Below are 55,836 nucleotides of genomic sequence, written 5' to 3' on the forward strand. Positions count from 1 at the left end.
CCCGGTGACAGCGACATCAACCGAACAGTTGACCGACGATTGCGGAGGCCGGCGCCCACTGCCCGCGGAGCGTTTACCGCACAATGGCGGGAGGATGCCTGCTAACCCGCGATCGCCCTCAGCAGGGGCGCCATCCGATAGGGAATCGGTTGGCGCAGGAACATGCTGGTCCTGGTCCGCAGGATTCCCGGACACAGGCGGATTTCCTCGGACACCCGGTAGAGATCGTCAGGGTCCCGGGCCACCACGCGGCACAGCAGGTCTGTCTCGCCGGCGGGCGCAAGGCATTCGATGACCTCTGGAATGGCGCGCAGTCCCTCAACAGCGAGGTCTATGCGGTGCTGATCCAGCTCGGCAGCGACATGCGCGGAAATTCCCATGCCCAGTGCCTCCGGATCAATCCGTACGCTGTGCGGCCTGAGGACTCTTTCACGCTCGAATCGGTCGAGGCGGGCCTGGACGGTGCCTCGGGCAAGGCCCGTCCGCTGGGCGATCGCGAGAATGGTCATCCGAGGCTCGGCGTCGAGTGCCTCGAGCACAGCCCGGTCAATGGCATCTCGGGTGTGGCGCGGTTCCTTGTTCATCGGTCTGCGGATCTCTCCAGGTGGGGGCTGGTCAGATTGACCACGATTGTCGGGATCAGATCATCGGGAGTAGGCATTCTGGCTATCCGGGCGATGAGCTGTTGTGCAAATCTTTGCACAGATCGTCAAATAGATGACATGAAAGTGGAAACGGGACACCATCTCGGGAACACTGTGCCGCGGCTGTCAGGGAACATCAACCCGCAGCCGCGTCAGGTAGCCCACAAGGCTTTGCCTGAGCGCTACGCAAGACCGCCTACGTACCGGCCTAGGCGGTCTTGCCGTCGCTGGCCGTGCCCTCGTCGTTCTTCTTCTTCTCCGCTTCGCGTGCACGTTCCTCAGCGTCGCGCTTTCGCTGTTCGGCCTCGCGGGCTTCCTGGCGACGCCTGACCTCGAGGTTTCGCAGAAACTGGGGATCATCATCCGGTGCCGTGGGGCCCCGCTTCTGGCGCTGGGCTGGGCGGTCGTCCCTGCTCGGCCGACCGAAGAGGAACCAGAGACCGGCGCCCAGAAGGGGGACGAGGAGGATGGTGAAGAACCAGGCTGGTTTCGAAATGCTGCGCACCGATTCTGCTCGGCTCATGATGCAGTCGAACAGCGCGTAAATGATGACGGCGATCCCCAGGATCACGAGGAGCAGCAGCAGGCGGGGCATGCATCAATTGTAGGCGAGTAAACTTGAGACGTGCCTTTCCTAAAATTCACCGCTCTGCGCCTCGGCTTCGTCGCGGTGTTCTCCGTGATCTGCTATTCCTTGGGTCTGGGCGCGATCTTCTCGGTGATAGCCGGTGCAATTCTGGCGTGGTGCGTCACGTACCTGTTCTTCCGCGAGATGCGCAATCGTGCCGCGTCGTCCCTGCAGCGCCGTTTCCGTGACGGAGCTCCGCCGGTCCGTTCAGCCAGTGAGTTGCGTGATGCGGACGCCGAGGACAGCCTGGATCCCAACACCCCGGTGAATTCCGACCGCCGCAAACCCTAGCTCCGTCCTGGAGGCGTAGTCCGGGCGCTCAGAGCTAGGCCAGCACTCCCGAGAGCACCACACCGGCGCCGAACAGCACGCTGAAGCCGAGGTTGATGATGCTCGTCTGCTTCAGGACCGGAATGAGGCTGCGGCGCTTTTTGCCCTTGAGCATCAGCCAGCTCGGCATCAGGCACAGGGGGATGAGGAGCAGCACCAGCAGCACCCATGGGTAGTCGTAGACCAGGAGCAGCGGCAGCAGCAGGGCCACCGCGAGCATCATCACATAGCTGATACGGGCGGCGGTATCACCGAGACGGACAGCGAGGGTAAGCTTGCCGGCTTCCCGGTCGGTGGGAATGTCCCGCACGTTGTTGGCCATCAGCAGCGCCATGGCAATGATTCCCGTGCAGACCGCACCGACCCATGCCGGGCCGCTCAGTTGACCTGCCTGGGTGTAGGTGGTTCCGAGGGTAGCGACCAGTCCAAAGAAGACGAAGACAAACAGGTCACCCAAACCCATGTACCCATAGGGATTGCGCCCGCCCGTGTAGCCCCACGCAGCGGCTACGCAGCCGAGGCCCACGAGCAGCAGGAACCACGCCTGGGAAAGCACAATCAGTGCGATTCCAGCGAGCATCGCCAGCGCGAAACATCCGAAGGCCGCCCACTTCACCTGCCGCGGCTTCGCGGCCCCGGAACCCGTCAACCTCAACGGGCCGACGCGGTCGTTGTCCGTGCCGCGGATTCCGTCGGAGTAGTCGTTGGCATAGTTCACTCCCACCTGCAGGAGGATGGCGACGAGTGCGGCGAGCAGGGCGTTGACGGGTTTGAACGCGCCGAGGTCAAAAGCCGCCGCGCAGCCGATGATGACGGGCGCCACCGCCATGGGAAGTGTGCGGGGGCGCGCTCCCTCCACCCATTGCGCAGCTGTTGCCACGGTGTTCCTCCGGTTATCTGTTCTCTGGATTTTCGTTTGGATGCCCTGAACCTGCGGGCGGATTCGCTACAGCGCGGACTGCTCGAACAGTGCGCGCACGGCCATCCTGTCGGGTTTGCCATTGGGCAGCATGGGAAGTTTGTCGAGCGTCAGCACAATCCTCGGAGCCGCGTGTGAACCAAGATGCTCCTGCGCATGCTGCCGCACTGCGTCCGGATTGACCGAGCCTACGACGGCGGCAGCCACCTGGGCACCCCACTCCGGATGCGGAACACCCAGCACCAGTGCTTCGCTGACGCCCGGCATGCCCTCAAGAACACTGGACACTGCGACCGCGGACACCTTGAGTCCGCCTGTGATGATGACGTCATCCACGCGGCCGTGGACGGTGAGGACGCCGCCGTCAATAGTGCCGTCGTCGTCCGTTCGGAACCAGCGCCGGCCAGAGTTGAACGGGAACTTTTCCCGGGTGAGATCCGGCTGGCCCAGGTAACCGTCGGCCAGGACCGGTCCGCTGATCCAGAGCCGGCCGTCTTCGTTGGTGAGCTGCACGCCTTCAAGGGGGACGCCGTCGTACACGCACCCGCCGCAGGTTTCACTCATGCCATAGGTGCGGACGATCTTCAGGCCGTGTGCGCGGGCTCTGCTGCGGAGGGCGTCGGTGACGGCCGCCCCGCCGAGCAGGATTGCGTTGAAGCGCTGGAGCGCCTTGATGGTGTCGGGGGCCGGGTCCTCAAGCAGCCGGTGGAGCTGCGTGGGAACCAGGGACGTGAAGCGCACTTTGTCGGTCAGTTCACCGGCAGCTTCCGTGAATCGCTCCGGGCTGAACGTCTCGGTAAGGTCCATCGTCCACGGCCGGGTCCCCGCGTACAGCGAGCGCACCAACACCTGGAAGCCGGCCACATACTGCACGGGCAGGGTGAGCAGCCACTGGCCCTCGGACTTCAGGGCGTAGGCGGTCCCCATGGCGGACGCGGCAAGGGCATCGACGCTGAGCATGGTCTGTTTTGGGGTGCCGGTGGAGCCGGAGGTGCTGAGCACTGCGGCGATCTCATCGTTGGGCAAATCGCCGTTGAAGCTCTGATGCTCATCGGAGTGCGGTGCTACCGCAGGCCCTTCACCGGCAAGGGCCGCTGCGAGAGGTGTAAGCAGTGTATGCGGGTCGAAGCCGGGCGGAGTGTGAACGGGGAAGAGTTCCATGGGCGCCTAGAAGTAGTAGGGGAAGCTGGACCAGTCGGGACTGCGCTTTTCGAGAAACGCTTCCTTGCCCTCGACCGCTTCATCGGTCATGTAAGCCATGCGCGTGGCCTCGCCGGCGAAGACCTGCTGGCCGGCCAGGCCGTCATCGGCCAGGTTGAACGCGAACTTGAGCATGCGGATTGCCTGCGGGCTCTGGTGCGCGATGTCTGCTGCGTACTCAAGCGCCACGTCCTCGAGCCGCTCGTGGTCAACGGCCTGGTTCACGGCGCCCATGGCCACCATGTCCTCGGCCGAGTACTCCCTGGCGAGGAAGAAGATCTCGCGGGCCTTCTTCTGGCCGATCTGGCGCGCGAGGAGCGCCGAGCCGTAACCGGCATCGAAGCTGCCTACGGTCGCGTCGGTCTGCTTGAACTTGCCGTGCTGCCGGGAGGCGATCGTTAGGTCCGACACAACGTGAAGGCTGTGCCCGCCGCCTGCTGCCCACCCATTGACGACGGCGATGACCACCTTGGGCATGGTCCGCATCAGCCGCTGGACTTCAAGGATATGGAGTCGGCCGGCGCGTGCGGGGTCGATGGTCTCCCTGGTCTCACCCTCTGCGTACCTGTACCCATCCCGCCCACGGATCCGCTGGTCACCGCCGGAGCAGAAGGAGTGCCCGCCGTCCTTGGGAGAAGGGCCATTGCCTGTGAGGAGGACCGTTGCAACGTCCGGGGTCATCCGTGCGTGATCCATTGCGCGGTACAGCTCATCCACCGTGCCAGGGCGGAAGGCGTTACGAACCGCAGGCCGGTTGAACGCGATCCGGACAGTCGGCAGATCGCGGAACGGGGCGCCGCGGTTCTGGCTGCGGTCCACGTGGCGGTGGTAGGTGATGTCCTGCAGATCCTCGAACCCCTCCACGAGCCGCCAGCGGGCAGGGTCGAAGACATCGGATACCTGGGGTGGGAGATCTGTGGTCACCAATCGAGTCTAGCTTTGGAGACGGGGGGAACTTCAAAGTGATGGGCCGGCTAGCTCACGCAGAACTCGTTACCCTCCGGATCCGCCATCGTGTACCAGATGTGCGGGCCTTCATTGCCCTGGTACAGGAACCGTGCGCCACGCTCTTCCAGTGATGCCCGCACGGCGTCCTTATCATCACCGTCAAGACGGATGTCCAGGTGCGTGCGGTTCTTGACCGTCTTGGGCTCGGGGACCTTGACGAAGAGGATGCGTTGCCGCCCCGTTTTTCCGTCCTCGTCCGGCCGGCAGATTGCCTCACCGGTACTCCAGACGCGGATGCCGTTGTGCTCGATGAGGTCGCTCTGCTGCGCATAACCTTCTGCGAGCATCTTGTCGATGAAGTCCTGATCCGTAGGCTCCACCCTCCAGTCCAGGGTTTCCGCCCACCAGCCTGCCTGCCTGTGGGGATCTTCGCTGTCGATCACTATCTGGATGCTGTACGTCATGAAACAAGAGGGTAGGCGCGTCCGCCGGCTCAATCCAGAAGATTCCGGACGATTCGCGTCCGCAATACATGGCTGGAGCCGAGCTTCGAAGGGCTGGACCGCGACGGTGGGGAGGACTAGCGTGGCACCCACCCGCCGGAGTTGCCGGCGCCCGGATTCAGGAGGAAGCATGGCGAACCATACTTACAGCATCTCTGAGGTCGTCGGAACGTCACCGGATGGGGTGGACGCGGCAGTCAACAACGCGGTGACCCAGGCAGCGAAGACCCTTCGGAATCTCGACTGGTTTGAGGTCAAGGAGATCCGTGGGCATCTTGTGGATGGCGCCGTCGCCGATTGGCAGGTCACCGTCAAGTTGGGCTTCCGCCTGGAGGACTGACTCGCGTGGACTGACTCGCGTGGACTGCCGCGGCCACGAAAGAAACCGTTGACGAAAGCCCGCAGCAGGGGCACGCTGTTTCCTACGTGGTTCTAACCCGCGCCCGTCTTCTCGCCGGCGTTGAGCCCGCCCCGATGCGCAGATCCCGGGGCGGCTCCGCCGGCGCTTTTTGCCTTATCCCGCAGGCGAGCCGAACACGGAACAATCCCGATCCGTCATGTCAGTTGACCGCTCCGGCGCCCCGTGCGATTCTTTATAGAACGAACGGTCGGTAATTATGCCGCCCTTCCTGCACGCTCTGACGACGACGATGACGGAGGCTGGCATGGCCGAGGCTTTTCTGGTGGGCGGGGTTCGCACCCCGGTGGGACGGTACGGCGGAGCGCTTTCGGCGGTCCGGCCCGATGACCTGGCGGCGCTCACCCTCCGCGAACTGGTCCACCGCACCGGCCTGGACCCCGAGGCAATCGATGAAGTCATCCTCGGCAACGCGAACGGCGCCGGCGAGGAAAACCGCAACGTCGCCCGCATGGCCACCCTGCTTGCGGGCCTACCGAACGCCATCCCCGGGATCACAGTGAACCGGCTCTGCGCCTCCGGCCTGTCAGCGATCATCATGGCCTCCCACATGATCAAGGCAGGAGCTGCCGACGTCGTTATTGCCGGTGGTGTCGAGTCCATGAGCCGCGCGCCGTGGGTGATGGAGAAGCCGACGACGGCATTCGCCAAGCCGGGTGCCGCTTTCGACACTTCGATCGGATGGCGCTTCACCAACCCCACCTTCGCTGCACAGGAGAAAACCACGTTCTCGATGCCGGAGACGGCCGAGGAGGTTGCCCGCGTGGACGGCATCACGAGGGAGGACGCCGACGGCTTCGCACTCCGTTCCCACCAGCGGGCCATTGCCGCAATCGAGTCAGGGCATTTCAAAGACGAAATCGTTCCCGTCAACACCACACACGGCAAGAAGAACGTCACCGTTGATACGGACGAAGGGCCCAGGCCGGACACCACGCTCGAGGTGCTCGCGGGGCTGAAGCCGGTCGTAGCGAAGGACGGCGTGGTGACCGCGGGAAATTCGAGCTCGCTGAACGACGGCGCCTCCGCCGTGATCGTCGCGTCCGAAGCCGCACTCACCCGGCTCGGCCTGACCCCGCGCGCCCGCATCGTCACGGGCGCCTCTGCCGGAGTGCCGCCGGAAATCATGGGTATCGGTCCCGTCCCGGCCACGCAGAAGGCGCTCAAGCTCGCGGGCCGCTCCATAGGCGACCTCGACGCCGTCGAACTCAACGAAGCGTTCGCCACACAATCGCTCGCCACCATCCGCAGGCTTGGTCTTGACGAGGACATCGTCAACCGCGACGGCGGCGCCATCGCCCTGGGCCACCCGTTGGGTTCCTCGGGCTCGCGTATCGCCATCACGCTCATGGGCCGGATGGAGCGTGAAGGCGGAAGCCTGGGACTTGCCACCATGTGCGTGGGCGTGGGACAGGGAACTGCCTTGCTCCTGGAGCGTGTGTAGTGCAAACCCTGACAATCGACGACGGCAATGACCGCCTCAGCGTCCAGCTCAACCGCCCCGACGTCCGCAACGCAATCGACCAGCGGATGGTCGACGAGCTTCACGAGGTGTGTGCTGACCTAGAGCGCAACCCGCGGATCCTCGTGCTCTCCGGCACGGGTGGCGTCTTCGCTTCCGGAGCAGACATCGCACAGCTAAGAGAACGACGGCGCGACGACGCCCTTGCCGGCATCAACTCGACACTGTTCTCCCGAATCGCAAAACTCCCGATGCCCGTGATCGCCGCGCTGGACGGCTACGCGCTCGGCGGCGGCGCGGAACTTGCCTTCGCCGCCGACTTCCGGATCGGGACACCGGCGTTGAAGATCGGCAACCCGGAAACGGGTCTCGGCATCCTGCCGGCGGCCGGCGCGACGTGGCGGCTGCGTGAGCTTGTCGGTGAGCCCCTCGCCAAGGAGATCCTGCTCGCAGGCCGCGTGTTGAACGCCGATGAAGCCCTCGCCGCCCGGCTGATCACGGAAATCCACCCGGCTGAGGATTTGCTCGCGGCAGCCCACCGTCTCGCTGATCGCATAGCGCGCCAGGACCCGCTGGCAACCCGCATCACCAAGAGTGTGTTCCATGCACCACCCGAGGCGCATCCCGTGATCGATCAGCTTGCACAGGGCATCCTGTTCGAGTCCGAGGCGAAGTTTGAGCGCATGCAAGCATTCCTGACAAGGAACGACCCGGACCGGAAGAAGACAAAGTGAGCTCAGTGGGGACCAACAGCGTTCCGGAAACTGTCGGCGTTCTCGGTGGCGGCCGGATGGGCGCGGGAATCGCGCACGCATTCTGTGTGGCCGGTGCCGCCGTCGTCGTCGTTGAACAGAACGACGACGCCGCGGAGGCGGCGCGCGGACGAATCACTGCCGCACTGGACCGGAGCATCGCCAAGGGGAGCACGCAGGAAAGTCTGGACGCGCTGTCGGCGCGGCTGCGGGTAAGCACTGATTACTCTGCTTTCGCTTCGTGCGGGCTGGTGGTCGAAGCCGTGCCGGAGAACCTCGCCTTGAAAACGGCCGCGCTGCGCGGCGTGGAGGAACAGCTCGACGCCGGTGCCTGGCTCGCCACGAATACGTCCTCCTTGTCGGTCGGTGAGCTGGCAGGCGTCCTGCAGCGTCCCGACCGGTTCTGTGGGCTGCACTTTTTCAATCCGGTGCCGGCCTCAACGCTCATCGAAGTTGTCCTGGCGCCTGCCACCTCGGCAGAGCTGGCTGAGAAGGCCCGCGGCTGGGCCGAAGCCCTCGGCAAGACCCCCGTAGTGGTCAAGGATGCGCCAGGCTTCGCCAGTTCGCGGCTGGGCGTCGCTATCGCGCTGGAAGCGATGCGCATGGTTGAGGAAGGCGTGGCGTCCGCTGAAGACATTGATACTGCGATGGTGCTCGGCTACAAGCATCCGGTCGGTCCGCTGAGGACAACGGACATCGTGGGCCTCGATGTGCGGCTCGGGATCGCCGAGTACCTGGAGTCGACGCTGGGGGAGCGCTTTGCTCCGCCGCAGGTCCTCAAGGACAAGGTTGCACGTGGCGAGCTCGGGCGTAAGTCCGGTCAGGGGTTCTTTACATGGGACGAGTAGCCTATGCCGCATACAAAAGGGCTAAGGTTTTTTCATGACTGAGCGGACGACGCTGGCAGACAAACCGCTGATCGGACCTGTTGAGCCGCCGCAGCTTCACATCATGACCTACAACATCCGGCGCCGGGTGGCACACGTGAACCGGTGGAGCCAGGATTTCTGGGGTCGCCGCGAACCTCTCGTCCGCCGGCTTCTGGCCGCCGAACAGCCCACCATTCTTGGCGTGCAGGAGGCGTTGCCGGACCAGATGCCGGCGATCCTGGAGGGATTGGGCGAGCATTACAGCAGCATCGGCCGCGGACGTAACGCGGACGGCGGTGGTGAACAGTGCCCCATCGTCTATGACGCACGGCGGCTGGAACTGTTGGAGTGGGATCAGGACGCGCTGTCCAACACCCCGGACACCCCGGGATCGAATGGTTGGGGCAACCTCATCCCGCGGATAGTGGTGACAGCTCGCTTCCGGGACCGTGAAACCGACAAGCAACTGACCGTCGTCAATACCCATCTTGACCACATGTCCCGAAAGTCGCGTCAGCGGTCAGCGGAGGCAATCCGGTCCCTGGTCGCGCAGACGGAAGGGGCCGTCGTCGTGACCGGAGACTTCAATACCGGAGCGGCATCACAGCCCTACGAGGCGATAACCAGCGGTGAAGTGCTGGCGGACGCCTGGGATGAGGCCAAGGAGCGGCTGACCGAGCTGTGGGGGACGTTCCCGCACTACCGTGCGCCGAAGCAGGGGCGTAAACGGATCGACTGGGTCATGGTGAACTCGGGAGTCACCGTTGTGGAGACGGGTATCAACACCACCCGCTACAACGGCGCGTGGCCATCAGACCACACGCCGGTGCAGGCAATTATTACTGTGGATTAATGCATCGCTTCTGAGAGATCTGTAGCGGTTTCGAAAGCTGGAAATGTCACGCGCCTGCCTCTGTGGCGAGTGCCCGCCGTCGGCGGTCTCCAACCGCGTTCGGTTCGACCCCGTTCGTGGACGAAAAGGACCACAGTCCGAAAACTGCGGCCTCTTCGCCTACGAATGTTCTTGATATCAGTGCGACGGCGTAACCGCGTCCTCAGCCTTCTGGGTCGAGTACAACCGTCGCAAGTAGCCGGGTTGGGTCACCGATCTTAACGCCCACCCCCAGTATGAGACGCCGGGTTCGAGCGCCAGACGTCTCCAGAGCAGACCCCCGTAGACGGCGTCCGCGACAAAAGCCGTCAGGGGTAGCAACAGACTCTCAGCGAGAGAGATATCGCCCCAGGGTGCGAGTTGGACAACATTTGCAGCAGCCAGCAGTAGGGCGCAGATAGTCGGTCCCCAAGCCACCCGTGGTATGCGTGCGGAAGCCAGGATCACGCCGAGGCTACCGCCGATAATCGCTATGCCAATGAATGTCATTTGCCCTCTCCCGTTTTCGACTACCTCTCCATCATTGCGTTACCTGCATTCCGGAGACAGCCATCGCATTGCGATTGGCCCCGGAGCAGCAGCGTAGAAGACGCACCCGCCAGCGTTCTTGGCCAGTGTGGCTTGATACAACCAGTATCCACCTGCAATGCCGCAGGCAACCCTGAGTGCGCCGGGGACAAAGCCGGCTTCGGCCGCCCTGACCTGACCGTCTTCGCGGCTCATCCCAATCGACCCTGATCGGGTCTGCTGACCCCCTCGACGAGAACGCAGCGACATCACAGCCACCCAACCCCGACCGCCCGGGAAGCCGGGGCACGTCACATGGCCTGTGCTGCGGGCGTGTCGAGTGGGTCGTCCAGGGGCGACGCAGGAGCGTCGACGCGACGTGCTGAGAGGTGGTTCCAACCGAGCGCTAGGACACCGGCTACAGGCATGGCGATAGGTCAGGAACGGCGTCGCTCCCTGCGCAGGAGGGAGCGCAGAGTCTCGGCGTTCGCGTAGCCGACCCGTCGCGCGATCTCGGCGGAGGTGAGGTCCGTGGTTGCTGAGAGGTGCCGAGCTCGTTCGATGCGAAGCCGTTGGACGAAGCCGAGCGGAGTGAGGTTGAGCGCCGCACGGACTCGTCGTTCGAGGGTGCGCCGGCTGGTGCCGAGCGACTGCGCGACGAAGGCGACGTTGAACGGTTCGTCCAGGCGGGCGCGCACGAAGCGTTCGAACTCGACGACGATCGGGTCCTCGTGCCGGAGATGTTCGTAGGCGACGAAGGCCGCCTGCGACGGGCGCTCGTCGATGATGAGGAGCTTGGCGACATGTTGGGCCAGGTCGGGGCTGATCGATCGCACGAGTGAGAGCGCGAGGTCGATGTGGGCGAAGGCGGCGCCGGCGGTGACGAGGTTCCCGTCGACCACGACCATGGTGTCGAGATCGAGGGCGACGGTCGGATAGCGCTTCAGGAACTCCGGCCCCAGGAACCAGCTGGTCGTCGCCCGCCGATGATGCATCCGTCCGGTCTCGGCGACGGCGAACACGCCGGTGCACGCCGCGGCGATCCGGGTGGTCGCGTCGTCGAGGCGCCCGAGTGAGGCGATGACCGAACGAGCATCTCGGCTCTGGAGGGCGTCGTGGGTCGCGGCGGCCGTGAGGGTTCCAAGCGCAGGGACGACGACGACGTCGAACTCTCCGGACTCCGACAGCGGGTGGTCCACCGACAGGGTCATCGATGCCGTCGTGGTCACTCGCCGTTTCGGTCCGAGGATGGCGAGTTCGATCGGGTCGATCCGCGGGTCGACATCGCCGCGGGCTCCGTCGGCCACCCGCACGATGTCGATGACCGACGCGACCGCCGAACCGAAGCAGCCGTCGATCGCGATCAGTCCGATACGCATGACGTAAACAATAGCAATACTGCCGTATACGCCACTCCCCACCGGCCCTCGCTCGTCATACGCTGAACTCGTCCCACGAAGAACCCCGACTTCAAGGAGAGTCCCTCATGTCCACACCCGCATCACTTCCGTATGCCTTCGTCGCCAAGATCGTCGCGGCCGATGGACAGCACGACGCGCTCGCCGATCTGCTCGCCGGCGCTGTCGCACTCGCCAACGAAGAAGTAGGAACGATTGTCTGGTTCGCGGTCAGGACCCACGCCGACACCTTCTGGATCTTCGATGCATTCCCCGACGAGGCCGCTCGCGACGCCCACGCCAACGGCGCCATCGTCGCAGCCCTGATGGCCAACCAGCACCTCCTCGGCGCAGCACCCGAGATCCTGGCGGCCGACGTCCTCGCGTCCAAGCTCCCGTAGTCCGCCAACGCACGAGACGATCGCGCCCCGCCGAGCCGTCGCCAGGTCGCGACGCAACGCCATGCTGCGTTGCCGAGCGGTGCGAGGCCTATCGGCACACGGACAGGATGCCGGCCGCGAGCGCTCAGCCGGCGAGGGGTCCGTCGCAGAGGAGAGCGACGTCGGTGTCGGGCAGAGCCGTGAGGCCAGCGCATCGCGCGACCACCAGAACCGAACAGCCCCTGCCCTGCGTTTGCGCAGGTCAGGGGCTGTTCGCCGGAGCCGCCTGTCGGAATCGAACCGACGACCTAATCACGTCGGCTTTGCGGGCTCTTCCCAGATGGGGTGTAGGTCGGCCGGGCGCGTCGGTCCGCAGATAGACGTCGAGGTCTCCCGACGACGGAGGTTCCTACGCCATCCATCCGAAAGACCTCGACGTGTCCGACGCTACCCCGCCGGCCGGCTTCGGCCGCCCTGACCTGACCGTCTTCGCTCGACTCGACGGCCTCGGTCTGAGCGTGACCGGACAACGACTTGAACCGGATCGTGCGGTCCTCGCGTGCCGCGTGGTGGAACCAGATCAGTGGTGCCGATGGTGCGGCAGCGAAGGCGCTGCTCGTGACACCGTGATCCGGCGGTTGGCCCACGAGCCGCTGGGCTGACGACCGACCGTGCTGGAAGTTGTAGTGCGCCGCTACCGCTGTGCCGACTGCGGACACGTGTGGCGCCAAGACACCAGCGCCGCGGCGGAGCCACGCGCGAAGCTCTCGCGCACCGGGTTGCGGTGGGCGCTGGAAGGGATCGTGGTCGCACACCTCACCGTCGCCCGTGTCGCCGAGGGACTCGGGGTCGCGTGGGACACCGCCAACAACGCGGTCCTGGCTGAAGGCAAGCGGCTGCTGATCAACGACCCCACGCGGTTTGAGGGCGTGAAGGTCATTGGCGTCGATGAGCACGTCTGGCGCCACACCAGGCGTGGCGACAAGTATGTCACCGTGATCATCGACCTCACCCCGGTCCGCGATGGCGCAGGCCCAGCAAGGCTGCTGGACATGGTCGAGGGCCGGTCGAAGGCGGCGTTCAAGACCTGGCTCGCCGACCGCGACGACGCCTTCCGTGACGCGGTCGAGGTGGTCGCGATGGACGGCTTCACCGGGTTCAAGACCGCCGCTGCAGAGGAGATCCCGGACGCGGTCACGGTGATGGATCCCTTCCACGTCGTGCGCCTGGCCGGTGACGCCCTCGACAGGTGCCGGCGCCGGGTCCAACTCGCGATCCACGGGCACCGTGAGTTCAGGGACGACCCGCTCTACAAGTCGCGGCGCACGCTGCACACCGGCGCGGACCTGCTCACCGACAAGCAGAGCGACAGGCTACGCGCGCTGTTCGTTGATGACGCTCACGTCGAGGTCGAGGCGGCCTGGGGTGTCTACCAGCGCATGATCGCCGCCTATCGCCACGAGGACCGGCAACGTGGCCGCGAGCTCATGGAGAAGCTGATCACCGACCTCAGCGCCGGCGTCCCCAAGGTGCTCACCGAGCTCACCACCCTGGGCCGGACCCTGAAGAAGCGAGCCGCTGACGTGCTCGCCTACTTCGAACGACCCGGCACCAGCAACGGGCCGACCGAGGCGCTCAACGGACGGCTCGAACACCTGCGCGGCTCCGCACTCGGGTTCCGCAACCTGACCAACTACATCGCCCGACGCCTGCTCGAGACCGGCGGCTTCAAACCCCAACTCCTACACCCCGATTGGGATGAGCCTTCGCCAGCAGCGACGTCGACGTTGCTTGGCATCCCAATCTGAAGGGACGATCCGCCGGTTACGGGTACTTCTATCGGCGCCGCTGGGTTTGACGCGCTCAGGCTGAGAGCGCCGGGCATAGTGTCACCAGTATCAACGACTTGCCTTTGATCGGGTGCGACCTTTTCAATTAAGTTGGCGATCTTATCCTCCGGCGAGGGTGCAGCTGAGGCGCTCACGGTTCCGAACGTGGCGACCGCCAGGCTCAGTCCAAGTACCCCTAATGTTTGTGCAGTTTTTTCATACTCTGAGACAACTTTCCTTCTTATTTCCCCAACTAAGGCGGATGTCACCTTGACAAGGTCCAAGCTCTCACGGATGTTGTCGCGATCGAGCAATATGCCTAATTTATTCTCAATTTCAGAACACGTGGTTCCAATATGAGCAGAGTGCTGGTATTGAGCGATGTACGGGATTGGCTCTGGGTTATGTCTGCTAATCCCGGACCAGGTGGAATGCGATTACGGCGGTGAGCAGTCCGCCGCCGTAGAACATGGTCGCCTATTCGTCGTAGTGGGCGGCGATCCCACGGCAATGTTTGGGACGGTTGAAGCCGCGTGCGACGGCGTTGCGTCTTCCCAGACCGCGGTCCAAGGCTGGTGGACTCCCACTAGATTGTTGTTGTCCACCCGGCTCTGAAGCATCTCATCGTGCGATCAGCAGACCACTGGGTAGAGGCTGGTGAGCGGTTCTGCCCGCTGAGACGTGGAGCGACCCTCAGCTTCGGCGCCTCCCGGCTTGCATACGAAGTCGCACTTCGAATGAATCATTTATCCATCAGCTTCGAACACCACAATCCGGATATTCAGGCAGGCGTTCTAGTCGATCGCCTTGCGCACCTCCGGAAGGTAGCCGGACTTGTAACCCTTCGCGGTCGGGTGAAGATCGTCGATCGCAGTGAAACCGGTGAACGTGATCCACGGCTGTGGTGAACCGATGCCGTGCTTGTCGAACCTCTTGGTTACGTCGACGAATTCAAACCCTGCCTCTTCTGCGCGATCTTCGATAATCTCGTTCAGCGCGTCAGTGCCGTCGTTGAACAGCTCCTGCGCCTCGAGGGAAAGGAGTGGCGTGTTCCCGAATTCCGGCGAGAAGAGATGCGGATAACCGGTGACAATGACCTGCGCCTTGGGCGCGGCAGCGTCAATCTGGGCGTAAAGGGAGTCGAGGTTATCGGCGAGGGTCGTCTCTGCCCCGACGACCCGGACTTCGATGGCGTTGGCACACACCGCCACGTCCTGGGTGGCGCACACCCGGACTATGCCGCCGAAATCCAGGTCATTGCCGCCTGCGGAAACCGTCACCAGGTCCGTCTGTGGTCCGACTTTGCCAAACGCGACGAGACCTGCGATCTGCACCGGAAGATCTGGTACATCTACATCGTCGGGATCATTGGGGTCCAGTGGAACGTTCGCTGCTTGCGCACCGGAACAGGTCGCATTAGCGGTCAACTCGATCTGCTTACGCTCATCGAGCAGGGCGGGCAGCCCTAATGGGGATTGTCCGCATGCGTTGACATAGGAGCCGGTACCAAATCCTGCGGCATAGGAATCGCCGACGGCGACGTAGTTCAGAGGTGACGGGGGCGCTGCCACAGAGGCTGATGCAGGGGCCACCAGGGCAGCAGTCATGACCGCGCTGGCCGCAATTCGGAGAAGTTTCATCGCATCAACATACTCCTGAACCGGGGTGCCGGATAGAGCGAATCGGCGCGCCGTGCCGCTTGTTACCCTGAGCCATGGCTTCGATTGATCTGGACCACCTGCACCGAAACGGCAAGCACCGGAGCGTTCCGTGGGACGGTGCCGTGAATGCACGGGACCTCGGTGGCGTCAGCCCTGACATCAAGGCCGGTCGGCTGTACCGGATGGGCCGCCACGAATGGCTCACCGACGCCGGTTGGCAGCAAGCGTACGACGACGGCATCCGCACTGTTGTTGACCTTCGAAACCCTGATGAACGTGGGCGACGGGAAACGGATCCGGTTCTGAACACCGCCGTCCTGGACCGGTTTCAGGTAGTGAACTGTCCTACCGAGGACCAATCCGATCAGGAGTTCATGCAGCTGGTGGGGCCCTATCTGAACTCACCCGAGTACTACCGGGAAAACCTGCGCCGGTGGCCGGAGAAGATCGCCGCAGTGGTGCGGGCAGTGGCGGAGTCCGAGGGCGCCGTCGTCGTGCACTGTGCTGCGGGGCGGGACCGCACCGGCATGGTGACCGCGGTGCTGCTCGCGCTCGCGGGCGTCGACCACGAGGACATTGCCGACGACTATGCGCTCGCCGTGCACGGCATAAACGAACACCATCTCGCGCAGGAGAAGCCGCACGAGACTCCGAAGTCGCCGGAGGAGCTGCACGAGTGGGTCATGCACACCCGGGCTCATCTACTGGAGCTGCTGGACGGTCTCGACGCCGAGGCGTATCTCCGTGACGCCGGGTTGTCGCAGGGGGAGCTTGACGCGGTCCGCGCGAAGTTGACGTTTTAGCGCTATTCCTTCTCAAGCAGCAGGTTGGTGATGCGCAGGGTGCAGAGGCGGCCGCCGTCGTCGTTGGTCAGCAGCACTTCGTGCGTGGTGAGGGTGCGCCCGAGATGGATGGGAGTGGCGGTAATGGTGATGGTGCCGTTGCGCGCGGACTTGTGATGGGTCGCGGAGACGTCCACGCCCACGGCGGTCTTGCCCAGGGTACTCGCGTGGATGACGGCGGCCCAGGAGCCGACGGCTTCACCCACCGCTAGCGACGCTCCGCCGTGCAGGAGGCCGAAGGACTGCCGGTTACCTTCTACGGGCATGGTCGCAACGACCCGCTCGACGGACTGTTCGAGGATCTTCACGCCCATCTTCTCGTCAAGTTCGCCGAGGGTAATCTGCCAGGGTTCGCCGCTCACTGAAGGCTCCTTGTGGGATGTGTAGGGATGGTGCGTTCATGTACTCTGGACATATTACCGAACGGACGTTCAGTAATGTTTGTCATGTTTCTTGAGCTCCCCAAACGCGAAAGGTCAACGATGACTACGACCGCCCTCAGCGTGGACATTGTCCCCAGCTTCATCCGCGACGCCTGGTGGACCCCGGACCAGCACACGCTGTCCGAAGACAACGCCACTGAAGTACGGGACGCCAGCACCGGCGAACTGCTTGCCATGGTGAGCACCAGCGGGCTGGACGTTGCCGACGTCGTCGATTACGCCCGGACCACCGGCCAGAGTGAACTCGGGAAGTTTACGTTCCACCAACGCGCACTGAAGCTCAAGGCGCTCGCGCAGTTTCTGAACGGGCAGCGTGAGCACCTCTACGAGCTCTCTGCGCGGACCGGGGCCACGAAGGTGGACTCCATGGTGGACATCGACGGCGGCATCGGCGTCCTGTTTACGTTTGGTTCCAAGGGTCGGCGGGAACTGCCCAACTCGCAGGTTGTCATCGACGGGCCGGTCGAGGTTCTCTCGAAGGACGGGTCTTTTCTCGGCGAGCACATCTACACCCGCATCCCCGGGGTCGCGGTGCAGATCAACGCGTTCAACTTCCCGGTGTGGGGCATGTTGGAGAAGCTTGCTCCGGCGTTCCTGGCCGGCGTGCCGACCATAGTGAAGCCGGCAACGCCCACCGGGTATCTGACGGCCGCCGTCGTGAAGCTCATCATCGAGTCGAACATTCTGCCCGCCGGGTCGCTGCAGCTCATTTCCGGCCCTGCCCGCGACGTTCTGGATTACCTCGATTACCGCGATCTGGTGCTGTTCACCGGATCCGCATCGACGGCTAACAAGCTGAAGTCCCATGACAACGTGACCACTGGCGGTGTGCGCTTTTCCTCAGAGACCGACTCCCTTAACGCCGCGATCCTCGGCGAGGACGCCGTCCCCGGCACTCCGGAGTTCGATGCGTTCATCAAGTCCCTCGTCACCGAGATCACGGTGAAGGCGGGCCAGAAGTGCACGAGTATCCGCCGCACGCTGGTTCCGAAGGCGCGGGTGTTCGACGTCGTTGCTGCCGCCCGCGACCGCATTGAGCAGCGCATCACGCTCGGTGACCCGCGTGCCGAGGGCGTCACCATGGGTGCGCTCGCGTCGGTCGCGCAGATGCGCGACGTCCGCGCCGCCGTCGAGACCATGCTGGCAGCGGGCGGCGAACTCGCCTACGGAACGCTCGATTCCCCGCGGGTCACGCACGCGGACGGCACCGTGGACGTTGCCGAGGGCGGCGCTTTCATGGCGCCGATGCTGCTGACCTGGGAGAACTCCGACGCGGTTGAACTTCACACGGTGGAGGCCTTCGGCCCGGTTGCCTCGGTGGTGGGATATGACGACACGGCCCATGCCGTGCGGCTCGCTGCCATGGGCGAGGGGTCGCTGGTTGCGACAGTCTGCACCAACGATCCTGCCATTGCACGCGAACTGGTGATGGGCATTGCGGCTCACCACGGCCGCGTTCTGCTGCTGAACCGGGAGGATGCGCGTTCCTCCACCGGACACGGTTCGCCTGTGCCGCACCTGGTGCATGGCGGGCCGGGGCGTGCCGGCGGCGGCGAGGAGCTCGGCGGCATCCGCTCGGTGCTGCACCACATGCAGCGCACAGCCCTGCAGGGATCGCCGAACATGCTGACCGCGATTACCGGCGTCTGGCACACCGGCGCGGACCGGAACTTCGATGAAGAGCACCCGTTCCGGAAGAACCTTGCGACGCTGCGGATCGGGGATGCGGTGCGCTCGGACCTGCGTCAGGTGACGCTTGAGGACATCACCGCGTTTGCCAATGAGACCGGCGACAAGTTCTACGCGCATACCAATGAGGAAGCTGCGGCCGCGAACCCGTTTTTCCCGGGCATAGTTGCGCACGGCTATCTGCTGCTGTCCTGGGGAGCCGGGCTGTTCGTGGAACCTGCTCCGGGGCCCGTCCTCGCGAACTACGGCCTCGAGAACCTGCGGTTCATCACTCCCGTTGCTGCCGGTGACTCGATCCGCGTGACCCTTACGGCCAAGCGCATCACGCCGCGCGAGGACGAGGAGTACGGCGAGGTGTCCTGGGATGCGGTGCTCACCAACCAGAATGACGAGATCGTGGCGACCTACGACGTCCTGACCCTCGTGGAAAAGTAGCCCCGCCGGCCCGGACCGCCTATCCCACTGGGTGCCCCAACTGAGTGGGACACGGCGGTCCAGTCCCACCCGGATGGACGTTTCACTGGGATTTTCGGGAAGCGAGGCCTTGCCGGACTAACCGAATGAACGAGTCGGGCTCCCGTAGGATCAATTTCGCGCTGACACGCAGGATCGGGATGCCCTTCACCGTGAGCAGGTTCCACCGCCGGCGGTCCTCTTCGAACTCCTTGTGACCGCTGTGGTGCTCCCGACCGTCTGCCTCTATTCCCAGAATCCCTTCAACAAAAAGATCAAGCCGCCCGACACCTGGGATGTAGACCTGCGAGCTGACGTGAAGACCCTCCTCCCCGAGGCGGTAGCGTGCGACTGTCTCAAGAATGGACTCGGCATGAGGATCAACCAGTCCGATGATCCGGCGCAAGGGAGCATCGCGGGCGCCGGTTGCAGAAGCGCGAAGCTGTTCGAGGGAGACCCTCTTCTGGACCACGGCGGACTCAACAATGCAGAGCGCATCCAGTTCCGGCAGGCACCTCATGCTCTGCACGCAGATATCCGCAAGTGACAGCGGCTTGACCTGGCGATGGACCCGGAAGACTCCTTCAAGCGGCCGGCCGTGGTCAACGGTCACATGGACAAATGTCGGTTCCCGGAACACCCATAACCCTAGGTGTTTCGCAGCGGTGATACAGGCAAGCTCGGCTCCCGCGCAGGCAGCGCTGACCAGTGCACTGGCAGACCCCGGAAGTGCGTAGACGCCTCGGGCCGGCCGCAGAATACGCTGTGTGGATAGAGCTTCGTCAATGCGCTGACGGGGGACACCCTGGGCGAGCAGAGTACCTCGGCGCGCAACTCCTCCTTGTATCTGCAGGGCTGCGACAATGTCCATGCTTCCAGACTGCCCGGGACGCATGGGGTGCGGATGAACTCGGACGGCTATGTGGATAACCCCTGCTCCCAGCGACCGGGTGAGACTGCTGGGATTGGGCTGCTTATTCCCAGCGGACGACGCATGTGGGTGGGATTCGCGGCAGGCGCGCCGGAATATCCCGACGAGGAGGGCGTGGTGTGGCCGGCCTCAGGCGTGGTGGTGCAGGCCCTCAAACACCATGGCGATGACGTCGTCGGCGAGCTTCTGGGGCGTCAGCGGACCCCCGGGCTTGTACCACTCGACCACTGAGTTGATCGTGCCGAACAGCAGCCTCGTTGTGGTCCGCGGATCGATGTCCTTACGGATGGAGCCCTCGGACCGCGCAGCCTCAACCAGGGACGCCACGTGGTGATCAAACGCACGACGGCGTTCGAGGGCCTCGCGCTCAACCTCCGTATTGCCGCGCAGCCGCAGCAGGAGAGTCACAAAGGGAAGGCGCTCGGTCAACACGGCGATAGTGCCGCGCAGCACGTACTCGAGCCGCTGGTCCGCCTTGCCGGACGTTGCATGCGCGTGCGTCAGTACGGCTTCGAGGCCTCCTAGTGCATGGTCCAGTGCGAGGCGCAGCAGATCGCCTTTCGAAGGCACGTGATGATAGATCGCGGACTTGCTGATGCCCAGGTTCTCAGCGAGAACGCCCATCGACGTGGCCTCATAGCCATGCCGGTTGAAGACATCGACGGCGATGTTAAGAACGGTCTGCTGGTCGTATCCGGGACGTCCGCGGCGGGTAGCGGCCTGTGAAGTAGGCATAGCTGTTATTTTCGCATGAACGTTCGGTCAGCATAAACGCCGGCTATCCCGGAATCAGAGCTTCGGCCGCAGGTCATAGATGCGCTTTAGCTTCCCGCTTGAGCGTGCCAGGGAACCGCTCTCGACGACGGATACCGCGCAGCTTGACCCGATGTGGATCTTGATCTGTTTGCTCAGCTCGGACGCTGCAGCAGCAGCGTCGTCGGCGCTCACGCCTTCGCGCGGCTCGATGCGGACAGTCAACTGGTCCATCCGCTGCCCCTCAGGGCGCGTGAGCTCCAGCTGGAAATGCGGGCTGAGCGCAGGAATGCGAAGGGCAATCTCCTCAATCTGCGTAGGAAAGAGATTTACGCCCCGCAGGATGATCATGTCGTCGCTGCGTCCGGTGATTCGGTCCATCCGCCGCATACCGGGCCGGGCGGTGCCCGGAAGCAGTCGAGTCAGGTCATGCGTGCGGTACCGGATTATGGGCAGCGCTTCCTTGGTGAGCGAGGTGAAGACAAGCTCACCCGACTGGCCGTCGTCGAGGACTGCGTCGGTGAAAGGGTCGATGATTTCGGGCCGGAAGTGGTCCTCCCAGATGTGTGAGCCGTCCTTCGTCTCGACGCATTCACCCGCGACGCCAGGCCCCATCACCTCGGAGAGCCCGTAGATGTCGCACGCGTCGAATCCCATGCGCTGCTCAAGTTCCGTGCGCATCCGGTCAGTCCAGGGCTCCGCCCCCAGCACTGCGGTCTTGAGGGAGGTACCCTTCGGATCAACGCCGGCTGCGACCATCGCGTCAAGGATGGTGAGCAGGTAGGTGGGAGTGCTGAGGATGGCGTCCGGCTCGAAGTCCTGGATGAGCTGCACCTGGCGTTCGGTTTGCCCGCCGGAGATCGGGATAACGGTGCAGCCGAGCTTCTCTGCTCCGAAGTGCGCCCCCAACCCACCCGTGAAGAGCCCGTAGCCGTAGGCGTTGTGGACCTTGTCGCCCTTCTTGACGCCGCTGGCCCGCAGGCACCGCGCAACCAGCGACGCCCACCGGTCGAGATCCCCGGAGGTGTAACCGACGACCGTGGGACGTCCGGTGGTGCCCGAGGAGGCGTGAATGCGGGCCACACGCTCCTGCGGAACTGCGAACATCCCGAAGGGGTACGTCTGCCGGAGGTCCTCCTTGGTGGTGTAAGGGAACTTGGCCAGGTCGGAAAGCTCGCGAAGGTCCTCAGGGTGGACTCCGGCGTCGTCGAACTTGCGGCGGTATAGGTCCACATTCTCGTACGCGTACTTCACCGTCCACTGCAGCCGCTCGAGCTGGAGTTCCTCAATGCGCCCCCGGTCATAGCTCTCCTCGGGATCCAAGGTGCCTGCATCCGCTGCTGTCGCCTTGATGGCCGTGGTGCTCATGGTGTCCTCTTCTCGGGCTGGTTCGTGGCTGAAGCATCGCGGCCGGTTTTGTTGGGAACGGTTCGCGACCGGCCGCGGAACTCGGCAATCAGACGAGTGTCGCCGTCGTCGTTCGCGGCAGTGATCGCAATGTCGTAGAGGCCGCTCCGGCCGGCAGAGGCTTTTCGGTCAGCGACCGCGGTCAGCACATCGCCCGGAAAGGCGGGGGCAAGGAAATTGATGTCGACGCCGGATGCGACCGTGATCGTTTCCGTCTCACCTGGCGGATTGCAGGCGAGCGCGAAGGCCGAATCCGCGAAGGCAAAAACCATTCCGCCGTGAGCAATCCCGAAGCCGTTGAGCATTTCCTCGCGCAGTCGCATGGTGATGGTCGCATGCCCGTCAGCGAGACGGAGAACTTCGATTCCCATCCAGCGGGAGGCGTGGTCCTGTTCGAGGATAGGGTGCGCAGGGCGGACGTCAGTGTCCTTCATACAGGCCTCTCAGAATTATTTACCGATCGTTCATTAGGTAATACCGGAACCGCCTCGACTGTCAAGCAGATGAAGGCATTGTGGCGCGCGAGGTACCGGCAGGGAGTCGCTGCAAACCCGCCGGGTGGGGTCAGTCTCCCGGCGGCGCGGGCGGGTCCGGTCACCCTGGTGGTTCAGGGCTTGCTGGTGGTGCGGGGCTTGCCGGCGGTGCCGGAGTGGTTGGTGGTCCGACGGCGGGTGCGGAGGGGAGCGGAGGTTCAGGCACGGCCGGCCCTGAAGGTTCGGGAGAGGGCGGAGCGGGCGCCGGCGTCGTTGGAGGTGGAGGTTCGACCGGGGCGGGTCCGGTGGGTGGTGGCGCAAGCTCAGGAGGTGGAGCCTGTCCCCGCCCTGGGTCTGGAGCAGGATCAGTCACGGGCGAGGGAGTAGATGCGGGATCCGGCACCGGCTCACGCGACGTATCCGGTTCCGGATCGGGAATCGGAGCGGGAACGGGGACCGGCACAGGTACGGGCGGCGGTACCAGACCCGGCGTCGGTTGCGTCGGTTGGAGTTCTGTTTGCTCCGGTGTTGGCGTCGAGGGGTCCCTTGGCGGAGTCGGAGCGGAACGGTCGTTCAACCTGCGTTCGAAGTACGCTCGGAGATTGGCAATCGCTTCTTCAATCTCCTGCTGTTGTGCAGGCTCGACTGCGCCGATGAAACCCAACGTTGCCAACCGGGTACCGAGAGCATCCAGCGCATCCAGTGCCGCTGCGAAATCTCCGTCGACGGACAATGCCGTGACCTCCAGAACGTCGGCCTGTAACTGTCGCGAGGCGGCAGCACCGTAATCCGGAGCGAGACTGCAGCCGCTCAAAAGCGTCAGGCTCAGCGCTGCCGCTGCAGCGCCCAGGCGGGTTCTTCTGGTCCTCACGGGGTCACGCTTTCCTGTAGATCTTCCAGCAGTTCACCGAGTTCTCCTGTGGCCGGAGGGTAGTCGACCGTCTCGGAACCAGCTCCTGGCATGAGGGCGGGCACCAGGATGACCGCCGCAATCAAGAGCGCCAGCACCGCTGCGAGTGCAATCAACGCCCAACGGAGCACCGCAGGCTTTCTCCGTCCCTGCGAAGCTGCGGGGGCAGCTGTCGCGGCATGGCCGTGCCACTCATCGTCGTCCTCCGGGCCGCCGTCGTCGTCAGGTGCATGCAGCGCGGGCCCGGGCCGCTCCTGCACCGGCTGCTGCGCCGTGGTCGGCTGCGGGTCCTGCCGGATGCGTTCCTGCTGCTCTGTGGGAGGTTCCGATGCTTCCGGCGAGTCCTTGCGGAGTCCGCCCATTCCGCCCGCTGTCACAGACGGAGAACCCAGTGCGCGGGAAACGTCCTCCGCCGATGGCCGGGCCGCCGGATCCCGGTGCGTCATAGCGCGGAGGAGCCGGGCCCAGCCGCTATCCAGTTGCGCCGGGATCACCGGGTCACGGTGAAGGCGTGCGGCGGCGGACGCTGCTGCCGGACCAGGGAAAGGCGTTTCACCTGTGAGGCACTCGAGCAGCACCAGGCCGAGAGAGTAGATGTCGCTGGCAGCGGTGGCCCCGAGACCTTCCGCCTGTTCCGGACTGAAGTAGGCGGCGGTACCGACGGATTGCCCCGTCGCAGTCAGATGAGCTTCTTCCACGAGGCGGGCGATGCCGAAATCCGTGAGCTTGGGATGCTCGGTCCGGTGTGGATTGCCGCTGGTACCGAGGAGAATGTTGGCCGGTTTCACATCGCGGTGGATTACCCGCTGACTATGGATATAGGCCAGAGCCTCGGCCACGCCCCTCCCCATGGCCTGCGTCTCTTCCGCAGTGAGGGGAGCATGGAAGTTGGCCCGGTGAAGATCCTCACCCTTGATCAACTCCATCACGAGGAAGGTCCGGCGGTGCAGGTCAACCGTGTCAGTGCCGATGTCGAAAACGGTCACCAGATTGCGGTGGTTCAGCCCCGCCAGAATCTGGGCTTCCGCCCGTTGGCGAGCTTCATCCTCGGGGCTGATCGAACCGGTGTGGAACACCTTGATGGCCACATCCCGGTCAAGCACTTCATCCCGCGCCTGATGCACCGAGGCCATGCCTCCCTGACCGAGGAGGGCATCCAGCCGATACCGCCCGCCAAGGACCTGGGGTAAGCCGAGGTCGGGTTGGGAGCCTGGTTCTCCCACCGTCGTTGCAGCATGTGCCGATCCGGCACTCTTGCTGTCCATCTTTCAACTATACCGACGCCGGGCTGTCCCCGCCCGGCGCCGGGAACCCGGGGCCGGGCGCCGGGTTCCCGGCGCGCCTGAAGTGTCCATACGGAGTGTTCGGAGCCCCGGCACCGAAGTATCGCAGCAGCGCTGGGAATTCGGGAGCCTATCCTGTGGCGCTCGCTCCTGAAAGCACCCGGGTGGCACCCAACGCGTCAGCGACAAACGCGTAATCCCAGGCAACGTCCTTCCATTGTTCGTACCGCCCGCTCGCGCCGCCGTGGCCGCCGTCCATCTCGGTCTTGAGGACAATCGGTTCATTGCCGGTGGTTTCCTCGCGCAACCTCGCCACCCATTTGGCAGGCTCCACGTACAGCACGCGGGTGTCATTGAAGCTCGTCACTGCAGCGATCCGCGGGTACTCGGCCGCGCGGATGTTCTCGTACGGGGTGTATTCCTTCATGTACCGGTAGACCTCGGGGTCCGTGATGGGGTTGCCCCATTCCTCCCATTCCAGGGCCGAGAGTGGAAGCTCCGGGTCCAGAATGGTGGTCAGGGCGTCCACAAACGGCACCTGCGCCACAATGGCGCGGTACTTCTCGGGAGCCAGGTTGGCGACGGCGCCCATCAGGAGCCCGCCGGCGGAGCCGCCGATAGCGGCAATCCTGCTCGGGTCCACCCAACCGGAGCCGGCCAGGTGCGTGGTGGCATCGACGAAGTCCGTGAAGGTGTTCTTCTTCTCGAGCTTCTTCCCCTTCTCATACCAGGTGCGCCCCATCTCTCCGCCACCACGGATATGTGCGACGACGAAGATCACTCCGCGGTCCAGCAGCGACAGGCGCGAGATAGAAAAAGCCGGATCCATGCTGATTTCATAGCTGCCGTAGGCGTAGACAACGGCGGGGTTGCTTCCGTCCTGCTGCAGATCCCGGCGCCGAAGGACGGAGAGCGGGATCTGCGTGCCGTCCGCCGCCGTCGCCCACTGGCGTTCGGCGACGTAGTCCTCGGAGCGGTATCCGCCGCGCACCTCCGTCTCCTTACGCAGTATGAGTGCACCGCCGTCGAGCAGGTAGTCGTAGACACGCGGCGGAGTGAAGTAGGAGGCGTAGGAAAGCCGGATCACCGGGGATTCAAACTCGGCGCCGGCCAGGTTGCAGGTGTATAGGGCCTCGTCGAAGGCAGGCTCGAGCGGTGCCGGCTGTGCTGGCGTGCCGAGGCCTTCCCGCGGCAGGATCTGCACGCGCATGGTGGTGTCCTTGCGGACCGAAACCAGGACGTGCGTGGCGGTGACGGTGGCACCGTGGACACGGACTGCGTCGTCGTGCGTGATCACCGGCAACCACTCCTGCTCGGCAAGCGGGCGCTGGAACTGCTCCGCGTCCACGAGGCTGACCATCGAGTTCTTCGCGCCGCGGTCGTGGGTGAGCAGGTAGTGCAGGCGGCCCTCGATCCGCAGCGGCTCCGGCTCGTAGAGGACGCGATCCGAACGCGGAATCAGCGTGGTGAGACCGGCCTCCTGATTCTCAAGGTCCAGCACCCGGTACTCGCTGTACTCGGAGCAGCCGATGCCGATGAGCAGCTGGGTGCGGTCCGCGGAGAGGTCGAAGCCCGTCCACATGGCGACGTCGTCTTCCTGGTACACCAGCTCGTCCTGCCCGACGGCGGTGCCGAGCCGGTGCGATTTCACCTGGTAGGGGCGCCAGCTGTCATCGACGACGGTGTAGAACACCTGGGATCCGTCCGGTGAGAACGCCAGGCCGTAGAAGATGTTGGGGATCTCGTCGGGCAGGAGCTGACCCGTCGACAGGTCCTTGATGCGCAGGGTGAAACGCTCATCCCCGGCGTTGTCCACGCTGAAGGCCAGCAGGTTCCCGTCCTCGCTGACGGTGAGGCCACCGAGTGAGAAGAAGGGCTTTCCCTCCGCCTCCGCGTTGCTGTCAAGGAGGACCTGTTCGCCTTCGACGGGCCGGCCGGCGACCACCTCAGGCGGCGTCCAGTCGCGGGCGACATCCCCGGTATCCGATGCCCGTACCCGGCAGTGGATGCTGTACTGCTTTCCCTCTTCGGTACGGGAGTAGTACCACCAGTCCTTTTTGCGGGCGGGAACGGACAGATCGGTTTCCTGCGTGCGGTTCTTGATCTCGCTGAAGATGTCCTGGCGGAGCTGTTCCTGCCCCGCGGTGACTGCCTCGGTGTAGGCGTTCTCGTCCTTGAGATGCCCGATGACCTCGGGGTTGTCCTTGGCGCGCATCCACTCGTAAGGGTCAATCACGGTGTCCCCGTGGTGGGTGCGTTCGGTGGGGACTTTCTTGGCAACGGGAGGGGTGAGAGTCATGGCTCCATCCTGCCAGAGGGATGCCGTCCTGCCAGAGGGGCGCCGCAACTCAGCCGGGAGCGGCCGTGGTGGATCCCCGGACAATCAGGTCCGACTCGAACAGAACCTCGGTGCGACTGCTGCGTTCGCCGGAGAGTTCCGTGAGCAACGCCTGGACGGCGGCTTCGGCCATCGCTGAGACGGGTTGCCGCAGCGTGGTCAACGGCGGGTCGGTGAAGGCCATCAGGGGTGAGTCATCGAACCCGACAACGGACACGTCCTCCGGCACGCGGAGCCCCCGCGAGCGTGCGGCGCGGATGGCGCCGAGGGCCATGACGTCGGAGGCGCAGACAATGCCGGTGTGGCCGGAGTCCAGAAGCTCGACGGCGGCGCTGTGGCCGCCCTCGATGCTGAACATGGTGACGGCCTTGTGTTCGGCGGGATCGATCTGGTCGAGGTGCTGTTCCAGGCCGACGCGGAATCCTTCCGCCTTCCGGCGACTGGGGATGAAGTGTTCCGGGCCTGTGGCGAAACCGATGTGCCGGTGCCCAAGCGAGGCAAGGTGACGGACGGCGGTCTGGACGGCGATGGAATCGTCATTCGCGATGGCCGGGGCATCAATCTCCGGCCGTGTTCCATTGACCAGCACAAAGGGGATGCCGCGCGCACGCAGCCGTTGATACCGCTCAACGCTTGCACGGCCGTCCGCATGGGCGGCGCACACGAAGATCAGGCCGCGTGCGCCCTGATCCAGGAGGAGGGACACATACTCGTCCTCGGGAACGCCGCCGCCCGGCAGTGTGCAGAGTGCGGGAATGTAGTCATTGGGAGCAACCAGAGCGCTGATCGCTCCGGCGAAAGCAGGAAAAATCGGGTTGACCAGGTCAGGCACCACAATGCCGATTTGCCCCTTGGCCCTGCCGGACAGGCGGTCGGGCCGCTCATAACCGAGGTCATCCATGGCCGTCAGTACTGCCTGACGAGTCTCTCTCGAGGCTCCGCTCCGCCCGTTGAGCACCCGCGAAACCGTAGGCACGCTCACCCCGGCGTGGCGTGCTACATCCTCCAGCCGGGGCTTTTCTGTCTGGGGAGGAAGGGTCACTGTTCCATCGTATCCGGCTGACACGGACCACTGAAAAGTTTCATGAAAGTTTCAGCAAGCTATTGACCGGACAGCGACGCCTTCCTAGGGTGAGAAGCGCCTACTACCAAGATCGGACGTGCACTGGAGCGCGTCGAGGAGGATCCATGCCCATCCCACCATCCGTTCATCCCGGCCGACGGCGCGCAGCCGGGCTGGCCGCCGGTGTCCTTGCCGTACCGCTGCTCGTCAGTCTCGTGCCTGTTCCGGCGCTCGCCGATCACAGCGCTCTGCCGGCGTCCGTCACCCTCGTGGGCTCGCTGCAGTCCGAGCTCGGCTGCCCCGGCGACTGGCAGCCCGAGTGCACGGCGACGGCACTGAACGAAGTCGAAGGCTCGCCCGGCATCTACAGCGCCACCTTTGACGTCCCCGCGGGGGATTACGCTTACAAAACGGCACTCAATGGCACCTGGGCCGAGAACTACGGCGACGGCGGCGCGGCAGGAGGCGCCGATATCGCCTTGACGTCCCAGGGAGGGCAGATCACCTTCACCTACAACCACAGCACCCATGTGATTACCAGTGATGTTCCGGCCTCGCTGGTCTCCGGCGCCGCAGCCCACTGGCTTGCGCCCGGCGTCCTGGCGTGGGACCTTGCGGACGCCCCGGAGGGCTCCTCTTACCGCCTCTACTATGCGCCGGACGGCGGGCTGGAAGTGGTTGACGGCGCGGTCCCTCAGGGGGAGTACGTTGACCTGCAATTCAGTTCCGACTCGCTCGGCGCCGAGCTGGCCGCCACGTCTCCGCACCTGGCATCCTTCGACACTCTGGCCCTTCCGAAGAAGGCTGCGCGCCAGGCAAAGGACCTGCTCAAGGGCGAGCTGCTTGCTGTGCAGGTCGGTGCCGACGGAACGGTCCTGCAGGCCACCGGGGTGCAGGTTCCCCGGGTACTGGACGCCCTCTACCCGAAAGCCCTCAAGCGCACACTCGGTCTGAGCTGGAAGGGCCCGCGCCCGCGCTTCGACCTGTGGGCGCCGACAGCCCGCCAGGTGAGCCTCCACGTGTACCGCGAGGGGTCCGGCGGCGAGGCCCTGGCCACAGTTCCCCTGAAAGAAGGGCACGACGGCGTGTGGTCGCTTCTCGGTGAGAAGGACTGGAAAGACGCTTATTACCTCTACGAAGTGGAGGTCTATGTGCCGGAGACGGGGGCCGTGGAACGCAACCTCGTCACCGATCCCTACAGTGTGGGCCTCTCCACCAATTCGGAGCGCAGCCTGATCGTGAACCTGGCGGACCCGGCACTTGCGCCGTCCGGCTGGAAGTCGCTGGAGAAGCCCGCCCTTGCGCAGCCCGAAGACCTCTCACTGTATGAACTGCACGTCCGGGACTTCTCAATCTCCGACACCACGGTCCCTGCGGAGCGCCGCGGCACGTACGCAGCCTTCGCCGAACCGGACAGTAATGGAATGAAGCGGCTGGCAGACCTGGCGGATGCCGGGCTGAATGCCGTGCATCTCCTGCCGGTGAATGACATCGGAACCATTGAGGAGCGCCGCGACGTCCAGACTGAGCCGCAGTGCGATCTGGAAAGCTTCGCTCCTGACAGCGAGGAACAGCAGGCCTGTGTCTCCGCCGTCGCAGGCAAAGACGGCTTCAACTGGGGCTATGACCCGCTGCATTACACGACACCGGAAGGCTCCTACTCCACCAACCCTGAGGACTCCACCCGCATCCGCGAATTCCGCGACATGGTGGCGGGCCTGAACACTACGGGCCTGAGGGTGATCCAGGACGTGGTCTACAACCACACCGCCGGCGCCGGCCAAACCTCGACCAACAACCTGGACCGGATCGTGCCCGGGTATTACCACCGGTTGAACCCGACCAGCGGCGCCGTCGAGACCTCGACCTGCTGCCCAAATACGGCAACTGAGAACGCCATGATGGGCAAGCTCATGGTGGACTCCATTGTGACCCTCGCGCGCACCTACAAGCTGGACGGCTTCCGGTTTGACCTGATGGGTCACCACAGCAAGCAGAACATGCTCGACGTTCGCGCGGCGCTCGATGAGCTGACGCTGAAGAAAGACGGCGTCGACGGCAAAAGCATCTATGTCTACGGCGAAGGCTGGAATTTCGGCGAGGTGGCCAACAACGCGCGGTTCGAGCAGGCCACCCAGCTGAACATGGCGGGCACGGGCATCGGCACCTTCAATGACAGGCTTCGCGACGCCGTGCGCGGTGGCGGGCCGTTCGACGAGGACCCCCGCGTGCAGGGCTTCGGCTCCGGTCTCTGGACCCAGCCCAACGGCGCGGAGATCAATGGCACGCCAGAGGAGCAGCGGGAACGCCTGCTGCTCAGCCAGGACCAGATCAAGGTGGGGTTGACCGGAAACCTGCGGGACTACACCTTCATCGATCGCACCGGCGCGGAGGTAACCGGCGCCGACGTCGACTACAACGGCAGCCCCGCGGGCTACACCGCCGATCCGCAGGAAGCGATCACCTACGTCGAGGCCCACGACAACGAGACCCTGTTCGACAGCCTCGCCTTCAAGCTGGCGCCCGGTACATCGATGGCCGACCGCATCCGGTTCCAAACCCTCTCGCTCAGCACTACGGCCTTCGGTCAGGGCATTTCCTTCTGGCATGCCGGGGGAGAGGCCCTGCGCAGCAAGTCGCTGGATCGCAACAGCTATGACTCCGGTGACTGGTTCAACCTCCTGGACCACACCGGCACGGACAACGGCTTCGCCCGTGGACTGCCGCCGCGTGCGGACAACGCGGACAAGTACGAATTCATGAAGCCGCTGCTGGCGGATCCCGCGCTCAAGCCCGCGCCGGCGGACATCGCAACGGCTCGCGAGCAGGCTCTGTCCCTCCTCGAAATCCGCACGAGCACACCGCTGTTCCACCTGGGTGCGGCCGAGCTGGTTCAGCAGAAGGTGTCGTTCCCCACCGGTGGCCCTGGCCAGACTCCGGGCGTGATCGTGATGCACATTGACGACACCACCGGACCGGACGTGGATAGCGAGCGGACCGGCATCGTCGTCGTTTTCAATGCGTCTGACACTGCCGCAACCCAGACGGTTCCGGGGGCGGAAGGGCAGTCCTTCGGGCTGCATCCGGTCCAGAGCAGCGGCTCGGATGATGTGGTGAAGGCTGCGTCCTTCGACCCCGCGACGGGCAGCTTCACCGTCCCGCCGCTCACGGTGGCGGTGTTCGAGGCGAAGTAGCAACCAGGCAGGGAAAGGGCCGGAACAGCAGAGCGTGCTGTTCCGGCCCTTCGTGCGTCCCGGGACCGCACCGGTGTTGACTCTGAACTCACCTCGCCGATATCCTGAACGAACGGTCGGTAATTATTTCGGGCTGGCACTTGGGCCGGCCTCGCACAGTGAGGTGACCATCATGACAACCGCGACTGACACTCCGCAGGACCTGACCGCGGAGCAGGAACAGTTCGACAGGCTGATCGCCGAGGACTCCCGCATCGAGCCCCGTGACTGGATGCCCGGGGCTTACCGCAAGACCCTCACCCGGCAGATCTCCCAGCACGCGCACTCCGAGATCATCGGCATGCAGCCGGAGGCCAACTGGATCACGCGTGCACCGAGCCTGAAGCGCAAGGCGATTCTGATGGCCAAGGTCCAGGATGAAGCCGGACACGGTCTGTACCTGTACTCAGCCGCGGAGACTCTCGGAACAACTCGCGATTCGATGATGGCTGACCTCATTGCCGGCAAGGCCCGCTACTCCAGCATCTTCAACTACCCCGCGCGCACCTGGGCTGACATGGGTGCCATCGGCTGGCTGGTCGACGGCGCTGCTATCGCCAATCAGGTGCCGCTCTGCCGTGCGTCGTACGGTCCTTACGGGCGTGCCATGGTCCGCATCTGTAAGGAAGAATCCTTCCACCAACGCCAGGGCTTCGAGATCCTGCTGGAACTCGCCACCGGAACCGAAGCGCAAAAGAAGATGGCCCAGGACGCCGTGAACCGCTGGTACGCGCCGAGCCTCATGATGTTCGGTCCGCCGGATGAGGATTCACCGAACTCCCAGCAGTCCATGGCCTGGAACATCAAGCGGTTCTCCAACGATGAACTGCGCTCGCGCTTTGTGGGCATGATCGTTGAGCAGATCAAGACCCTCGGCCTGACCCTCCCGGATGACCAGATCAATTACAACGAGGCAACTCAGCGGTGGGAGCACGGGCCACTGGACTGGAACGAGTTCAAGGAAGTCCTCGCCGGCCGGGGACCATGCAACGCCCAGCGCCTCGAGCGGCGTCGCGAAGCGCACGACGACGGCGCCTGGGTCCGTGAGGCCGCAGCGGCTTACGCTGCAAAGCAAGCCGCGAAGCGTTCTGAAATGAAAGAGGCGGCATAAATGGTCGGCGGATCAACAACGGGCGACGACGGCTCCAAGGCTCCCAGCGCGGAGCAGCCGGGTCATCCGGCGGCCGAACCGTGGCCGCTGTGGGAAGTATTCGTCCGGTCCTCACGCGGTCTCAGCCACGTGCATGCGGGCTCGCTGCACGCCCCTGATGCTGACATGGCCGTCCGCAACGCCCGCGATCTGTACACCAGGCGCAACGAGGGTGTGAGCCTATGGGTAGTACCGGCGTCGTCAATCATTTCCAGCGATCCGGACGCCAAGGGGCAGTTCTTCGAGTCGCCGCAGGGCAAGGACTACCGGCATGCCACGTACTACACCAAGAGCGAAGGGGTGAAGCACCTGTGAGCGAGTCGAATGCGAGCGCCACGCGCATCACTCCGGGTAACGCGCTCCGGCCGGAGGACATTGCGGCGTCGGACGTCAAACCCAGCGAAGCCGTGGGGGAGTACGCGCTGCGCCTGGGCGATGACGCCCTGATTCTTGCGCAGCGTCTGGGCTGGTGGATTTCCCGCGCACCGGAGCTCGAGGAGGACGTGGCGCTGGGCAATATTGCGCTGGACCAGATTGGGCATGCGCGCTCGTTCCTCGCCTACGCCGGGCACGCCTGGGGCAAGACGGAGGATGATCTCGCGTATTTCCGTGGTGAGGACGAGTTCCGCTCGTGCCACCTCGTGGAGCAGCCCAATGGCGATTTCGCGCGGACCATTGCGCGGCAGCTCGTGATTTCCCAGTACCAGTTCACCCTTTACGCCCGGTTGATGAATTCCGGCGACGCCACGTTGGCTGCCATCGCGGCCAAGGCAGTCAAGGAAGTCGATTACCACCGGGATCACGCCCGCCAGTGGGTGCTGCGCCTGGCGCTGGGCACGGAGGAATCGCGCCGCCGCATCATCGAGGGAATTCTCCTCACGTGGCCGTATGTGGGCGAGCTCTTCGAGGATGATGAGCTTGTGACCGGCCTCGACGGCGTCGCGGTGCGTCCTTCCGACCTCCGCCCGGCCTTCGATACCGACATCGAGTCTCTCTTCGCCGAAGCCGAGCTTGAGGTGCCTGCTGTCCCGTTCGCCGTGGGCGGCGGACGCAACGGGCACCACAGCGAACACCTCGGGTACATCCTCGCCGAAATGCAGGTTCTGGCCCGCGAACACCCGGGAGCGACATGGTGACCACAATGCTTACCCTTGAGCAGACTGTCTGGGAGATCGCCGCGACGGTGGCCGACCCTGAGATTCCTGTGCTCACCATTGAGGATCTTGGTGTTCTTCGCGCGGTGAACATCGATGATGACGGCGCCATCACCGTCACCATTACCCCCACCTACTCGGGGTGCCCGGCCATGGACGCCATCCGCGACGACATCATCACGGCCCTTGCAGAGCAGGGCCACAGCAACGTGCGGGTCAACCTCGTGCTGTCGCCGGCTTGGACCACCGATTGGATGAGTGCAGCAGGCAAGGCGAAGCTCGAGGAGTACGGCATTGCGCCGCCCACGGGGAAGGCCGCCGCAGGCAAAGTCAGCGTGGGCCTGAGCGTCAAGTGCCCGCAGTGCTCGTCACTGAACACCCGTGAGCTCACCCGTTTCGGCTCCACCTCCTGCAAGGCGCTCTACGTCTGCCAGGACTGCCGGGAGCCCTTCGACTACTTCAAGGTCCACTAATGGCAGTGAAACTAGCGCCGTCCACCAAGCGGCGGACCGCTTTCCATGAACTGACGGTCGCGGAGGTGCGCCGGCTGACCGAGGACGCTATCGAGGTGACCTTTGCCGTTCCGGAGGAACTGGCCGGACGGTTTGACTACGTGCCCGGGCAGTATGTGGCCCTGCGAACCACGCTGGATATCGACGGCGAACCAAAGGAAGTACGGCGCAGCTACTCCATCTGTGCCGAGCCGCAGCCGGGGGAGATCCGCGTCGCCATCAAGAAGGATCTCGGCGGCACCTTCTCCACCTGGGCGAACGAGTTCCTCAAAGCCGGCGACAAGCTGGACGTCATGAGCCCCATGGGCCAGTTCATCTCGAAGCATCCCATGGCGGGGCTGAACGATCCCGAGAGCATTGACACCACCACCGAGCACTCCTTCGTAGCGGTCGCCGCCGGCTCGGGGATCACGCCGGTCATCGCCATTGCGCGCTCGGTGCTCGCCGCCAACCCTGCAACCCGGTTCGACCTCATCTACGCCAACAAGGCCGCGATGGACGTCATGTTCCTCGAGGAACTCGCGGACCTGAAGGACCGGTACCCCGCGCGGTTCGCGCTACACCATGTTCTTTCCCGCGAACAGCGCATTTCCCCGCTATTGAGCGGGCGGATCGACGCCGAAAAGCTGCAGACCATGCTGACCAGCGTCATCCGCACCGAAGAGGTGGACGAATGGTTCCTGTGCGGTCCCTTCGAACTCGTCCAACTGTGCCGCGACACCCTCGCCGAGCGCGGTGTCGCCCCGGAGAAGATACGTTTCGAGCTGTTCACCACCGGCGAGCCGACCAAACCCGAGGGCCAGATCGGCCGGCCGGTGAAGGACGACGGCAACGCCGATTCCTACTCCATCAACTTCAACCTTGATGGTTTGCAGGGCACAGTCTCCAGCCCGACCCACGCACGCGAGTCCATCCTCAACGCGGCGCTTCGCGTCCGACCTGATGTGCCGTTCGCGTGCGCCGGGGGAGTCTGCGGCACCTGCCGCGCCAAGGTGGTCAGCGGAACCGTGGACATGGAGGAGAACTACGCGCTGGAGCCGGACGAACTGGCGAACGGCTACGTGCTGACGTGCCAGTCGAGGCCAACCAGCCCCGAAGTCACCGTCGACTACGACGCCTGACCCCCATCACAGAAGAGGAGCGGTCGCTTGATCGACCTGACCATTGACGGCAACGTCGTCGAGATAGTCCTGAACGCGCCCGAGAAGCTGAACTCCCTCAACGAGGAAGCGCTCGCCGAGTTATCAAAAGCGTACGACGACGCTGCTTCCGCTGCCGCGGAAGGCCGGGTCCGCGCGCTGCTGCTGCGGGGCGAAGGAAGGGCTTTCTGCGCCGGGCGCGATATTTCGCAGGTAGCCCCGGAAACCGACGACGCCGTTGCCTACCTGGACGGGCTGGTCACCCCGCTGCTCAAGAAGATGGCGGCCTTTCCCGCTCCTACGTTCGCCGCCGCACACGGCGCCTGCCTTGGAGTCGGTCTTGGATTGCTGATTGCAACGGACGTGGTGTACGTTGCCGACTCAGCGAAGATCGGGTCCCCGTTCGCCAAACTGGGTGCAACGCTGGACTCGGGCGGGCATTGGCTGTTCACTGAACGGCTCGGCGCGCACCGCACGCTCGACCTCATTTATACAGCCGATTTGATGAGGGGGGCAGACGCCGTCGCTTCTGGACTCTTCAGTAGGGCTTTTCCGGCGGAGGAGCTGTTGCCGTCAACGAGGTCCACGGTGGAGCGGGTTGCCGAGGGCGCTACGGGTGCATTCCGCGCGTCGAAGGAACTGGTCGCATCTATTCGTGACCGGAGGCTTGGCTTGTGGGAGTCGGTTGCTGACGAGAACACCGTCCAGGGCGAGCTCTGCAGCAGCCCGGACTACGCCGAAGGATTCCGGGCATTCCAGGAGAAAAGGGCGCCCATTTTCAAGGGGTGATGGCGGCAGGAGTCCTATGTCACAGCCGATTCTGGAATCTCGCCAGAATCCAACTGGTTGTCGCAAGCATGACCTCGACAACACTTGATTCCACCGTCCGCAACGCAGAGACCAGTGTTCCGCTGGTTCCACTGCTCGACGAGCGCTGGAGCCCGCGTTCGTTTGACCCTACAGCCACCCTCACGGACGAGCAGCTCGCTGCGCTGCTTGAAGCAGCACGCTGGGCGCCGTCTGCGGCGAACAGCCAGCCCCGCCGCTTCGTTGTGGGCCGCCGCGGGAGCACCACGTTCGATGCGATTGTCAAGGCACTCATGGGATTCAACGCCGCGTGGGCAGGAAACTCGTCAGCGCTGATTGTAGCTATTGCGGAGACCTCCACAGTCGAAGGCGAGCCGCGGCAGTGGGCAGAGTATGACCTGGGGCAATCGGTGGCACACCTCTCGGTTCAGGCACATCATGAGGGCCTTCACACCCACCAGATGGCGGGCGTCGACTGGGACCAGATCACCGCGGCATTTGATCTGGCGGACAATCTGAAGCCGGTCACCGTGACGGCCGTCGGAGTTGTGGATGAGGCAGAAAAGCTGGTTGATGCGCTTGCTGAGCGTGAGACGGCTCCGCGCACGCGCTTGTCGCTGGACGAACTGGTTCTGGTCCGCGACTGAGCGCGAATTCGATACGCTAAAGCAACCAGTTATGCAACGGTTTGAACTCAATACTGCGTAATCTGCGGTGAAGAGCCGACATTTGTCTTTTCGTGGCATTTACTGGGACAGGTGGCCGGAGCAGTCTGCCGGGGGGCCTCATGGGGGATGGTGACATTCAGAACGGGATGTCACCTCCAGTACGGCGGACGTCCGGTCACCACTTTCCTCGGCGCAGTGACTACTCCGGAATCCGCTTTTTTGACCTTGGGCTACCCACGGCGAAGCTGTTCCAACAACTCAAGCTCTTCGGATCGGCTCAAACCGGACCTGCGTTCACGGTCAAGACCGAGGTTTCGTTCGGCTTCCAGAGTTCGTTGCACCGTTTGCCGAAGAGGCCTCAACTCGCCGCCTGCAGCATGGAAGGCACTGTTGTCCCGCTGGGCAAATGCGCTGTCTGCTTGGGGAACCCAGAGCGGCAGTGAGCGGGGACCGGCCCAGAACCGGACATCGTGGTCAATGAGCCATCCATCAGAAGCGCGCACCAGCTCACCGGTAAAGCCGGCAACATCCGCACAAAGCGCGAGCACATCCGCGAGAGCATGCTGATTGCCGGTGGCGTTGATGACCCCGGTGATGCCGCTCCTGCCTGCCTGAGCTATAAAAATCGCGATGTCCTCGATATCAATCACCTGTACCACTCGATCATCAGCGATCGGTGAGAGCACCGGGCCTTCTCCTGCGAGGGCAAAGCGTCCGGCCCAGTACCCGAATCTGTCGCTGCCGTCCCCCGGACCGGCAATCAATCCTGGCCGGATAATGAGAAGCCGCTCATTCAGCGCTTCCTGCGAGACCTGCTCCGCGGCGACTTTCGCTTGCCCATAGTCCTCCAGGTCCACCGGCTCGAGCAGAGGTGCGGACTCGTCAGCACCCGCGTCGGTGTTCGTAGCGTAGACAGAGACCGAGGAGACCAGGGTCCAGTGTTTCGCTCTGTCGGCAAGGGCGTCGAGTGCACCCTGCACCAGAAAGGGCTCGTAGGACAGCTCTATGACTTCGTCCCAGGTCTGATTAGCTACCGCCCCGTACGCATCCGGTGATCGTCGATCGCACTGGACAAAGGCGGCCCCGGCAGGTGCTCGGCCGGACTCACCGCGCGCAAGGCACGTGACCGCGTCGCCGCGGGCCAGTAATTGCTCGGCAATTTGGAACCCGAGCCAGGCAGTTCCCCCGAGCATCAGGACGTTACGCATTTGGCCGATCAGCCAGCCTCGAGGACGAAGAAGATGAAGGACAAGAACGCTGTCTTTTCGCCGTTGAGGATGCGCGGCGGAAGGAGTTCGCGCGGGGTGTCTGGGGCTGGCTCTGGCTCGCTCACGGTGGCTATGCGGTATCCCGCCGTTGTGAAGGCGTTGATCATCGCGTGGAGTGGTCGGTGCCAGAAGGTCAGGACCGCGGGCTCGCCATTGAACTCGTAGTCCTCCGAGTACTGCCGGATGGCGAAGTAGTCCTCGGTTGGTTGGGTGATCACGCTGACCGTGGGGTGGTTGACGGACAGGATCAAACGGCCGCCCGGCTTCAGCACCCGCCTCAGTTCCGCAAGAGGGGCCGCCCAGTCCTCCAGATAGTGCAGAACCAAGGACGAGACAACGTCGTCGAAGGAAGCATCGGCGAAAGGAAGCGGCTTGCTGAGATCGGCTTCGTACAGGTCCGCGGTGGCGCCTAATCGCTGTCGTGCCAGTTCGAGCATCGCCGGACTGGAATCGAAGCCGGTCATGATGGCGCCCTTCGCGCTTAGCGCTGCGGACAGTGGCCCGGAGCCGCACCCGGCGTCAAGGACCCGGTGACCGTCGACGTCGCCGGCGAGACCAATCATTGCCGGCCGCTCGTAGTAGGCGTTGAGAAGGCTGGACTCGTTCTCCGCCGCATAGCTGTCGGCGAAACTGTCGTAGAGGTCGGCTTTCATGGATCCTCGCTGCCGGGAGAACGTTCACGGTTGGTACGGTCGGATCGATCCTAGCTACCCGGTCGCCCAGTCCGCATCAAGAAGTTGCAGATGATCCCTCCGCAGGCGGAAGCTCCCGGTTCACTGTTTGGTTCAATGGGTGCATGATCCGACTTGCGCAGGTGGACGACGTCGAATCGTTGTCCGATATTGAGCGAGCTGCTGATGCTATGTTTCGTAGCGAAGGCATGGCTTTTGTTGCTGATGGTGTCACCATGCCGATCCCCGAGCTACTCCGGTATCAGAGTGCGGGTAGAGCATGGGTTGACACTGATGAGCTCGGCAGCCCCATTGCCTACCTTCTCCTGGATGTCGTCGACGACTCTGCGCACATCAAGCAAGTCTCGGTACATCCAGCCCACGCGGGTCAGGGAAAGGGCCGCCAGCTCATCGAGACGGCGGCAGGATGGGCGAAACAGCAGGGGTACTCGGCGCTGACGCTTACCACTTTCGTCGATGTTCCGTGGAACGCGCCCTACTACGCTCGCCTCGGCTTCGAAATCGTCCCGCCAAGCCGGCTCACCCCTGGCCTGCGCGAGATTCGGCAACACGAAGCCTCTGCTGGGCTGGATGCCTGGCCCCGTGTCGCCATGTGGCGATCACTCCGTGGATGGCCTGAACTACTAACGCAGTAACGGCGACCCGATCGAGGATCCCTCATCGTGCCAAATAGCAGTCTGAGTCAAGGCGCAACGTTTCCAGCTGCAATTAATGGAGAATCGCTTAGTGATGAGTACAGCAAAGCTTGAGGGTTTCGTGGTTCGGGTAGGCGGGCAGTCGCGGATCGAAGTCGTCCAGTCACTGCGGGATGTAGGCGTGCACCTCAATGTCCACGCAGAGACCCTGCTCGCCCACCCAGCGTTCGATGAACCAGTGAGTCAAACGCTACGAATCGTGGAGCGAACCGTGGAGCAGCTCGGCCTGGAGGAAGGTGCAGTTCAGTCCCAGGTCTTCGCCCGTGCAAGGACGCAGGGTCTGGAACTCTGCCCTATAGTGACCGGCCCTTACCTCCGGTTGGCGCTGATGGACCAGTCAAACGCATCAGACTCAGTCCTTTCCGCAGGTCGCGCACCGACCGGAGCGATTCACATCGCGTCCGAACCCGTCAGTGAGGACGTGGAATACCCCAAAGGGTTTTACCTCCGGGTTTTGGACGGGCAGCCTTGGCTGAGGGGTTATCGCTGCGATGACACGTATCTGTGGGCCCCTGAGCAGCGGCTCGCGTTCGTACTGCCGGAGAACGGATAAAGGCGATTCTCATTCGGATCATACGAGACAGGTTCACTTTGATCCTTTTACGGGCACGCTCGGCTGCGCAGGCCGCGAAGCGCGAATCGTGGCCCGTGGCCTTAGTGCTCTCCGTGCAATAGGGCCTCAAGCGCCTGGCGGTGTCGACGATATGCAGCACTGCCGGCTCGCGTGATCGTGTAGGTCGTCGTGCTTCCGTGCCCGCGTCCGGATTTGCTGACCTTGACGTAGCCTGCGGCTCGCAGCGCTGACATCTGCTTGGACAAGTCGGAGTCCGAGAGTTGGAGGTGCTCACGCAGGAAGGCAAAGTCAGTGCCACTGCTGGCAGCGAGAATAGCCATTGCGGCCAGCCGCTTAGGAGCATGAATGACCGCATCTAAATCGGTTAGGGGTGAGCTCATGCCAGTCGGTCTCGGACCTGCTGAACAGCGCGGGGATACAGGATCCGCTCATACGCCCAGGTGATGGCCAGTGTCATGACGAAGATGACACTAAGCCCACCCTGCCACCCGAGGAGCATCCACACGACCACGCTGACCGCCATTGATCCACCAAATGCCAGGCAGAGCCAGCGATAGGCCCGCTTGATTTCGTCGGGAGCCGACCTCATTCTTGGTGACGTACCCGATTTGGCCCGATGAGCGACATAGAACGCGCCTACGGCGATGATGGCCACGGCTTGCAGACCCATCCCGGCTGCTCCGCGTCCCTGGCTGATAAGCAGAGGGCCCGCCGCCATAGCGGTGAAGAAACTCGCCATCAGTAGTGGGTACCACCACTGACTTACCGGCTCATTCACGAACGGGGCGGCAGCGGCCCGCTCAACGTCGTGCAGGGCATCATGGGTATTTTCCATAACGGAAAGCATGCCAAGAATTTTCCAGTTGTGCAAGTGTCAAGTTCCGGTGTGGCCAAATCTTCACTTCACAAAGCTGTGATGGTGTAACCCATAGGGACGCAACGGGTATGACTCGGGCTGACTAGCGGACCGGGAAGTCACCCTCGTAGTCATTCCATGTACCTGCCAGTTGATGCATAGCGAAAAGCTGGTCGTTCACAGAAGCGTCCTTGCCTGCGAAGTCCATGACGAAGTAGTTCACACTAAAGCTGTCGGTAAGGGTCGAGTTGTACTCTGTGGCCGCGGCACGCGTTCGAAAACGGTAGTAGTTCGCTTCAGCAGTGCTGTATGCCTCAACGCAGCCAACCTCGGCACCGCATGCTAAGTCAGTGATCTCTGTGACCTCGGTAGTTACATCTTTCCCTGTGTACTCGGCTTCCATCACGTCCTCGAGCGTGAGGGTGAGTTGAGGGTGCAGAAACAAATAGATTATCCCTGCTACGAAGACCAGTGGTACTCCTACCAGGACTGCGATCAGCCATTTCTTCCCCATACCGCACCATTATTCAGGAGTCGGTCGAGTCGACGACCGTCCGCAAGCCGGTCGTTCAGTGCCGTAAGCCGAACCTTCACCGGGTCCCTCCGGACGCGTCTCCTTCGCAGAGAGAAGCCACGTGTTCGGTGCAGTTGCTGAATCCCGTAAGACCCGCCCGCAAAGATGCCCGGTGAGGGAGCCCGATGCGTGCTTTGTTATAAGCGCATCCCGCTTCCACAGGCAAGACGCCTAGCGCGTATCCATGTCCTCAAACACCAGGAAGGTCTGGGTATCCAGCACACCGGGCATGGACTGGAGTTGATCGAAAATAACCCGTCGAAGATCCACATTGTCTTCAGCACGAACCAGCAGGATGACGTCGAAATCGCCTCCCACCAGCGCAATGTGATGCACCTCCGGGATGGCACGCAGCTGCTCCCTCAGCTCCCGCCACGAATGTTGACGCACCTTCAGCGTCACATAGGCCGAAGACCGAAGCCCTGCTTTGATCGGATCGATCAGTGCAGTGAACTTCGTCAGCACGCCGCTTTCCGTCAACCGCGCAATCCGGGAGTACGCGTGCGCCCGGGAGATATGCACGTTCTCGGCCACTGCCGTGACTGAGAGCCGTCCATCGCGGGTGAGCTCGGCGAGGATCTTCCGGTCCACTTCATCGAGCGGCTGTTCCGCCATCTGTCTACACCCTTGTTAGTTATCTAGCTCACACTGCCGATATGTCTGCAGAATCAACCTTAGGATGGCTATTCTTCCACGATATTGCCCGGTTGTGGATACGAATCGGGCGGCAAACGCATAATTGAGCAACAGATACAGTTCCTCAGCCATGCGCCGGGGATGCCAAGGCAGCGAAGCCGTCCCTCACAGTGGAACGGCTGAGGGAGGCAGTATGACCATTTCAACCGGCAACTCCGCCAACAACCAGTTCGGCGAGTCAATGAAGCCCACCGGCCGCAGCAGTGACCAGGGCCCTACGGCGGAGGAATACATGCTCCCGTCCGCCCAGCCGGTCCAGCTCGTGGGCCCCAGCGGCGAGCACATTCACAATGACCGTTACCCCCTGCCCGACGGCGAAGCTCTCCTCAGTGCCTACGAGAAGCTGGTCGTCGGCCGCCGCATCAACGATCAGGCCAACGCGCTGGTCCGGCAGGGCCGGATGGCCGTCTACCCCTCATCGCACGGGCAGGAAGCCTGCCAGGTGGCTGCCGCCGTCGTGCTCGAAAAGGATGACTGGCTCTTCCCGACCTACCGCGACACTGTCGCTGTCATCACCCGCGGCGTGGATCCCCTTGGCGTCCTGACCCTCCTGAGGGGCGACTGGCATTCCGGGTACGACCCCTACGAGTACAAGACCGCCACCCAGGCAACGCCGCTGGCTACCCAGCTGCTCCACGCCGTCGGCGTGGCCCACGCGGCCAAGCTGCGCGGTGAAAACACCGTGGTGCTTGCGCTGTGTGGTGACGGCGCCACCAGTGAAGGCGACTTCCACGAGGCCCTGAACTTCGCAGCCGTGTTCCACGTGCCGGTGGTCTTCCTGGTTCAGAACAACGAATACGCCATCTCCGTTCCGCTGAAGCACCAGACCGTTGCGCCGTCGCTGGCGCACAAGGCGATCGGCTACGGCATGCCCGGCGAACGCGTGGACGGCAATGACCTCGCGGCCATGCTGTCCGTGCTGGGCAAGGCAGTTGATCGAGCGCGCGACGGCGGTGGCCCGGCCCTCGTCGAAGCCCACACCTACCGCATGCAGGCGCACACCAACGCTGACGATCCGTCGCGGTACCGGGCCCAGTCCGACGTCGACGAGTGGGTACCGAAAGATCCGATCACCCGTATGCGCACCTACCTGGGAAACCTCAACCTGCTCACTGCAGAGGAGGAACAGCGCATCGCCGGAGCGGCCGAAGAGACGGCCAGCACCCTGCGGGACGGGCTCAACTCCGAGCCGGAGATCAACCCGGCAGACCTTTTCGAGTACGTCTACACCGAGAAGACGAGCCAGCTGCGCGAACAGGCCGCGCTCCTGGCCGACGAGCTCTCACGGGAAGGTGCCTAGCCATGACTGACACCGCAGTTCGATCCGGTTCGGCCGAAAAGGCAGCCGGAACCACGAAGACAGGGCTCCAGCCGCTTACCTTCGCCAAGGCGCTGAACACAGCCTTGGCCGACGCCATGGAGGCTGATCCCTCCGTCATCATCTTCGGCGAAGACGTCGGCCCGCTCGGCGGCGTCTTCCGGATCACGGATGGACTCACCGCCCGCTTCGGTGAGGAACGCTGCTTCGACACGCCCCTGGCGGAGTCCGGCATCATGGGCATGGCGGTCGGCATGGCGATGAACGGGATGATCCCCGTCGTCGAAATGCAGTTCGACGCCTTCGCCTACCCCGCCTTCGAGCAGGTGGTCAGCCACGTCGCGAAAATGCCCAACAGGACCAAGGGCAAGGTGAAGCTGCCGCTGGTTATGCGCATTCCGTACGCCGGCGGTATTGGGGGAGTGGAGCACCACTGCGACTCCTCGGAGTCCTACTACGTGCACACGCCCGGGCTGACCGTTCTGGCCCCCGCCACCGTGCGCGATGCCTACCTGATGCTCCGCGACGCCATCCGCTTCCCCGATCCCGTGGTCTTCCTTGAGCCGAAAAAGCTCTACTGGACCAAGGAGACACTCGACCTGGATGAACTTCGCAAGGAAGCCGACGACGCCGCCACCGCCGGTTCAACGGTGGGCCGCGCCGTGGTTGCCCGCTCCGGAACCGACGCCACCCTTATTGCCTACGGACCCTCCGTGCCGACGGCGCTGGCCGCCGCTGAAGCGGCTGCCGCTGAAGGGCGCAGCCTTGAGGTGATCGACGTGCGCTCGCTCGTACCATTCGACGACGAGACCGTCACCGCCAGCGTGCGAAGGACTGGGCGCGCCGTCGTCATTGCGGAAGCACCGGGGTTCGCCTCGGTCGCCGCGGAGATCGTTGCCCGTGTGCAGGAGCGCTGCTTCAACTCGCTGGCTGCCCCCGTGCGGCGCGTGACCGGGTTCGACATTCCGTACCCCGCACCCAAGCTCGAGCACTTCTTCCTGCCGAGCGTTGACCGGATCCTCGACACCGTGGATGAACTGCAGTGGGAGGACGCATGAGCGCCATGACAACGAGCCCCTCGGTGAAGGTGTTCCTGCTGCCTGACCTCGGTGAGGGCCTGACCGAAGCCGAACTGGTGAACTGGCTCGTGGCCGAGGGGGACACGGTCTCCGTCGACCAGCCGGTGGCCGAAGTGGAGACGGCAAAATCCATGGTGGAGGTTCCTTCTCCGTTTGCCGGGGTCGTCGCTCAGTTGCATGGCGAAGCCGGGACCACCATCAACGTCGGTGCGCCCCTGATCTCCGTACGGCCCGACGGCGCTGCGCCCGAGGCAGTGGCTACCACAGCTGCTTCCGCGGGCAATCCTGACGCGGAGGCGTATCGCGAGGAGGAACGAGCCGGGGTCAGCGTGCCCACCGACGCTGAGGTCGCCGCAGCGCCGGACGCAGGTGAATCAGGTGCCGAGGCCGGTGAGGGATCCGGCAATGTCCTGATCGGTTACGGCACGCCGGGCACCGGTACCGGAGGCCGGACGCGGCGGCGCAGGGGCGATGCCGGTTCAGCCGCGGTCTCAACTTCCGCTTCGGCAGCCGAGGCACCGGAGAGCGCGGAAGCGCCGGAGACCGCGCAAGCGCCGGCAACGCTGACGCAGGAAGCACCCGTGGCAGCGTCCGAGCAGCGTGCAGTGCTGTGCATCTCGCCGCTGGTCCGCAAGCTTGCGCGGGACGCCGGTCTCACATTGTCCTCGGTCGAGGGTACGGGCGTGGACGGCATGGTCCTGCGCCGCGACGTCGAGCGCGCTTTGCAGGCTTCCGCCGGAACGTCCGGTGAAAAGCAGGAGACCCTACCCAGCAGTAGCAGCGATCAAAGCACCGCTGGGGAAGTGGGCCAGGATCGCCGCAGCGGGCTGCGGATCGCCGAGCGCATCCCCGTCCGGGGTGTCCGCAAGGCGGTAGTCGAGGCTATGACCCGCAGTCGGCGCGAGATCCCGGAAGCAACGGTCTGGGTGGACGTCGATGCCACCGCGCTGCTTGACCTGCGCACTGGGCTCAAGCGCAGGCAGCCGGATGCAACGCCCGGCCTGCTGGCATTTGTCGCACGGTTCGCACTGGCCGGGCTCGCCCGGTACCCGGAACTGAATACGCGCATCGTCGAGCGTGAGGACGGCAGCTCGGAGATCCTGAAGTTTGACGGCGTGAACCTCGGTATCGCCGCGCAGACCGACCGCGGGCTTCTGGTTCCCGCGGTTCAGCGGGCCGACCGGATGAGCGCACGGGAACTGGATGCGGAGATCCGGCGTCTTGCCGCCGTCGCACGCGAAGGCAAAGCGACACCCGCGGAACTCACCTCAGGTACGTTCACGCTGAACAACTACGGTGTGTTCGGCGTGGACGGCAGTGCAGCGATCATCAATCACCCGGAGGCCGCGATCCTCGGGCTGGGACGGATCATTGACCGGCCGTGGGTCGTCAACGGCGAGCTCGCCGTCCGCAAGGTGACCGAGTTGACGCTGACCTTTGACCATCGGGTGTGCGACGGCGGTGTTGCCGGAGGCTTCCTGCGTTACGTTGCCGACGCTATAGAGAACCCGGGCGGCGTCCTCGCTGATCTCTGACGATTAGGCTTAGCGGACAGCCGCCACCAGAGAGGAACCCATGTCCGAGCGAGAAGACGAACAGTCCCACCCCTGGACCCAGTTGGGAGACCGCGTGTGGATGCTTCGTACCGATCCCTTCGGCCTGAACACCGGACTGGTGGTGGGAACGGACCGGGCACTGGTGATAGACACCGGGGCCGGGCCCGAACAAGCGGCCCGGATCTTCGACGCCGTGCGTGCGCTGACTGACCTGCCGCTGTGCGTGGTCAACACCCATTCGCACTTCGACCATGTGTTCGGCAACGCCTATTTTGCGGCCCACGGCACTGAGGACTTCTGGGCAACCGACCGGTGCGCCGCCGTCATTCGCGAGAGCGGCGAGGAACAGCGTGCGGAAGTTGGCAAGACGGAGCCGGCGATGGTCGAGAACCGCGGTGATCACACGGCTATCCACCCGGCCAACAGGCACGTTTCCGGATCGCCGGTGGATCTGGACCTCGGCGGTATCTCGGTCACCCTGTTTCACCTGGGCTTCGGTCATACGGACAACGACCTTTTGGTTGGCGCCGGCAACGTGTTGTTCACCGGTGATCTGGTCGAGGAGGGCGCGGATCCCGGTTTTGAGGATTCCTTCCCGGCGGAGTGGATCCGCACGCTGGGCAAGATTACGGCGCTCGATGACCTGTATGACGTCTTTGTTCCCGGTCACGGTGCGCCGGTGGACGTCGACTTTGTGGCCACGCAGCTGAACAAGATGCGCAGCGCGGTCCGGGTCACCAAGGTAGCTATGGATGAAGCCTCGGTGGACATGACCAAGGCCATCCCGATTCTCCCATACGGCCCGGAGCAGTCGCGGGCGCTACTGACCCGCCTGCGCACCCTCGCGCACTGGAAGTGGCTGGAGCGCCAGGGCAGCAGCTGACGGCGGCGGACCAGGCATGACCAGCCGTGCCTCGATGTGCTTTGCGAGCCCCTTGGTAATCTCTGCCGCGGTCCCGTTCGCATCCACGAGGGCGTAGTCCTCGAACCCGGGCAGCTGCCGGTAGGAAGCGTCCAGCGCAGTGAGGAATTCAAGGGTTTCCTGGTCGGTATTCCGGGACGCAATGCGGGCCTGCGCCGTGTTCGGGTCAACGCCGAGGTAAACCACAAGATCGGGCTGCGGCAGCACGCGCAGTAACCAGGGCAGCAGCCGGCCGGCGGGAAGGCCCCGCACCCGTCGCAAGGCCAGCTGGCACTGCAGGTGGCGGTCAAAGAGAACGACACCCCGCCGTCGTCGTGCCTGCAGCGTGGAGCGCAGCACGGCAAGCACGCGGAGGGAACTCTCGACTGCATCCAGTAAGCGGCTTCCTAGCAGGGATTGAGCGGTGTGCGAGTGCCGTGACGCCCAGCGGTCGAGGGTTCGCCGGCCGCCGGGATTGCGAAACAGCGCCGCCTCGATGCCGGCCTCCCGGAGCTTGTGAACAACTGACCGCGCGGCCGTTGTTTTGCCCGCTCCGTCGATCCCCAGCAGGACCACGCGGAGAACCTGTGGATTCCTTGGGAACCGGGTCATTTTCACCTTTCGCGGGTGTACTCTCTGTGAACAATCATCGCAAGGGCGGCTGGACGAAGACTGATAGCGCCAGTATCACTCTGTCTCTGCAGTTAATCCGGCTTCCCACAGCGAAGACCAGGTGAGAGGGATGCATGCTCCCGGGGAAGCCGGTGGTGAATCCCGCCGGAATGGAGAGCAATGAAAATCACGCGTAGTGCCCTTGGCCTGGTACTTGCTGCAGCGCTCATTGGAGTGGCCGGCTGCGGTTCAGGCGGCGAGCCGACCAGTGAGGCGCCGCCGGCCGAGACCAGTAGTGCGGCCGAGCCCACGGCAGAGGAGACAACCGCGGCTGCGGAGCCCAGCGAAGCGGCCTCGGAGGCGCCCAGCGGGGCAGCTTCGGAGGAGCCCACGGAAGAGGCTCCGGCCGAGGAAATCGTCATCACCATCCGAAATTTCGAGTATGAGATGCCCGACTCCGTGCCCGCGGGGGCGGAGATCACGGTGGTCAACGAGGACACCGCACCCCACACGGTGACCACCACGGAGACCGAGGACTTCGACGCCATTGTGCAGGGCGGGGAGACCGTAACCTTCACCGCGCCGTCCGAACCGGGGGAGTACCCCTTCATTTGCACGTACCACCCCAACATGACGGGGACGCTGGTGGTGAGCAGCGATGGCTAATGCGGCAACGCACGGGCGCGTTGCCCGCGGGCGCGGACGCTCGGCTCCGCTGCTGATGGTGATCCGCGTGCTCATTGCACTGGGGTTGGCTGTCGACGCCTACGTGCACTTCATCCTTGCTCCCCAGTACCAGCAGGCTTACCCCGACGGCATGGGCGGGGGGACTCTTTTCCGCATCCAAGCCGTGGCGGCCATCCTTGCAGGGCTCTACGTGCTGATCCGCGGAAGCCGCCTGTCCTACGCCATCGCTGCGCTGGTTGCGCTTTCGGCCTTCGCCGCCGTAGTGCTGTCCGTCTATATCCAGCTCCCACAAGTGGGCCCGATTCCGGCCATGTATGAACCGCTGTGGTTCTTCGAGAAAACGCTGAGCGCCGTTGCCGAAGGTATAGCGGGAGTTCTCGCCGTCGTCGGCTTCTTCCTGGTTCCGCGGAAGGACACTGCACTGCGCTAGCGTGTGAACGGTGCCCCAGGAACCGTTCAACCTCCGAAAGATTGCCGTTGGCGCATACGGCCCGTCACTCTTGTACGGCGCGGCAACGGGGTCCATCATCCCGGTCATCGTGCTCTCTGCCACTGAGCTCGGCGCCGATGTGGCGACGGCGGCGCTCATCCTCACGCTCACCGGCATCGGATCGCTGGTCACCAACGTACCTGCGACGCTGATCACCTCCCGGTTTGGGGAGCGGTGGGCGCTGGTAGCGGCGTCGCTCTGGTGCTCGGCGGCGATGATCCTTGCGCTGTCGGCGCCTAACCTCGCGGTATTCGCGGCTGCGATCTTCATGGTCGGTATGGCAGGGGCGGTGTTCGGCCTCGCCCGCCAGAGCTACCTCACTGAGGCGGTGCCCGTTCACTTCCGGGCGCGCGCTCTCTCGACCCTCGGTGGAGTGACCCGGATCGGCGTCTTTCTGGGGCCGTTCGCCGGCGCGCTTGCCATGAGTTTCCTGGGGCTCGACGGCGCCTATTGGGTGGGTGCCGGAGCTACCCTCGTTGCCGCTGTCCTCAGCTTTCAGGTTCCCGAGCTGGGTGGTCCGCGAGCGTCCCCCGGCCAGGGCACGGCGGCTGCGGCCGCGGCCCCGCCGACCCTCCGAGCCATCTTCCGAAGCCACGTCCGGGTCTTCGGCACCGTAGGCGTGGGAGTGCTGCTGATCGCCGCGGTACGGGCCACCAGGCAGGCCGTTCTGCCGCTCTGGGCCCAGGAGATAGGGCTTGACCCCGCAACGACATCGCTCATCTACGGTCTCTCCGGCGCCATCGACATGCTGATTTTCTACCCCGCGGGCAAGGTGATGGACCTTTACGGCAGGCGCTGGGTGGCGGTGCCCTGCATGCTGATCATGGGAGTGTCGCTGCTCCTCCTGCCGCTCACGCGGGACGCGCTGAGCCTGCTGGCCGTGGCGCTGCTCATCGGCTTTGGCAACGGGATCGGCTCCGGGATCGTCATGACACTCGGAGCTGACTTTTCACCGTCGCCCGGACGGCCGCAGTTCCTCGGGATCTGGCGTCTGCTGACGGATGTGGGGACCATGGCGGGCCCGGGAACCGTGTCTGCCGTGACGGCGGTCGCGTCCCTTGCGGGAGGGATTTGGACAACGGGCGCGCTGGGACTCGTGGGAGCGGTTGTCCTGTGGCTGTGGGTGCCGCCGAGAGAGCAGCGGGGGCGCCAGCGGTAGCGCGCCGCCGAAAAGGCCCGGCCGAGGCTCAGCTCGCGGCGCCCTGCAGGCGAGCCTGGGATCCGAACAGCCAGCACGCCGTCGCGCTCAGCGTGTAGCCCACCCCAACGATGAGCGAGAGGCCGGACCAAAAAAACAGCGGAACGCCGGCCGTGCCCGGAACAGGAGCAGGGCCGATTGCCTGAACATACACGTAGAGACCAAGGGATAGCGCCAGGCCCAGCAAGCCCGGGATCCAGCACAGAGCCAGCCAGGCCCGGGACGCACCCCAGAACCTTCCAAATCCCTCCCACACGTTCCAGCGGTTTCCGGAGCGCAGGATCAGGAGCCCGCCGATGAGCGTCCAGGCTCCAACCACCAGGTACGCGGCCACGACGTCGGCCGGCCGGTGCCACAGATTGATGAACGTCGCGGCCCCCGCCAGAACGGAGTAGGTGCCGCCGGCGGCCGCCGCGAGCGGGCGCCAGCGGGGGGATACAACGAGGAAGATCGCCGCAGCGGCGGAGGCAGCCAGCGTTGTATGCCCGGACGGAAGCGAGTTGAAATCGAGCGTGGGCACGCCGCGATCGGGCCGGTCAAAGAGGACGTTCTTGAGGATCTGTGTTGTGAGATTGGCGCCGATGATGGTGCCGAGCGCTATTCCGGCAGCCGCCCACCGCCGTCGTCCGAGTGTCACAAACAGAATCACCGCTGCGGCGATGAACACCGAAATCAGAGGCAGGCTGTCGAGGAACCGAAGAAAGGGGCCCTGGGTATCGGGTGCAGCTATGCCCGCTTCCGCCCACGCGGACTCGTCTGCAAACTGCCCAGTGGTGGTGCGGACAAACGCCCAGTAGGTCCACCCCAGAGCGACAAAGCACCCAAGCGCGCCGAGGACAAACAGCACGGGGTGCCGTGCGGCCGTGGAGAAGCGGCGTGCCGTTCTCGAGTGTTGGGTGCTCACCTGTTTAACACTGACACAGCGTCGCGTTGGTTCCGGAATCGGGCGGGTCTGTCCCGTTCCCCACGCAGGTCCGCCTGCACCCCGGGAGGGTGCAGGCGGACCTGCGTGGTGGAGCCGCGGCTACCGCGTGGTGACAGGTACGGTGATGGATCCGCCGGCCGAGGAGGTGATGGTGATGGTCGTCGTCGCGGGGGCGGTTGAGTTCCGCGTGCGGATGGTCCAGCTGCCGTCAGCTGCAACGGTTGCCGTACCAATCACCGACCGGGCGAGATTCGTGCTCCGCGCAGTGATCGTATTACCGGCGGTGATGGTCGCCGTCCCGGTGATTCGCCATTCACGGCGGTCGGAGCGGAACTGCGCCGATGCCGTGAGCTGGTCGGCCGGGGTGACGGTTGCCGAAGCGCCCGTGCCGAAGCTCGCCGGTGCACTGTTGCCTGCCGCGCTGGTTGCGACAAGTTTCAGCGAGTACGCCGTACCGTTGGTGAGCCCGTTCAGAACTGCAGTGCGGGCTGCGGCGTCTGTTGTCACTGTCACCGGCGTTCCCGTTGCCGGAGTGGCGGTCAGGATGTAGCCCGTGACCGGCGTGTTCGCGGCAACTGCCGCCTGCCATTCGACCGTAGCGCTTTGGTTGCCCACAGTGGTACGCACGACCCTCGGTGCAGCGGGCGCCTGGAGGGTGGCCTGCACGGGAGTGAAGGCTGTCGGCGTTGCAGACGTGTCACCTGCGGCGCTCAGCGCGGTGACGACAATACCGTACGCCGTGCCGGGCGTGAGTCCTTCAAGCCGCGCGGAGGTTGCGCCGCTTGCGGCCGTGACGGTCTTTGCGACACCGGCACTGGTGGTCGCATCGATGCGGTATCCCGTCACTGCGGCGCCGTTGGCGGTTGCAGCTGTCCACGTGACATCCGCCGATCCGGCCAGGGTGCCGTCCTTTACTGCCACGCTGCCCGGAGCCGTTGGTGCAGTGGCTTCGGAGACTGCTGTCGCAGAAACGGTGACGTTGCCGCCGGAGGCAGGCGTGCTCGCCTGACCGTTGAGTGCAACGACGCTGACCGGGTAGACCTGTCCGCCCACCAGGCCCTGAATGGTGGCCGTGGTGGCGGTGGATCCAACCTTGATGCTTACCTCCTGGCCAAGCACGGTATCCGCCGCTATCACCTGGTAGCCGGTGATAGCCGGTGCATCCGCGGGAACGGTTGCTGGTGCCCAGGTCGCCGTGAGGGTGCCGTTGCCGGACGCCTTCGCGAAAACCTCGGTGGGCTGGTTGGGGGCCTGCCCTGCCGGACCGGCGGGGCAGCCACCGAAGCCCGGGCCGTCGATCTCCTTGAATTCGGAGATGGTCAGGCCAAGCTGAGCCTCGACAGTTGCCGGCTCGGCCTGCCAGCTCGCGACCGACGGATCGCCCGCGAATGCTGCGTCCTGTTCCGCCTTCGAGAAGAACCCGTACGTGACGGTGAACTCACCGTTCGCGGCCGTACCATCCACGGTGTAGCCCGTTGGTACCTCATCGTCCGGCCAGCCGATTGCCCGTTCGCCGATCCCCATGTCCCGCATGTCCGGATTGACGATCTCCACACCCATGCGTGCAGTGTCCACATCGGTGCCGTAGGTACCCTTGACGACAACCCTGCCCTCGACGTCTCCTGCGATATCGGTGGCCGGAAGGTCCTCCCTCGTCACGGAGGTGATGACGGCGGTTCCGGCGTTGGCGCCGTCTCCACTGCCATCTGCGAACTCAACGCTGACCACATCCTTGCCGGTGATGTTGGGGGTGACCACGTCCCAGCAGACGCCGCCGGGGTGGTTCACCTCGAGGAAGCCGGTTGCGTCGACCACCCCGTGGGCAATGCCGATCAGGTTCCCGTCGCGGGTGACCTTGATGGTGGCATCCTGGCCTGCCTGGGCGGTGTAGCCCTCAATGGCCACCATGTCCCGCTTGGTGAAGATTTCAACGTTGCCGGGACCTACCGGCGGGTTGGCTGCCATGACGACGGACGCTCCGCCGGCCAGAAGGGCCAAAGTGGTGGTTCCGGCAAGCAGGGGAAGGGTGCGCCTGCGTGAACGTGGCGCTTTCGCGGATGGAACGGACGCAACGGGACTTCGTGAATTCATCACGCATCCTTTCGTGACGGAGCGGACGGGCCCCGAGGATGATGCGCAGGACGGTCGCCTGCTGAAGAAACAATCGCGGATGGAACTTGGGAATAACTTGGCCACTCGTTATCACTACGCTGGTGGCATGAAGCAACCGACTGTCGAGGAACTGCTGGCGTCGGCGTGCGTCGTCTCCGTGCCGATGCGCGTCCGCTTCCGCGGACTGACCCATCGCGAGGCGCTGATCCTGCAGGGACCGGCCGGCTGGGGCGAATTCTCACCCTTTCCCGAGTACGACGACGACGAGTCGGCTACGTGGCTCCGCGCCGCAGTGGAAGCCGCCTGGCACGGATTCCCGACGCCGGTGCGCAGCCGTGTACCGGTGAACGCGACCGTGCCTGCGGTGCAGGCGTCCGGCGTCGAACCTGTCCTGGCGCGGTTCGGCGCCGTGAGCGCGGTCAAGATCAAGGTGGCGGAACGCGGGCAGTCCCTTTCCGATGACGTCGCGCGCGTGGAGGAGGTGCGCCGCCTCCTCCCGGAGGCGAACCTGCGCATCGATGCCAATGGCGGCTGGAGCACGGCCGAGGCACTGACCGCGCTGGAGGCTCTTGTTCCCTACTCGCTGGAGTACGCCGAGCAGCCCGTGATGGACACCGCAGATCTGCGCGCCGTGCGGCTGGAAGTGCAGCGGCGTGGACTCCCGGTGCTCATCGCCGCTGATGAAAGCGTCCGGAAAGCCGAAGACCCACTGCGCGTCGCCCGGGAGGACGCGGCGGATCTGATCGTTGTGAAGGTCGCGCCGCTCGGAGGCGTGCGGAGGGCCCTGGACATCGTGGCGCAGGCGGGACTTCCCGCCGTCGTCAGTTCCGCACTGGACACTTCGGTGGGGATTCGAGCCGGAGTGGCCCTGGCCGCGTCATTGCCGCAGCTGCCGTACGCCTGCGGGCTGGCAACGCTGTCGCTGATGGACGGCGACGTATCGCCTGAGCCGCTACTGCCCGACGGCGGCTGGTTGCCGGTGCGGCCGCTCACCGTTACGGAAGAGCTTCTTGATCGTCATGAGGCTCCGCGGGACCGCGCGAACTGGTGGCTCGAGCGGCTGAAGCGGGTGTCCGGGAAGCTGTAGGGATCCGACAATGCGTGACGGCCGGTATTCGCCGGTCGTTGGGTTGGCGTTCACCGAAGGACCCTCCAAAGGTTCATTTTCCTTGTCAGGGTGGGACGGACCCCACATCTGTACACCGGAAGGTTCCTCTAGTGAGCGACACCAAGCGCCGTCTCCTGCCCATGCTCGGCCACACCAACGGCAAGCGCAGCGCCGTCACCTGCGCGCTGAAGTGCGACAACGCCTGCGCGTCGGCCGTCTGCAACACCAGCAGCAACAACTACTTCCGCGACATCGTCTCCAACGAGCTCTCCCGCCGCAGCGTCATGGGCGCAGGAGCCGTGGGCGCCCTCACCATGCTCATCGGCGCCAACGCACCGCAGCTGGCGCCGGACGGAACCGGCATTGCACCTGCCGTAGCGATGGAGCGCCACGGTGGAAAGGGGAAGCTGAAGTTCACGCCGATCGACCCGGTGGACGCGCTCGTTGACGACTTCACTGTTCCCGAAGGTTTCGCCTGGCGTCCGGTGATCCGCTGGGGCGACCCGCTGTTCCGTGGTGCTCCGGCGTTCGACGCCAACAACCAGAGCGCCGCCGCGCAAGCGCAGCAGTTCGGTTACAACTGCGACTACACCGACATCGTCGAGATTCCCGGCAGCAAAGGCCGCCGCGCCGTCCTGTTTGCCAACCACGAATACACCAACGAGAGCATCATGTTCCCGCCGGAACTTCCCGACGGCGAAGTACGGGCCATTGCCCGCGCGGCTCACGGGCTCTCCGTCGTCGAGCTTGAGCGGAAGAACAAGAACGCGCCGTGGAGCTACATTGTGGGCGCGGGCCTCAACCGCCGCTACCTCCTGGATACCCCGTACGAGTTGACGGGCCCAGCGGCCGGATCCGAGTTCGTGAAGACCATCGATGACCCTGCAGGACGCACCATTCTCGGTACGCTTGGCAACTGCGCCGGCGGCACCACGCCGTGGGGCACCATCCTCTCCGGCGAGGAAAACTTCAACGGCTACTTCGTCACCCCGGGTACGTCCGACGCCGACCGCCGCTACGGTCTCACATCCCGGCCCACCGGGCGCGCGTGGGAAACCGATGAGCCCCGTTTCGACACCCGCAACGCCGGCTACGCCAACGAAGCGAACCGGTTCGGCTACATCGTGGAGGTCGATCCATTCGATCCCAACTCCACACCGAAGAAGCACTCCATGCTGGGCCGCTTCAAGCACGAGGGTGCAAACGTCATTGTTGCCGGCGACGGCCGCGTGGTTGCCTATTCAGGCGACGATGAGCGCTTCGACTACCTCTACAAGTTCGTTTCGAAGAACACCGTCCGCACGGGAAACAGCGCCGAGTACCGCAGGGCAAACATGGAGCTGCTCTCCGAGGGTTCGCTGTATGTGGCCCGCTTCCAGGGCAACTCGGTTCCGGAAATCGACGGCACCGGTGCGCTTCCCTCCGATGGTGCATTTGACGGCGTCGGCGAGTGGCTGCCGCTGATCATTGACAACGAGTCCGCCGTTCCGGGTATGAGCGCCGCTGAGGTTGCGGTTTTCACCCGCCTGGCAGCGGACAAGGTGGGACCCACAAAGATGGACCGCGCCGAAGACGTGGAGCCCAACCCGGCAACCGGCAAGGTGTACGTCGCGTGCACCAACAACACCAACCGCGGCGTACCGGGCCAGGCTCCGGTGGACGAGGCAAGCCCCCGCACCCGCAACCGTGACGGGCACATCGTCGAACTCACTGAAAACGGCGGCGACCAGACCTCCACACGGTTCACCTGGAACCTGCTGATGGTTTGCGGTGATCCCGCCACCAACTCGAGCACCTACTTCAGCGGCTACCCGACGGACAAGGTGTCCCCGATCTCCTGCCCGGACAACCTGGCGTTCGACACTGCCGGCAACCTGTGGATTTCCACCGACGGTCAGCCGGGCACCA

55 protein-coding genes and 1 pseudogene (1 of these 56 only partly in view) are annotated in these 55,836 nt (G+C 64.4%); 30 read left to right on the forward strand and 26 right to left on the reverse strand.

What is annotated here, in order from left to right; genetic code table 11:
• Window positions 1–101 precede the first annotated feature (101 nt).
• The gene (locus ASH00_RS00525; RefSeq protein WP_056543551.1) at window positions 102–584 is read right to left on the reverse strand and encodes an Lrp/AsnC family transcriptional regulator; all 483 of its coding nucleotides are present in this window, start codon (window positions 582–584) and stop codon (window positions 102–104) included.
• A gap of 268 nt (window positions 585–852) precedes the next feature.
• Window positions 853–1,239, reverse strand: coding sequence for a PLD nuclease N-terminal domain-containing protein (locus tag ASH00_RS00530; RefSeq protein WP_056543554.1), 387 nt, complete (start codon window positions 1,237–1,239; stop codon window positions 853–855).
• 30 nt (window positions 1,240–1,269) lie between these two features.
• Between ASH00_RS00530 and ASH00_RS00535 the strand changes: the two genes are divergently transcribed.
• Complete coding sequence (locus ASH00_RS00535) at window positions 1,270–1,563, forward strand: DUF4229 domain-containing protein (RefSeq protein WP_056543557.1); 294 nt, start codon at window positions 1,270–1,272, stop codon at window positions 1,561–1,563.
• A gap of 34 nt (window positions 1,564–1,597) precedes the next feature.
• Here ASH00_RS00535 and ASH00_RS00540 read toward each other — a convergent pair whose 3' ends face one another.
• From ASH00_RS00540 to ASH00_RS00555, 4 genes are all read right to left on the reverse strand, one after another.
• Window positions 1,598–2,482, reverse strand: coding sequence for a 1,4-dihydroxy-2-naphthoate polyprenyltransferase (locus ASH00_RS00540; RefSeq protein ID WP_056543559.1), 885 nt, complete (start codon window positions 2,480–2,482; stop codon window positions 1,598–1,600).
• A gap of 66 nt (window positions 2,483–2,548) precedes the next feature.
• Window positions 2,549–3,682, reverse strand: coding sequence for an o-succinylbenzoate--CoA ligase (menE, locus tag ASH00_RS00545; protein WP_056543562.1), 1,134 nt, complete (start codon window positions 3,680–3,682; stop codon window positions 2,549–2,551).
• Window positions 3,683–3,688: 6 nt separating this feature from the next.
• Entirely contained in the window at window positions 3,689–4,645 is a 957-nt protein-coding gene (locus ASH00_RS00550; protein ID WP_056543565.1) for a 1,4-dihydroxy-2-naphthoyl-CoA synthase, read from the reverse strand.
• 50 nt (window positions 4,646–4,695) lie between these two features.
• The gene (locus ASH00_RS00555; RefSeq protein WP_056543569.1) at window positions 4,696–5,133 is read right to left on the reverse strand and encodes a VOC family protein; all 438 of its coding nucleotides are present in this window, start codon (window positions 5,131–5,133) and stop codon (window positions 4,696–4,698) included.
• A gap of 169 nt (window positions 5,134–5,302) precedes the next feature.
• Between ASH00_RS00555 and ASH00_RS00560 the strand changes: the two genes are divergently transcribed.
• The 5 genes from ASH00_RS00560 (at window position 5,303) to ASH00_RS00580 (ending at window position 9,526) form a co-directional block, all read left to right on the forward strand.
• Window positions 5,303–5,512 carry a dodecin gene (locus ASH00_RS00560; RefSeq protein ID WP_056543571.1) on the forward strand — a complete coding sequence of 70 codons (210 nt, stop codon included), beginning with the start codon at window positions 5,303–5,305 and terminating at the stop codon, window positions 5,510–5,512.
• Window positions 5,513–5,837: 325 nt separating this feature from the next.
• A complete protein-coding gene (locus ASH00_RS00565; protein WP_056543574.1) occupies window positions 5,838–7,034 on the forward strand; it encodes a thiolase family protein in 1,197 nt (398 codons plus the stop codon).
• The gene (locus ASH00_RS00570) at window positions 7,034–7,786 is read left to right on the forward strand and encodes an enoyl-CoA hydratase/isomerase family protein (protein ID WP_056543577.1); all 753 of its coding nucleotides are present in this window, start codon (window positions 7,034–7,036) and stop codon (window positions 7,784–7,786) included. Before ASH00_RS00565 ends, ASH00_RS00570 begins: the two co-directional genes overlap by 1 nt.
• Before the next feature lie 56 nt (window positions 7,787–7,842).
• A complete protein-coding gene (locus ASH00_RS00575; RefSeq protein ID WP_235563185.1) occupies window positions 7,843–8,652 on the forward strand; it encodes a 3-hydroxyacyl-CoA dehydrogenase family protein in 810 nt (269 codons plus the stop codon).
• Window positions 8,653–8,686: 34 nt separating this feature from the next.
• The gene (locus ASH00_RS00580; protein WP_056543582.1) at window positions 8,687–9,526 is read left to right on the forward strand and encodes an endonuclease/exonuclease/phosphatase family protein; all 840 of its coding nucleotides are present in this window, start codon (window positions 8,687–8,689) and stop codon (window positions 9,524–9,526) included.
• Window positions 9,527–9,703: 177 nt separating this feature from the next.
• On the opposite strand, the gene ASH00_RS00585 is transcribed toward ASH00_RS00580, so the two are convergent.
• Window positions 9,704–10,054, reverse strand: coding sequence for a hypothetical protein (locus tag ASH00_RS00585; protein WP_056543585.1), 351 nt, complete (start codon window positions 10,052–10,054; stop codon window positions 9,704–9,706).
• 455 nt (window positions 10,055–10,509) lie between these two features.
• Window positions 10,510–11,451 (reverse strand): GlxA family transcriptional regulator, encoded by a 942-nt coding sequence (locus tag ASH00_RS00590; protein ID WP_056543588.1) that lies wholly within the window; start codon window positions 11,449–11,451, stop codon window positions 10,510–10,512.
• Between the two features lie 107 nt (window positions 11,452–11,558).
• Here ASH00_RS00590 and ASH00_RS00595 point away from each other — a divergent pair, with 107 nt between their 5' ends.
• Window positions 11,559–11,870: a putative quinol monooxygenase gene (locus ASH00_RS00595; protein WP_003941073.1), complete on the forward strand. Its 312-nt coding sequence runs from the start codon at window positions 11,559–11,561 to the stop codon at window positions 11,868–11,870.
• 416 nt (window positions 11,871–12,286) lie between these two features.
• Window positions 12,287–13,657: pseudogene (locus ASH00_RS00600) on the forward strand (ISL3-like element ISPfr2 family transposase).
• A gap of 815 nt (window positions 13,658–14,472) precedes the next feature.
• On the opposite strand, the gene ASH00_RS00610 reads toward ASH00_RS00600, so the two are convergent.
• Window positions 14,473–15,318, reverse strand: a complete 846-nt coding sequence (locus tag ASH00_RS00610) for an SGNH/GDSL hydrolase family protein (RefSeq protein ID WP_056543594.1) — start codon at window positions 15,316–15,318, stop codon at window positions 14,473–14,475.
• Between the two features lie 74 nt (window positions 15,319–15,392).
• Between ASH00_RS00610 and ASH00_RS00615 the strand changes: the two genes are divergently transcribed.
• Window positions 15,393–16,142: a tyrosine-protein phosphatase gene (locus ASH00_RS00615; protein WP_056543596.1), complete on the forward strand. Its 750-nt coding sequence runs from the start codon at window positions 15,393–15,395 to the stop codon at window positions 16,140–16,142.
• A gap of 2 nt (window positions 16,143–16,144) precedes the next feature.
• Here ASH00_RS00615 and ASH00_RS00620 read toward each other — a convergent pair whose 3' ends face one another.
• Window positions 16,145–16,495, reverse strand: a complete 351-nt coding sequence (locus ASH00_RS00620) for a PaaI family thioesterase (RefSeq protein WP_235563186.1) — start codon at window positions 16,493–16,495, stop codon at window positions 16,145–16,147.
• A gap of 168 nt (window positions 16,496–16,663) precedes the next feature.
• On the opposite strand from ASH00_RS00620, the gene paaZ reads away from it, so the two are divergent.
• Window positions 16,664–18,748 (forward strand): phenylacetic acid degradation bifunctional protein PaaZ, encoded by a 2,085-nt coding sequence (gene paaZ, locus ASH00_RS00625; protein ID WP_056546423.1) that lies wholly within the window; start codon window positions 16,664–16,666, stop codon window positions 18,746–18,748.
• 82 nt (window positions 18,749–18,830) lie between these two features.
• Here paaZ and ASH00_RS00630 read toward each other — a convergent pair whose 3' ends face one another.
• From ASH00_RS00630 to paaI, 4 genes are all read right to left on the reverse strand, one after another.
• Window positions 18,831–19,637 carry a type IV toxin-antitoxin system AbiEi family antitoxin domain-containing protein gene (locus ASH00_RS00630; RefSeq protein ID WP_056543602.1) on the reverse strand — a complete coding sequence of 269 codons (807 nt, stop codon included), beginning with the start codon at window positions 19,635–19,637 and terminating at the stop codon, window positions 18,831–18,833.
• A gap of 189 nt (window positions 19,638–19,826) precedes the next feature.
• On the reverse strand, window positions 19,827–20,432 hold the full coding sequence (locus ASH00_RS00635) for a TetR/AcrR family transcriptional regulator (protein ID WP_056543605.1): 606 nt from the start codon (window positions 20,430–20,432) through the stop codon (window positions 19,827–19,829).
• A 54-nt stretch (window positions 20,433–20,486) separates the two neighbouring features.
• The gene (gene paaK / locus ASH00_RS00640; protein WP_056543609.1) at window positions 20,487–21,818 is read right to left on the reverse strand and encodes a phenylacetate--CoA ligase PaaK; all 1,332 of its coding nucleotides are present in this window, start codon (window positions 21,816–21,818) and stop codon (window positions 20,487–20,489) included.
• Window positions 21,815–22,291: a hydroxyphenylacetyl-CoA thioesterase PaaI gene (paaI, locus tag ASH00_RS00645; RefSeq protein WP_056543617.1), complete on the reverse strand. Its 477-nt coding sequence runs from the start codon at window positions 22,289–22,291 to the stop codon at window positions 21,815–21,817. The genes paaK and paaI overlap by 4 nt, the downstream gene beginning before the upstream one ends.
• Before the next feature lie 69 nt (window positions 22,292–22,360).
• On the opposite strand from paaI, the gene ASH00_RS00650 reads away from it, so the two are divergent.
• Window positions 22,361–22,717 carry a hypothetical protein gene (locus ASH00_RS00650; protein WP_056543620.1) on the forward strand — a complete coding sequence of 119 codons (357 nt, stop codon included), beginning with the start codon at window positions 22,361–22,363 and terminating at the stop codon, window positions 22,715–22,717.
• Window positions 22,718–23,197: 480 nt separating this feature from the next.
• Here the strand turns inward: ASH00_RS00650 and ASH00_RS00655 are convergent, their stop codons facing one another.
• The 3 genes from ASH00_RS00655 to ASH00_RS00665 form a co-directional block, all read right to left on the reverse strand.
• Window positions 23,198–24,505, reverse strand: coding sequence for a serine/threonine-protein kinase (locus tag ASH00_RS00655; RefSeq protein WP_056543622.1), 1,308 nt, complete (start codon window positions 24,503–24,505; stop codon window positions 23,198–23,200).
• 148 nt (window positions 24,506–24,653) lie between these two features.
• Window positions 24,654–26,822: a S9 family peptidase gene (locus ASH00_RS00660; RefSeq protein ID WP_056543626.1), complete on the reverse strand. Its 2,169-nt coding sequence runs from the start codon at window positions 26,820–26,822 to the stop codon at window positions 24,654–24,656.
• A 49-nt stretch (window positions 26,823–26,871) separates the two neighbouring features.
• Complete coding sequence (locus ASH00_RS00665) at window positions 26,872–27,903, reverse strand: LacI family DNA-binding transcriptional regulator (RefSeq protein ID WP_056543628.1); 1,032 nt, start codon at window positions 27,901–27,903, stop codon at window positions 26,872–26,874.
• A gap of 146 nt (window positions 27,904–28,049) precedes the next feature.
• Here ASH00_RS00665 and pulA point away from each other — a divergent pair, with 146 nt between their 5' ends.
• The 8 genes from pulA (at window position 28,050) to ASH00_RS00705 (ending at window position 36,566) form a co-directional block, all read left to right on the forward strand.
• Window positions 28,050–31,118, forward strand: a complete 3,069-nt coding sequence (gene pulA / locus ASH00_RS00670) for a pullulanase-type alpha-1,6-glucosidase (RefSeq protein WP_056543631.1) — start codon at window positions 28,050–28,052, stop codon at window positions 31,116–31,118.
• Window positions 31,119–31,290: 172 nt separating this feature from the next.
• On the forward strand, window positions 31,291–32,268 hold the full coding sequence (gene paaA / locus ASH00_RS00675) for a 1,2-phenylacetyl-CoA epoxidase subunit PaaA (RefSeq protein ID WP_056546424.1): 978 nt from the start codon (window positions 31,291–31,293) through the stop codon (window positions 32,266–32,268).
• Window positions 32,269–32,622 carry a 1,2-phenylacetyl-CoA epoxidase subunit PaaB gene (gene paaB / locus ASH00_RS00680; protein ID WP_056543633.1) on the forward strand — a complete coding sequence of 118 codons (354 nt, stop codon included), beginning with the start codon at window positions 32,269–32,271 and terminating at the stop codon, window positions 32,620–32,622.
• Window positions 32,619–33,443, forward strand: a complete 825-nt coding sequence (gene paaC / locus ASH00_RS00685; protein WP_056543638.1) for a 1,2-phenylacetyl-CoA epoxidase subunit PaaC — start codon at window positions 32,619–32,621, stop codon at window positions 33,441–33,443. The genes paaB and paaC overlap by 4 nt, the downstream gene beginning before the upstream one ends.
• Window positions 33,437–33,934, forward strand: coding sequence for a 1,2-phenylacetyl-CoA epoxidase subunit PaaD (paaD, locus tag ASH00_RS00690; protein ID WP_157358950.1), 498 nt, complete (start codon window positions 33,437–33,439; stop codon window positions 33,932–33,934). Before paaC ends, paaD begins: the two co-directional genes overlap by 7 nt.
• On the forward strand, window positions 33,934–35,094 hold the full coding sequence (gene paaE / locus ASH00_RS00695) for a 1,2-phenylacetyl-CoA epoxidase subunit PaaE (protein WP_056543642.1): 1,161 nt from the start codon (window positions 33,934–33,936) through the stop codon (window positions 35,092–35,094). The genes paaD and paaE overlap by 1 nt, the downstream gene beginning before the upstream one ends.
• Before the next feature lie 27 nt (window positions 35,095–35,121).
• Complete coding sequence (locus ASH00_RS00700) at window positions 35,122–35,901, forward strand: enoyl-CoA hydratase/isomerase family protein (RefSeq protein ID WP_056543645.1); 780 nt, start codon at window positions 35,122–35,124, stop codon at window positions 35,899–35,901.
• A 68-nt stretch (window positions 35,902–35,969) separates the two neighbouring features.
• A complete protein-coding gene (locus tag ASH00_RS00705; RefSeq protein ID WP_056543648.1) occupies window positions 35,970–36,566 on the forward strand; it encodes a nitroreductase family protein in 597 nt (198 codons plus the stop codon).
• A gap of 251 nt (window positions 36,567–36,817) precedes the next feature.
• Here ASH00_RS00705 and ASH00_RS00710 read toward each other — a convergent pair whose 3' ends face one another.
• Both ASH00_RS00710 and ASH00_RS00715 read right to left on the reverse strand, forming a co-directional pair.
• A complete protein-coding gene (locus ASH00_RS00710; protein WP_056543651.1) occupies window positions 36,818–37,795 on the reverse strand; it encodes a reductase in 978 nt (325 codons plus the stop codon).
• A gap of 8 nt (window positions 37,796–37,803) precedes the next feature.
• Window positions 37,804–38,508, reverse strand: coding sequence for a class I SAM-dependent methyltransferase (locus ASH00_RS00715; protein ID WP_056543654.1), 705 nt, complete (start codon window positions 38,506–38,508; stop codon window positions 37,804–37,806).
• A gap of 143 nt (window positions 38,509–38,651) precedes the next feature.
• Here ASH00_RS00715 and ASH00_RS00720 point away from each other — a divergent pair, with 143 nt between their 5' ends.
• Together ASH00_RS00720 and ASH00_RS00725 are read left to right on the forward strand one after the other, a co-directional pair.
• Window positions 38,652–39,182: a GNAT family N-acetyltransferase gene (locus tag ASH00_RS00720; RefSeq protein WP_056543657.1), complete on the forward strand. Its 531-nt coding sequence runs from the start codon at window positions 38,652–38,654 to the stop codon at window positions 39,180–39,182.
• A 94-nt stretch (window positions 39,183–39,276) separates the two neighbouring features.
• Window positions 39,277–39,795, forward strand: a complete 519-nt coding sequence (locus tag ASH00_RS00725; protein WP_235563099.1) for a hypothetical protein — start codon at window positions 39,277–39,279, stop codon at window positions 39,793–39,795.
• Between the two features lie 101 nt (window positions 39,796–39,896).
• On the opposite strand, the gene ASH00_RS00730 is transcribed toward ASH00_RS00725, so the two are convergent.
• From ASH00_RS00730 to ASH00_RS00745, 4 genes are all read right to left on the reverse strand, one after another.
• The gene (locus ASH00_RS00730) at window positions 39,897–40,196 is read right to left on the reverse strand and encodes a transcriptional regulator (RefSeq protein WP_056543663.1); all 300 of its coding nucleotides are present in this window, start codon (window positions 40,194–40,196) and stop codon (window positions 39,897–39,899) included.
• Window positions 40,193–40,651, reverse strand: a complete 459-nt coding sequence (locus ASH00_RS00735) for a hypothetical protein (protein WP_157358952.1) — start codon at window positions 40,649–40,651, stop codon at window positions 40,193–40,195. Before ASH00_RS00735 ends, ASH00_RS00730 begins: the two co-directional genes overlap by 4 nt.
• A 124-nt stretch (window positions 40,652–40,775) precedes the next feature.
• Window positions 40,776–41,186 carry a hypothetical protein gene (locus tag ASH00_RS00740; RefSeq protein ID WP_056543669.1) on the reverse strand — a complete coding sequence of 137 codons (411 nt, stop codon included), beginning with the start codon at window positions 41,184–41,186 and terminating at the stop codon, window positions 40,776–40,778.
• A 231-nt stretch (window positions 41,187–41,417) separates the two neighbouring features.
• Window positions 41,418–41,861, reverse strand: coding sequence for an Lrp/AsnC family transcriptional regulator (locus ASH00_RS00745; protein ID WP_056543672.1), 444 nt, complete (start codon window positions 41,859–41,861; stop codon window positions 41,418–41,420).
• A gap of 214 nt (window positions 41,862–42,075) precedes the next feature.
• Between ASH00_RS00745 and pdhA the strand changes: the two genes are divergently transcribed.
• Genes pdhA through ASH00_RS00765 form a run of 4 tightly spaced genes read left to right on the forward strand, consistent with a single transcriptional unit; the run spans window position 42,076 to window position 46,778 of the window.
• Window positions 42,076–43,242, forward strand: a complete 1,167-nt coding sequence (gene pdhA / locus ASH00_RS00750) for a pyruvate dehydrogenase (acetyl-transferring) E1 component subunit alpha (protein WP_056543675.1) — start codon at window positions 42,076–42,078, stop codon at window positions 43,240–43,242.
• A gap of 2 nt (window positions 43,243–43,244) precedes the next feature.
• On the forward strand, window positions 43,245–44,318 hold the full coding sequence (locus ASH00_RS00755) for an alpha-ketoacid dehydrogenase subunit beta (RefSeq protein WP_056543678.1): 1,074 nt from the start codon (window positions 43,245–43,247) through the stop codon (window positions 44,316–44,318).
• Complete coding sequence (locus ASH00_RS00760; RefSeq protein ID WP_056543682.1) at window positions 44,315–45,874, forward strand: dihydrolipoamide acetyltransferase family protein; 1,560 nt, start codon at window positions 44,315–44,317, stop codon at window positions 45,872–45,874. The genes ASH00_RS00755 and ASH00_RS00760 overlap by 4 nt, the downstream gene beginning before the upstream one ends.
• Window positions 45,875–45,914: 40 nt before the next feature.
• Window positions 45,915–46,778, forward strand: a complete 864-nt coding sequence (locus tag ASH00_RS00765) for an MBL fold metallo-hydrolase (protein WP_056543686.1) — start codon at window positions 45,915–45,917, stop codon at window positions 46,776–46,778.
• Here the strand turns inward: ASH00_RS00765 and ASH00_RS00770 are convergent.
• The gene (locus ASH00_RS00770) at window positions 46,716–47,408 is read right to left on the reverse strand and encodes a dTMP kinase (protein WP_082565811.1); all 693 of its coding nucleotides are present in this window, start codon (window positions 47,406–47,408) and stop codon (window positions 46,716–46,718) included. The two genes, ASH00_RS00765 and ASH00_RS00770, sit on opposite strands and share 63 nt — an antisense overlap.
• Window positions 47,409–47,588: 180 nt before the next feature.
• Here ASH00_RS00770 and ASH00_RS16265 point away from each other — a divergent pair, with 180 nt between their 5' ends.
• The 3 genes from ASH00_RS16265 to ASH00_RS00785 are packed head-to-tail and all read left to right on the forward strand — an operon-like array spanning window position 47,589 to window position 49,744.
• Window positions 47,589–48,074 (forward strand): cupredoxin domain-containing protein, encoded by a 486-nt coding sequence (locus tag ASH00_RS16265; RefSeq protein ID WP_082565812.1) that lies wholly within the window; start codon window positions 47,589–47,591, stop codon window positions 48,072–48,074.
• Complete coding sequence (locus ASH00_RS00780; protein WP_056543691.1) at window positions 48,067–48,525, forward strand: hypothetical protein; 459 nt, start codon at window positions 48,067–48,069, stop codon at window positions 48,523–48,525. Before ASH00_RS16265 ends, ASH00_RS00780 begins: the two co-directional genes overlap by 8 nt.
• A gap of 10 nt (window positions 48,526–48,535) precedes the next feature.
• Window positions 48,536–49,744 (forward strand): MFS transporter, encoded by a 1,209-nt coding sequence (locus ASH00_RS00785; protein WP_056543695.1) that lies wholly within the window; start codon window positions 48,536–48,538, stop codon window positions 49,742–49,744.
• Between the two features lie 28 nt (window positions 49,745–49,772).
• Here ASH00_RS00785 and ASH00_RS00790 read toward each other — a convergent pair whose 3' ends face one another.
• Both ASH00_RS00790 and ASH00_RS00795 read right to left on the reverse strand, forming a co-directional pair.
• Window positions 49,773–50,687: a phosphatase PAP2 family protein gene (locus ASH00_RS00790; RefSeq protein ID WP_056543698.1), complete on the reverse strand. Its 915-nt coding sequence runs from the start codon at window positions 50,685–50,687 to the stop codon at window positions 49,773–49,775.
• Window positions 50,688–50,807: 120 nt separating this feature from the next.
• On the reverse strand, window positions 50,808–52,799 hold the full coding sequence (locus ASH00_RS00795) for a fibronectin type III domain-containing protein (RefSeq protein ID WP_082565813.1): 1,992 nt from the start codon (window positions 52,797–52,799) through the stop codon (window positions 50,808–50,810).
• Between the two features lie 127 nt (window positions 52,800–52,926).
• Between ASH00_RS00795 and ASH00_RS00800 the strand changes: the two genes are divergently transcribed.
• Window positions 52,927–53,907: an o-succinylbenzoate synthase gene (locus tag ASH00_RS00800; protein ID WP_056546430.1), complete on the forward strand. Its 981-nt coding sequence runs from the start codon at window positions 52,927–52,929 to the stop codon at window positions 53,905–53,907.
• A 161-nt stretch (window positions 53,908–54,068) separates the two neighbouring features.
• Window positions 54,069–55,836, forward strand: the 5' portion of a protein-coding gene (locus ASH00_RS00805) for a PhoX family protein (RefSeq protein ID WP_442854339.1). The gene runs 371 nt beyond the window's last position; only the first 1,768 of its 2,139 coding nucleotides appear in the window; its start codon is at window positions 54,069–54,071; the stop codon falls past the right edge of the window.

Origin of the sequence: Arthrobacter sp. Soil782 (genome assembly GCF_001428435.1) — a bacterium.
Taxonomy (GTDB): domain Bacteria; phylum Actinomycetota; class Actinomycetes; order Actinomycetales; family Micrococcaceae; genus Arthrobacter_D; species Arthrobacter_D parietis.

Coding starts and splice junctions, on each gene's coding strand:
- pulA (WP_056543631.1), top strand. CDS start 28,050: ATGCCCATCCCACCATCCGTTCATCCCGGCCGACGGCGCGCAGCCGGG.
- ASH00_RS00595 (WP_003941073.1), top strand. CDS start 11,559: ATGTCCACACCCGCATCACTTCCGTATGCCTTCGTCGCCAAGATCGTC.
- ASH00_RS00620 (WP_235563186.1), bottom strand. CDS start 16,495: ATGGGCGTGAAGATCCTCGAACAGTCCGTCGAGCGGGTCGTTGCGACC.
- paaZ (WP_056546423.1), top strand. CDS start 16,664: ATGACTACGACCGCCCTCAGCGTGGACATTGTCCCCAGCTTCATCCGC.
- ASH00_RS00740 (WP_056543669.1), bottom strand. CDS start 41,186: ATGGGGAAGAAATGGCTGATCGCAGTCCTGGTAGGAGTACCACTGGTC.
- ASH00_RS00635 (WP_056543605.1), bottom strand. CDS start 20,432: ATGCCTACTTCACAGGCCGCTACCCGCCGCGGACGTCCCGGATACGAC.
- pdhA (WP_056543675.1), top strand. CDS start 42,076: ATGACCATTTCAACCGGCAACTCCGCCAACAACCAGTTCGGCGAGTCA.
- ASH00_RS00765 (WP_056543686.1), top strand. CDS start 45,915: ATGTCCGAGCGAGAAGACGAACAGTCCCACCCCTGGACCCAGTTGGGA.
- ASH00_RS00755 (WP_056543678.1), top strand. CDS start 43,245: ATGACTGACACCGCAGTTCGATCCGGTTCGGCCGAAAAGGCAGCCGGA.
- ASH00_RS16265 (WP_082565812.1), top strand. CDS start 47,589: ATGAAAATCACGCGTAGTGCCCTTGGCCTGGTACTTGCTGCAGCGCTC.
- ASH00_RS00725 (WP_235563099.1), top strand. CDS start 39,277: ATGAGTACAGCAAAGCTTGAGGGTTTCGTGGTTCGGGTAGGCGGGCAG.
- ASH00_RS00735 (WP_157358952.1), bottom strand. CDS start 40,651: ATGGAAAATACCCATGATGCCCTGCACGACGTTGAGCGGGCCGCTGCC.
- ASH00_RS00655 (WP_056543622.1), bottom strand. CDS start 24,505: ATGGACAGCAAGAGTGCCGGATCGGCACATGCTGCAACGACGGTGGGA.
- ASH00_RS00555 (WP_056543569.1), bottom strand. CDS start 5,133: ATGACGTACAGCATCCAGATAGTGATCGACAGCGAAGATCCCCACAGG.
- ASH00_RS00580 (WP_056543582.1), top strand. CDS start 8,687: ATGACTGAGCGGACGACGCTGGCAGACAAACCGCTGATCGGACCTGTT.
- ASH00_RS00760 (WP_056543682.1), top strand. CDS start 44,315: ATGAGCGCCATGACAACGAGCCCCTCGGTGAAGGTGTTCCTGCTGCCT.
- ASH00_RS00730 (WP_056543663.1), bottom strand. CDS start 40,196: ATGAGCTCACCCCTAACCGATTTAGATGCGGTCATTCATGCTCCTAAG.
- menE (WP_056543562.1), bottom strand. CDS start 3,682: ATGGAACTCTTCCCCGTTCACACTCCGCCCGGCTTCGACCCGCATACA.
- ASH00_RS00610 (WP_056543594.1), bottom strand. CDS start 15,318: ATGAAACTTCTCCGAATTGCGGCCAGCGCGGTCATGACTGCTGCCCTG.
- ASH00_RS00780 (WP_056543691.1), top strand. CDS start 48,067: ATGGCTAATGCGGCAACGCACGGGCGCGTTGCCCGCGGGCGCGGACGC.
- ASH00_RS00575 (WP_235563185.1), top strand. CDS start 7,843: ATGGGCGCGGGAATCGCGCACGCATTCTGTGTGGCCGGTGCCGCCGTC.
- ASH00_RS00590 (WP_056543588.1), bottom strand. CDS start 11,451: ATGCGTATCGGACTGATCGCGATCGACGGCTGCTTCGGTTCGGCGGTC.
- ASH00_RS00660 (WP_056543626.1), bottom strand. CDS start 26,822: ATGACTCTCACCCCTCCCGTTGCCAAGAAAGTCCCCACCGAACGCACC.
- paaD (WP_157358950.1), top strand. CDS start 33,437: ATGGTGACCACAATGCTTACCCTTGAGCAGACTGTCTGGGAGATCGCC.
- ASH00_RS00650 (WP_056543620.1), top strand. CDS start 22,361: ATGAAGGCATTGTGGCGCGCGAGGTACCGGCAGGGAGTCGCTGCAAAC.
- ASH00_RS00565 (WP_056543574.1), top strand. CDS start 5,838: ATGGCCGAGGCTTTTCTGGTGGGCGGGGTTCGCACCCCGGTGGGACGG.
- ASH00_RS00745 (WP_056543672.1), bottom strand. CDS start 41,861: ATGGCGGAACAGCCGCTCGATGAAGTGGACCGGAAGATCCTCGCCGAG.
- ASH00_RS00720 (WP_056543657.1), top strand. CDS start 38,652: ATGATCCGACTTGCGCAGGTGGACGACGTCGAATCGTTGTCCGATATT.
- paaI (WP_056543617.1), bottom strand. CDS start 22,291: ATGAAGGACACTGACGTCCGCCCTGCGCACCCTATCCTCGAACAGGAC.
- ASH00_RS00615 (WP_056543596.1), top strand. CDS start 15,393: ATGGCTTCGATTGATCTGGACCACCTGCACCGAAACGGCAAGCACCGG.
- ASH00_RS00705 (WP_056543648.1), top strand. CDS start 35,970: ATGACCTCGACAACACTTGATTCCACCGTCCGCAACGCAGAGACCAGT.
- ASH00_RS00710 (WP_056543651.1), bottom strand. CDS start 37,795: ATGCGTAACGTCCTGATGCTCGGGGGAACTGCCTGGCTCGGGTTCCAA.
- ASH00_RS00715 (WP_056543654.1), bottom strand. CDS start 38,508: ATGAAAGCCGACCTCTACGACAGTTTCGCCGACAGCTATGCGGCGGAG.
- ASH00_RS00770 (WP_082565811.1), bottom strand. CDS start 47,408: ATGACCCGGTTCCCAAGGAATCCACAGGTTCTCCGCGTGGTCCTGCTG.
- ASH00_RS00630 (WP_056543602.1), bottom strand. CDS start 19,637: ATGGACATTGTCGCAGCCCTGCAGATACAAGGAGGAGTTGCGCGCCGA.
- ASH00_RS00800 (WP_056546430.1), top strand. CDS start 52,927: ATGAAGCAACCGACTGTCGAGGAACTGCTGGCGTCGGCGTGCGTCGTC.
- ASH00_RS00585 (WP_056543585.1), bottom strand. CDS start 10,054: ATGACATTCATTGGCATAGCGATTATCGGCGGTAGCCTCGGCGTGATC.
- paaA (WP_056546424.1), top strand. CDS start 31,291: ATGACAACCGCGACTGACACTCCGCAGGACCTGACCGCGGAGCAGGAA.
- paaB (WP_056543633.1), top strand. CDS start 32,269: ATGGTCGGCGGATCAACAACGGGCGACGACGGCTCCAAGGCTCCCAGC.
- ASH00_RS00525 (WP_056543551.1), bottom strand. CDS start 584: ATGAACAAGGAACCGCGCCACACCCGAGATGCCATTGACCGGGCTGTG.
- ASH00_RS00530 (WP_056543554.1), bottom strand. CDS start 1,239: ATGCCCCGCCTGCTGCTGCTCCTCGTGATCCTGGGGATCGCCGTCATC.
- ASH00_RS00795 (WP_082565813.1), bottom strand. CDS start 52,799: ATGAATTCACGAAGTCCCGTTGCGTCCGTTCCATCCGCGAAAGCGCCA.
- ASH00_RS00560 (WP_056543571.1), top strand. CDS start 5,303: ATGGCGAACCATACTTACAGCATCTCTGAGGTCGTCGGAACGTCACCG.
- paaK (WP_056543609.1), bottom strand. CDS start 21,818: ATGAGCACCACGGCCATCAAGGCGACAGCAGCGGATGCAGGCACCTTG.
- paaE (WP_056543642.1), top strand. CDS start 33,934: ATGGCAGTGAAACTAGCGCCGTCCACCAAGCGGCGGACCGCTTTCCAT.